The organism is Pantoea sp. FN0307 (assembly GCF_050113815.1).
GTDB classification, from domain to species: Bacteria; Pseudomonadota; Gammaproteobacteria; order Enterobacterales; family Enterobacteriaceae; genus Mixta; species Mixta alhagi.
In genome coordinates this window covers 168749-226419 of the sequence record NZ_JBNJSO010000006.1, presented here as the reverse complement: position 1 = coordinate 226419, position 57671 = coordinate 168749, and the positions used below count along the sequence as shown (strand labels likewise).

Annotated in this window: 39 protein-coding genes, 1 tRNA gene and 4 pseudogenes (2 of these 44 running past the window's edge); 28 read left to right on the top strand and 16 right to left on the bottom strand. The window is 53.8% G+C overall.

Translation table 11 applies throughout. The features are described 5' to 3' along the window. Both frsA and crl read left to right on the top strand, forming a co-directional pair. Positions 1-103 carry the end of an esterase FrsA gene (gene frsA, locus ACQE3Z_RS17105; protein ID WP_426974708.1) on the top strand. It extends 1142 nt beyond the left edge of the window, so only the last 103 of its 1245 coding nucleotides appear in the window; the start codon falls outside the window, past its left edge; its stop codon occupies positions 101-103. 60 nt (positions 104-163) lie between these two features. Beyond that, positions 164-565, top strand: a complete 402-nt coding sequence (gene crl / locus ACQE3Z_RS17100; RefSeq protein WP_426974707.1) for a sigma factor-binding protein Crl — start codon at positions 164-166, stop codon at positions 563-565. A 131-nt stretch (positions 566-696) separates the two neighbouring features. On the opposite strand, the gene ACQE3Z_RS17095 is transcribed toward crl, so the two are convergent. Next, positions 697-1809: a porin gene (locus ACQE3Z_RS17095; protein ID WP_426974706.1), complete on the bottom strand. Its 1113-nt coding sequence runs from the start codon at positions 1807-1809 to the stop codon at positions 697-699. Positions 1810-2053: 244 nt separating this feature from the next. Here ACQE3Z_RS17095 and proB point away from each other — a divergent pair, with 244 nt between their 5' ends. The 3 genes from proB to ACQE3Z_RS17080 all read left to right on the top strand — a co-directional run bounded on the left by proB (position 2054) and on the right by ACQE3Z_RS17080 (position 4601). Beyond that, positions 2054-3157, top strand: a complete 1104-nt coding sequence (gene proB, locus ACQE3Z_RS17090; protein ID WP_426974705.1) for a glutamate 5-kinase — start codon at positions 2054-2056, stop codon at positions 3155-3157. A 10-nt stretch (positions 3158-3167) separates the two neighbouring features. Continuing rightward, the gene (gene proA, locus ACQE3Z_RS17085) at positions 3168-4421 is read left to right on the top strand and encodes a glutamate-5-semialdehyde dehydrogenase (protein WP_426974704.1); all 1254 of its coding nucleotides are present in this window, start codon (positions 3168-3170) and stop codon (positions 4419-4421) included. Positions 4422-4525: 104 nt separating this feature from the next. Further along, positions 4526-4601: transfer RNA gene (locus tag ACQE3Z_RS17080), tRNA-Thr, on the top strand. A 13-nt stretch (positions 4602-4614) separates the two neighbouring features. On the opposite strand, the gene ACQE3Z_RS17075 is transcribed toward ACQE3Z_RS17080, so the two are convergent. Both ACQE3Z_RS17075 and ACQE3Z_RS17070 read right to left on the bottom strand, forming a co-directional pair. Beyond that, positions 4615-5772, bottom strand: coding sequence for a site-specific integrase (locus ACQE3Z_RS17075; RefSeq protein ID WP_426974750.1), 1158 nt, complete (start codon positions 5770-5772; stop codon positions 4615-4617). Further along, positions 5655-6005: a helix-turn-helix domain-containing protein gene (locus ACQE3Z_RS17070; RefSeq protein ID WP_426974703.1), complete on the bottom strand. Its 351-nt coding sequence runs from the start codon at positions 6003-6005 to the stop codon at positions 5655-5657. Before ACQE3Z_RS17070 ends, ACQE3Z_RS17075 begins: the two co-directional genes overlap by 118 nt. A gap of 141 nt (positions 6006-6146) precedes the next feature. Here ACQE3Z_RS17070 and ACQE3Z_RS17065 point away from each other — a divergent pair. From ACQE3Z_RS17065 to ACQE3Z_RS17050, 4 genes and pseudogenes are all read left to right on the top strand, one after another. Further along, positions 6147-6908: pseudogene (locus ACQE3Z_RS17065) on the top strand (VapE domain-containing protein); the annotation flags it as partial. Positions 6909-7061: 153 nt separating this feature from the next. Next, positions 7062-7319: a hypothetical protein gene (locus ACQE3Z_RS17060; RefSeq protein WP_426974702.1), complete on the top strand. Its 258-nt coding sequence runs from the start codon at positions 7062-7064 to the stop codon at positions 7317-7319. A 100-nt stretch (positions 7320-7419) separates the two neighbouring features. After that, complete coding sequence (locus tag ACQE3Z_RS17055) at positions 7420-7599, top strand: hypothetical protein (RefSeq protein WP_426974701.1); 180 nt, start codon at positions 7420-7422, stop codon at positions 7597-7599. Positions 7600-7944: 345 nt separating this feature from the next. Then, positions 7945-8118: pseudogene (locus ACQE3Z_RS17050) on the top strand (transposase domain-containing protein); the annotation flags it as partial. 8 nt (positions 8119-8126) lie between these two features. On the opposite strand, the gene ACQE3Z_RS17045 reads toward ACQE3Z_RS17050, so the two are convergent. Together ACQE3Z_RS17045 and vapB are read right to left on the bottom strand one after the other, a co-directional pair. After that, positions 8127-8543 carry a type II toxin-antitoxin system VapC family toxin gene (locus ACQE3Z_RS17045; protein ID WP_426974700.1) on the bottom strand — a complete coding sequence of 139 codons (417 nt, stop codon included), beginning with the start codon at positions 8541-8543 and terminating at the stop codon, positions 8127-8129. Next, positions 8540-8770 carry a type II toxin-antitoxin system VapB family antitoxin gene (gene vapB / locus ACQE3Z_RS17040; RefSeq protein WP_426974699.1) on the bottom strand — a complete coding sequence of 77 codons (231 nt, stop codon included), beginning with the start codon at positions 8768-8770 and terminating at the stop codon, positions 8540-8542. The genes ACQE3Z_RS17045 and vapB overlap by 4 nt, the downstream gene beginning before the upstream one ends. A 442-nt stretch (positions 8771-9212) precedes the next feature. Between vapB and ACQE3Z_RS17035 the strand changes: the two genes are divergently transcribed. Together ACQE3Z_RS17035 and ACQE3Z_RS17030 are read left to right on the top strand one after the other, a co-directional pair. Then, complete coding sequence (locus tag ACQE3Z_RS17035; protein ID WP_426974698.1) at positions 9213-9590, top strand: RidA family protein; 378 nt, start codon at positions 9213-9215, stop codon at positions 9588-9590. A 249-nt stretch (positions 9591-9839) separates the two neighbouring features. Further along, positions 9840-10364, top strand: coding sequence for a DUF523 domain-containing protein (locus ACQE3Z_RS17030; RefSeq protein WP_426974697.1), 525 nt, complete (start codon positions 9840-9842; stop codon positions 10362-10364). Positions 10365-10569: 205 nt separating this feature from the next. Here ACQE3Z_RS17030 and lysC read toward each other — a convergent pair whose 3' ends face one another. Continuing rightward, a complete protein-coding gene (lysC, locus tag ACQE3Z_RS17025; protein ID WP_426974696.1) occupies positions 10570-11931 on the bottom strand; it encodes a lysine-sensitive aspartokinase 3 in 1362 nt (453 codons plus the stop codon). Between the two features lie 627 nt (positions 11932-12558). Between lysC and ACQE3Z_RS17020 the strand changes: the two genes are divergently transcribed. The 4 genes from ACQE3Z_RS17020 to ACQE3Z_RS17005 all read left to right on the top strand — a co-directional run bounded on the left by ACQE3Z_RS17020 (position 12559) and on the right by ACQE3Z_RS17005 (position 20006). Then, positions 12559-13944, top strand: coding sequence for a diaminobutyrate--2-oxoglutarate transaminase (locus ACQE3Z_RS17020; RefSeq protein ID WP_250651962.1), 1386 nt, complete (start codon positions 12559-12561; stop codon positions 13942-13944). Positions 13945-13961: 17 nt separating this feature from the next. After that, a complete protein-coding gene (locus tag ACQE3Z_RS17015; RefSeq protein ID WP_426974694.1) occupies positions 13962-15425 on the top strand; it encodes a pyridoxal phosphate-dependent decarboxylase family protein in 1464 nt (487 codons plus the stop codon). A 437-nt stretch (positions 15426-15862) separates the two neighbouring features. Continuing rightward, positions 15863-17416 (top strand): peptide MFS transporter, encoded by a 1554-nt coding sequence (locus ACQE3Z_RS17010; RefSeq protein WP_426974693.1) that lies wholly within the window; start codon positions 15863-15865, stop codon positions 17414-17416. Between the two features lie 1237 nt (positions 17417-18653). Further along, a complete protein-coding gene (locus ACQE3Z_RS17005; protein ID WP_426974692.1) occupies positions 18654-20006 on the top strand; it encodes an esterase-like activity of phytase family protein in 1353 nt (450 codons plus the stop codon). Positions 20007-20157: 151 nt separating this feature from the next. Here ACQE3Z_RS17005 and ACQE3Z_RS17000 read toward each other — a convergent pair whose 3' ends face one another. The 3 genes from ACQE3Z_RS17000 to fsa form a co-directional block, all read right to left on the bottom strand. Beyond that, entirely contained in the window at positions 20158-20919 is a 762-nt protein-coding gene (locus ACQE3Z_RS17000; RefSeq protein ID WP_426974691.1) for a DNA-binding transcriptional regulator YciT, read from the bottom strand. Between the two features lie 142 nt (positions 20920-21061). After that, entirely contained in the window at positions 21062-22324 is a 1263-nt protein-coding gene (locus tag ACQE3Z_RS16995) for a DUF1479 domain-containing protein (RefSeq protein ID WP_426974749.1), read from the bottom strand. A 211-nt stretch (positions 22325-22535) separates the two neighbouring features. Further along, positions 22536-23198: a fructose-6-phosphate aldolase gene (fsa, locus tag ACQE3Z_RS16990; protein ID WP_250651983.1), complete on the bottom strand. Its 663-nt coding sequence runs from the start codon at positions 23196-23198 to the stop codon at positions 22536-22538. Between the two features lie 135 nt (positions 23199-23333). Here fsa and ACQE3Z_RS16985 point away from each other — a divergent pair, with 135 nt between their 5' ends. From ACQE3Z_RS16985 to ACQE3Z_RS16950, 8 genes are all read left to right on the top strand, one after another. Next, entirely contained in the window at positions 23334-24233 is a 900-nt protein-coding gene (locus ACQE3Z_RS16985; RefSeq protein ID WP_426974690.1) for a glycyl-radical enzyme activating protein, read from the top strand. A 4-nt stretch (positions 24234-24237) separates the two neighbouring features. After that, positions 24238-26673 carry a formate C-acetyltransferase/glycerol dehydratase family glycyl radical enzyme gene (locus ACQE3Z_RS16980; protein WP_426974689.1) on the top strand — a complete coding sequence of 812 codons (2436 nt, stop codon included), beginning with the start codon at positions 24238-24240 and terminating at the stop codon, positions 26671-26673. 355 nt (positions 26674-27028) lie between these two features. Next, entirely contained in the window at positions 27029-27775 is a 747-nt protein-coding gene (locus tag ACQE3Z_RS16975) for a metal ABC transporter ATP-binding protein (RefSeq protein ID WP_426974688.1), read from the top strand. Beyond that, the gene (locus ACQE3Z_RS16970) at positions 27772-28635 is read left to right on the top strand and encodes a metal ABC transporter permease (RefSeq protein ID WP_426974687.1); all 864 of its coding nucleotides are present in this window, start codon (positions 27772-27774) and stop codon (positions 28633-28635) included. The genes ACQE3Z_RS16975 and ACQE3Z_RS16970 overlap by 4 nt, the downstream gene beginning before the upstream one ends. A 7-nt stretch (positions 28636-28642) precedes the next feature. Beyond that, positions 28643-29524, top strand: a complete 882-nt coding sequence (locus tag ACQE3Z_RS16965) for a metal ABC transporter substrate-binding protein (protein ID WP_426974686.1) — start codon at positions 28643-28645, stop codon at positions 29522-29524. Between the two features lie 271 nt (positions 29525-29795). Beyond that, positions 29796-31793: a glucose PTS transporter subunit IIA gene (locus ACQE3Z_RS16960; protein WP_426974685.1), complete on the top strand. Its 1998-nt coding sequence runs from the start codon at positions 29796-29798 to the stop codon at positions 31791-31793. A 136-nt stretch (positions 31794-31929) separates the two neighbouring features. Further along, entirely contained in the window at positions 31930-32919 is a 990-nt protein-coding gene (locus tag ACQE3Z_RS16955) for a LacI family DNA-binding transcriptional regulator (RefSeq protein WP_426974684.1), read from the top strand. A gap of 154 nt (positions 32920-33073) precedes the next feature. Next, a complete protein-coding gene (locus ACQE3Z_RS16950) occupies positions 33074-34663 on the top strand; it encodes a methyl-accepting chemotaxis protein (RefSeq protein WP_426974683.1) in 1590 nt (529 codons plus the stop codon). 89 nt (positions 34664-34752) lie between these two features. Here ACQE3Z_RS16950 and ACQE3Z_RS16945 read toward each other — a convergent pair whose 3' ends face one another. Beyond that, on the bottom strand, positions 34753-35721 hold the full coding sequence (locus tag ACQE3Z_RS16945) for a magnesium and cobalt transport protein CorA (protein WP_426974682.1): 969 nt from the start codon (positions 35719-35721) through the stop codon (positions 34753-34755). 193 nt (positions 35722-35914) lie between these two features. Here ACQE3Z_RS16945 and ACQE3Z_RS16940 point away from each other — a divergent pair, with 193 nt between their 5' ends. Beyond that, a complete protein-coding gene (locus ACQE3Z_RS16940) occupies positions 35915-36127 on the top strand; it encodes a hypothetical protein (RefSeq protein ID WP_426974681.1) in 213 nt (70 codons plus the stop codon). Between the two features lie 122 nt (positions 36128-36249). On the opposite strand, the gene dbpA is transcribed toward ACQE3Z_RS16940, so the two are convergent. Continuing rightward, complete coding sequence (gene dbpA / locus ACQE3Z_RS16935; protein WP_250651994.1) at positions 36250-37629, bottom strand: ATP-dependent RNA helicase DbpA; 1380 nt, start codon at positions 37627-37629, stop codon at positions 36250-36252. Positions 37630-37924: 295 nt separating this feature from the next. On the opposite strand from dbpA, the gene ACQE3Z_RS16930 reads away from it, so the two are divergent. Then, positions 37925-38284, top strand: coding sequence for a DUF1971 domain-containing protein (locus ACQE3Z_RS16930; RefSeq protein WP_426974680.1), 360 nt, complete (start codon positions 37925-37927; stop codon positions 38282-38284). Positions 38285-38345: 61 nt separating this feature from the next. Here ACQE3Z_RS16930 and ACQE3Z_RS16925 read toward each other — a convergent pair. From ACQE3Z_RS16925 to ACQE3Z_RS16905, 5 genes and pseudogenes are all read right to left on the bottom strand, one after another. Further along, positions 38346-38657: pseudogene (locus ACQE3Z_RS16925) on the bottom strand (ABC transporter substrate-binding protein); the annotation flags it as partial. A 766-nt stretch (positions 38658-39423) separates the two neighbouring features. Continuing rightward, on the bottom strand, positions 39424-40182 hold the full coding sequence (locus ACQE3Z_RS16920) for an ABC transporter ATP-binding protein (protein WP_426974679.1): 759 nt from the start codon (positions 40180-40182) through the stop codon (positions 39424-39426). Continuing rightward, entirely contained in the window at positions 40179-41162 is a 984-nt protein-coding gene (locus ACQE3Z_RS16915; RefSeq protein WP_250652674.1) for an iron chelate uptake ABC transporter family permease subunit, read from the bottom strand. The genes ACQE3Z_RS16920 and ACQE3Z_RS16915 overlap by 4 nt, the downstream gene beginning before the upstream one ends. Positions 41163-41172: 10 nt before the next feature. Continuing rightward, positions 41173-42132: an ABC transporter permease gene (locus ACQE3Z_RS16910; RefSeq protein WP_426974678.1), complete on the bottom strand. Its 960-nt coding sequence runs from the start codon at positions 42130-42132 to the stop codon at positions 41173-41175. Between the two features lie 107 nt (positions 42133-42239). Then, positions 42240-43193 (bottom strand): annotated as a pseudogene (locus ACQE3Z_RS16905) (siderophore ABC transporter substrate-binding protein); the annotation flags it as partial. A 358-nt stretch (positions 43194-43551) separates the two neighbouring features. On the opposite strand from ACQE3Z_RS16905, the gene ACQE3Z_RS16900 reads away from it, so the two are divergent. The 3 genes from ACQE3Z_RS16900 to ACQE3Z_RS16890 form a co-directional block, all read left to right on the top strand. Then, positions 43552-45738, top strand: coding sequence for a TonB-dependent siderophore receptor (locus ACQE3Z_RS16900; protein WP_426974677.1), 2187 nt, complete (start codon positions 43552-43554; stop codon positions 45736-45738). 345 nt (positions 45739-46083) lie between these two features. Continuing rightward, complete coding sequence (locus ACQE3Z_RS16895; protein ID WP_426974676.1) at positions 46084-47757, top strand: ShlB/FhaC/HecB family hemolysin secretion/activation protein; 1674 nt, start codon at positions 46084-46086, stop codon at positions 47755-47757. 12 nt (positions 47758-47769) lie between these two features. Next, positions 47770-57671: the 5' portion of a hemagglutinin repeat-containing protein gene (locus ACQE3Z_RS16890; RefSeq protein WP_426974675.1), read on the top strand. It continues 1939 nt past the right edge of the window; only the first 9902 of its 11841 coding nucleotides appear in the window; its start codon is at positions 47770-47772; its stop codon lies beyond the right edge, outside the window.

Genomic DNA, 57671 nt, shown 5'->3' with positions numbered 1-57671 from the left:
CGCAAACGGCAAGCTGTTGCCGATCGGCTTTTCGCCGGTGTTGGGCAACTTCGATCGGGCACTGCAAACCATCTGCGACTGGCTGGTACAACAGTTGAAGTGATAAGTTGCTATTTTGCATTAGTTTGCTAAAACTGTTAGCTCATTTAAGGAGGTGTAAACCATGACGTTACCGAATGGACATCCACGAAGCCGGTTGCTTAAACGTTTTACCGCGCTGGGTCCCTATATTCGCGAGAACAAATGCGAAAATGAGCGGTTCTTTTTTGATTGCCTGGCCGTTTGCGTCAATGTTAAACCTGCACCGGAAAGCCGTGAATTCTGGGGATGGTGGCTGGAGTTGGATGCGCAATCCGATCACTTTACCTATCAGTATCACTATGGCCTGCACGATAAAGATGGCAACTGGAAGCCATGCGCTATCAAAGGCAAAGAGAATGAAGAGAAGCTGGAAGAGACGTTGCGTAACTTCCACGAACGCCTGAAGTCTACGCTGGCTGAACTGGAACTGGGGTTATTGCCTGCTGAAGGCGCTAATGAACAGACGCTTAAGTTAACCGCCTAATCAGTCGTTTTTACAAAGAAAAGGGCAGACGCGAAGTCTGCCCTTTTCTGTATTATTACCGCATCAGGCGGCCCGCCTTCTGTTGCAGCAATACCGGTGTATTCAGAAGGCTGACCGGATGATGCCGAATATCAGAACTGGTAGGTCATACCCACTGCAACGATATCGTCAGTGTTGCGGTTCAGCGTGTTGTCATCATCCAGCAGGTTGATTTTGTAATCCACGAATGCGGACATGTTTTTATTGAAGTAATAGGTCGCGCCGACGTCAGCGAACTTATGGTAATCCGCATCACCGATGCCGCCTTCAATATCCTTCACCTTGCTCTGAACATAAGCCAGCGACGGACGCAAGCCGAAATCAAACTGATACTGCGCTACGATTTCGATATTTTGCAGTTTGTTAGCGTAGCCGCTGATATCTTCTACGGTGCCGTTAACGTTAACATCATTGCCGCTAATCGGGTTCATATTACGGGTTTCAGCGTAAGTGGCCGCCAGATAAACACCGTTGTTGTCATACTTAATGCCGGTTGCCCAGGCTTCGGCTTTCTCGCCACCGCCAAAGTCGCTGTTTTTCTGATTCAGCGTACGGTTAGAAGAAGAGACCGCGCCTTTAAGGCTCAGGCTATCGAGGATTTTATAAGAAAGCGATGCGGCCATGCCGTCGCCGTTAGAGACGCCGTCGCCGCGTGACGAGCTTTCATTTTTGCCCTGATATTGCAGCGCAAAATCCAGGCCATCTACCAGACCAAAGAAATTGCTGTTGCGATAGGTGGCGACGCCGTTAGCGCGGCTCAGCATGTAGACATCAGCGGATGTATATGCAGTGGCACCAAATTCCGGCATCATATCGGTGATGGCTTCAACATCATAAATCAGGCCGTAGTTACGACCGTAATCCAGCGAGCCATAATCCGTGACTTTAATCCCGGCAAAGCCCAGACGCGTTTTATTGCCTGCGTTAGAGTCGCTTTCTGGGTTATTAGCGTTGTACTGATATTCCCACTGACCGTAACCGGTCATGATTTCGTTAATTTGCGTCTGGCCTTTAAAGCCGATACGCACATAAGATTTGTCGGCGTTGCTGCTGGCATTGGTTTCAGCATCGCTCATGTAACGCATTGCTTTCAATTTGCCATAGAAATCCAGCTTGTTACCGTCTTTATTGTACACTTCTACTGCCTGCGCTGCGGTGCTCAGGGTCAGGGCGGATACCAGTAGTGCCAATGCGCTCTTTTTCATTTGTTATTAATCCCAATGAGTAAAAAAATGTACCGCTCGGAAAACTCTTATGACTGCGGAAACGTTTTTACCGGGATTTGATGAATGTTTTATGAAGCTTTTCCGCTTTTATTGTTAAACGCGAACTTTTGGTCTACGCGGTTGTCAGGCATTTTCCAGGCTTTTCCCCTTAGTGCCTGTTGGCATCCTTGCCCACTCCTGATAAAAAGTCCTTTCAAAGACATTTTTACTACGGCAGGAAATCATGAGCGGCAGTCAGACCTTAGTGGTCAAACTGGGTACCAGCGTGCTGACCGGCGGATCGCGTCGGTTAAATCGGGCACATATTGTGGAGTTAGTTCGTCAGTGCGCACAGCAGCACGCGGCGGGCCATCGAATTGTGATTGTTACCTCTGGCGCAATGGCTGCCGGACGTGAACACCTGGGTTACCCGGAACTGCCGCCTACCATCGCCTCAAAGCAGCTGCTGGCTGCGGTGGGGCAGAGCCGTTTGATCCAACTGTGGGAACAGCTGTTCTCTATCTATGGCATCAATATTGGTCAGATGCTGCTGACGCGGGCGGATATGGAAGATCGCGAGCGCTTCCTTAACGCACGCGATATGCTGCGTGCGCTGCTGGATAACAATATCGTGCCGGTGATCAATGAGAACGATGCGGTGGCGACGGCGGAAATCAAAGTCGGCGATAACGACAACCTGTCGGCGCTGGCAGCGATGCTGGCCGGTGCCGATAAGCTGCTTTTGCTGACCGATCAGCCGGGGCTGTTTACTGCCGATCCGCGTCATAATCCGCAGGCATCGCTTATTAGTGATGTGCATGGCATCGATGATGCGTTGCGCACCATCGCTGGCGACAGCGTTTCCGGCCTTGGCACCGGCGGCATGGCAACTAAACTACAGGCGGCGGATGTCGCCTGCCGCTCCGGCATTGAGGTGATTATCGCGGCGGGCGGCCGTCCGAACGTTATTGGCGATGTGATCGAAGGCAAACCGGTGGGTACGCGTTTTCATGCGCAACAGTCGCCGCTGGAGAGCCGTAAGCGCTGGATTTTTGGTGCGCCGCCTGCCGGTGAGATTATTATTGACGACGGCGCGCTGTCGGCGATGCTGGAGCGCGGCAGCTCGTTGTTGCCGAAAGGCATTCGCGAAGTGAGCGGCAACTTTTCACGCGGCGAAGTCATCCGCATTCGCAGCCTGTCTGGACGTGATGTGGCGCATGGCGTTTCACGCTATAACAGCGATGCGCTGCGGATGATTGCCGGTCACCACAGCCAGGATATCACCGATATCCTGGGTTATGAATACGGTCCGGTTGCCATGCACCGCGACGATATGATTGTCAGCTAAGGAGCCTTCAGTGTTAGAAGAAATGGGTAAGGCGGCCAAAGCGGCCTCATATCAGCTTGCCACGCTGAGTACGACGGAGAAAAACCGTGTGCTGATGACTATTGCCGAACAGCTGGAAGCGCAGAGCGCGGAGATTCTGGCGGCTAACCAGCAGGATCTGGCGGATGCGCGTAATAACGGAATGAGCGAAGCGCTGCTGGATCGTCTGATGCTCAATCCCGCGCGTCTGAAGGGGATTGCTGATGATGTGCGTCAGGTTTGTCGGCTGGCCGATCCGGTAGGGCTGCTGATTGACGGCGGTCGGCTCGACAGCGGTTTACGCATTGAGCGCCGTCGCGTGCCGCTGGGCGTGGTGGGGGTGATTTACGAAGCGCGCCCGAACGTGACCGTGGATGTCGCCTCGCTGTGCCTGAAAACCGGCAACGCGGTGATCCTGCGCGGCGGTAAAGAGACCTGGCGCACCAACGGCGCAACGGTGCGCGTTATCCAGTCGGCCTTACAGCAGCACGGTTTGCCAGCAGGCGCGGTGCAGGCGATTGAAAGCCCTGACCGTGAGCTGGTTAATCAATTGCTGAAGCTGGACCGCTACGTGGATATGCTGATCCCACGCGGCGGTGCCGGATTGCATAAGCTATGCCGTGAACAGTCAACCATTCCGGTGATTACCGGCGGCATCGGCGTTTGCCATATCTATATTGATGTCAGCTATGAGCCGGAAGCGGCGCTGAAGGTGATTGTTAATGCGAAAAAACAACGTCCCAGCGCCTGTAATTCGGTGGAGACGCTGCTGGTTAACGAAGCCATTGCCGGCGCTTTTCTGCCTGCGCTGAGCCAGCGTATGGCGCAGGAAGGCGTGAAACTGCATGCCGACGCGCTTTCGCTGCCGCTGTTGCAGCAGGGCCCGGCAGCAGTGGAAGCGGTGAAACAGGGCGAATATAACGACGAATGGCTGTCGCTGGATTTAAATGTGCGGGTAGTAAAGGATATGGACGAGGCGATCGCGCATATTCGTGAGCACGGCACCCAGCATTCCGATGCTATTTTGACGCGCAATACGCGCACCGCTGAACGCTTTGTTAATCAGGTGGATTCTTCAGCGGTATATGTGAATGCCAGCACCCGCTTTACCGATGGCGGTCAGTTTGGTCTGGGCGCGGAAGTAGCAGTAAGTACTCAGAAACTGCACGCTCGTGGCCCGATGGGTCTGGAAGCGCTGACCACCTATAAATGGGTGGCTTATGGTGATGATACGGTGCGTTCATAGCTTAATTTGCTATAGCTGATGATAAAACCAGCATACGATGCGGCGCCTCTTGACTCAGGCGTCGCTTTTTTTTAACGTTACAGCCCGTAGCACCTCTCCGGAAAGCCGATATAGCTCAGTTGGTAGAGCAGCGCATTCGTAATGCGAAGGTCGTAGGTTCGACTCCTATTATCGGCACCATAAAATCAATAAGTTACATCCCATCAGTACCATCCCTTAACTCCATGTGGGACAGATTTGGGACAATCCTTCCGAAAATCGCATCAATCTGCTTCGCGTGTTCGGTCAGATGACTGGGTGCCAGGTGCGCATAACGTCGAACCATTTCGATACTTTCCCAGCCTCCCATTTCCTGCAGAACCGATAATGGCACTCCAGCCTGAACCAGCCAGCTCGCCCATGTGTGTCTCAGGTCATGGAAGCGGAAATCCTCTATCCCTGCCCGGCGAAGTGCGGCTCTCCATGCGGTGTTTGCGTCGTAACGCATTTTCCTTACCGTTGGCACTTTCGACCCGTCCGGTCGCGCGCTGCTTTCCTGATAAACAAAAACCCATCGATGATGGTTGCCGATTTGATTTTTCAGCACCTCGCATGCAGTATCGTTCAGCGCTACGCCAATAGCCCTGTTTGACTTACGTTCCTCCGGGTTTATCCACGCTACCCGGCGCTGCATATCGATTTGCTGCCATTCCAGATTGATGATGTTCGACCGCCTCAGTCCTGTTGCCAGTACAAACCTGACTACGGATTTAAGCGGCTCCGGGCATTCATCAATCAGCCTTTTCGCCTCGTGCGGTTCCAGCCAGCGGATTCGTTTGTTCTTCGGCTGCGGAACCTTCAGTACCGGCGCTCGGTCCAGCAACTTCCCATCCCTTTCTGCTGTCCTGAGCAGCGCCTTTATGAAGGCAAGATGCGTGGCCCTGGTCGCTACAGATGCGGGTTTCGGCACATACTCCGGCACTGGATTACCTCTTTTCTGTAGCGCATCAGCCTTCATCTTCCAGTTCTCATGATGACGCCGGTTCGGCATGCGCTGTATAGCGTTGTAAATGTGGTTCTTAGTAAAGTCCTTCAGATGCATCCCTGCAAGGTGCTGGAGCCAGAATCCGATCCGGCTCTTGTCGTCATCGAGTAACTTCTTATTCGCTCTTTCTTTCAGCCAGCGCACGCATGCCTCTCCAAACGTTACGGCCGGAACTTCACCCAGTTTGCTGACACGCCATGCTTCGGCCTTCAGCTTGTCGTGAAGCTCGCTTGCCTGCCTTTTGTCCTTTGTCCCAAGAGACTGCTTAAAGCGCTTGCCGTCTGGCGCTGTGAAACTGGCGTACCATGTTTCACCCCTACGGAAGATGGACATGATGATTTCTCCTCATATGCACCTGCCGCGCTCACGGCGACAGTGTGCAACGGATTATTGAGAGCGGCAATACATGCCTGGCGGGTGACGAGATAGGGTGACTTCGTTTTGGACGGGTCTTTGCGTGTTGCTGCCAGGCGTCCCGATCGTATCCAGTTGCTGGCCGTGGGTCGGGAGATGCCGATAAACGCGCAGGCCTCATCCAGGGTAAGCGCGTAAGCTTCCATAGATGACCTCTACAGGTAGTTGAATATTGCTCTTGCGATGATGATCGCAATGATGGTGATGAGAAGGTGGAGTGTGGTGATCATGCGTAGCGAGGCCCCAGTACATGCCTTAACCACCACCTGCGCAGCATGTACAAGGTTATGGTGCCGATCCTGGTTGGCGCTCAGGGCTGTGGCAAATCGTCCGGTGTTGCGGCGCTGGCACCCGCGCCGGAATTTTTCACTGAAATATCGTTTACTGAACGCGACGACGATCTGGCGCGCAAAATGCGTGGCCGGCTCGTTGCGGAGATTGGCGAGCTGCGCGGGCTGAATACCCGCGACCTGGAAACGATAAAAAATTTCGTCACGCGTACACATGAGCATTGGGTACCGAAATATCATGAGTTTGCAACGCAGTTCCCGCTCAGGCTGCTGTTTATCGGCACGACAAACGAGCCCGAGTTTTTCAACGACACAACCGGCAATCGGCGCTGGCTGCCTGTTGACGTGCAGCGGTCGGTCGATGTCGCCGCGATACAGAGCGATTTGACGCAGCTATGGGCGGAGGCGCGGGAGGTGTTTAAACATGACGGAATCCAGTTCCGCGACGCGGAGCGGCTGGCGGGCGGTGTGCATGAACAGTACACGATACGCGACGCGTGGCAGGAGACTGTTGAGGCGTGGCTCGACACGCCAGATCTGATAACGGGTAACATTCTGCGAAATCGCGAATTTTTACGCGCCAGCGATGTGCTGCATGACGCGATTGGGCTGGACGCGTCGCGAATCAGCAAGCGCGAGGAGATGCGAATTAGTAATGTTTTGCAAAGCCGCGGATATTTACGCGTTCAGCGTCGTATCGATGACGTAAAAATGAGGGTTTTCGAGCCAGCGTCCCAGCCTGTCCCAACCTTGAAATAGAGGTTGTGGTTCTGTAATTATATGATTTATAGGGTTATTTACAACCGTTCCAACCTTTTTCCCAGAAACCCCATTATATATATAAGGCGCTCAGGGGAAAGGTTGGGACAGGTTGGGACACCCCCGGATACGTAAAATTTTACAGGTAATGAAATGCCAGTGATTGCGACAATAAAAACTGACTGGTTCCGCGTCATTTCAGATATCAACCGGCAGGGCATATCACTGAAAGAGATCGCGCGGGAGCTGGACGTATCGAAATCCGCTGTTATCGGCTGGCGAGCCGGTGCAGAACCCGGTCACGGTAAAGGCGAGGCGCTGAGCGAATTCTGGCAACACGTCACGCAGCGACCGCGCGACGACCTGCCCGTCAACGTCACCGGCAAGCGGTTTGTCTATTTCAGTAAATAAGATGATTTACCGCATGTAAACATTTAAATAACTGAAATTGATTTGTGTTGCTTATGTATCGTACGGAATATGGAATTCCTGTTTAATAAAGGAGATAGGTATGAAACTATTAACTACGACAGAAATCAAAAAAGTTTCCGGAGCTGCTGGCGGATTTTATGAGGGATCTGTTAGTTGGCAATGTGCGTTCAATGCAGGTTTTTTGATGATTTCCCCATTCGGCGGGCCGTGGGCAATAGCGGGCGCTGCGGTCGGCGCAGCAACAGCGTGTCTCAGTTAATTGGCCTGTCCAGTGCTGGATAAACTCATTGATATAGAGCGCAAATCGATATTATTTACGCATGCACGATATAATATTATCGCATCGCTAATAATTTCTGTGCTATTTGCCGTTAGCATGTTCTGTGTTGAGAACAAAACTTGGTTGGTTTTTTTTACAGCTTTGCTGTTGTTTTGGGAGCGAGTATTGATATTAAAAATACATGCGCTAAAAAAACAACGTAGTAATTAACTGAAAAAAATCAAATTAAAAGCCCGTTAAATGCGTAATATCAGTTAAGGATCACTTGAACGATCCTACCGCTGTGTGAAAATCCGTAATTTCCTTGAGATTACGGATTTTTTTATGTTACTGAGTCAGGCGCTTGATGCCGTTCTTAAATTCACTCCTAAAGAATTTGCTGCATTGTCCGATTTGCTCTCACCTGAGCTTATCGATGAGTGCCTGGCCGATAAGGGCGTCGTGACGATTCGAAAGCGCCGTCTCCCCATGGAGATGATGGTCTGGGCCGTGGCCGGTAACGAACGTCAGCGAACCCAGTCTTCCAGTGTCAGCCCCGGCACCCGCGCAAATTCCCGCACATTATTTGTGACCAGCACGGCGCCGGTGGCGATGGCATGCCCGGCAATCGCCGTGTCGTTCGGATCTATCGGCGTACCGGCCAGCCGCAACGCGACCTGAATGTCCGTGGTGGCGTCCACTGCGGCGCGGTCCCAGGGCAGGATGGCATCAAGGCGGGCGCAGAATGCATCGACCAGCTGGATGTGGCGTGGCGAGGACTTCGGGCCAGTGGCGCCGAAGCGCATTTCGGCGTAGGTAATGGCCGAGACCACGATGCGCTGGTTGCGCAGCACCGCCTGCTCCAGGCGCTTAAGTACGGCTTCCGGCCGCTCACGCATAATGAACGAGCAGATACAGGTATCGAGCATATACATCTTGTTCATAAATCAAAACGTCCTTCGTCGCTGACAACGTCCTCACGCTCTGGCATAAAGTCCGGATCGGCCTTTTCCAGCTGCGCGAACGAGCCCCAGGTCGGCCGGACGGGACGCAGGATGATGCTGTCTCCTTCCCGGACGATCTCCAGCTCGCTTACTCCCTCGAAATCCAGATCTCGGGGCAGACGGATGGCGCGGTTGTTGCCATTTTTGAAAATGGATACGGTTCTCATGTACTTTCTCTCCCAGCAGATAGATATGTGGTGCATATCCGGAATGATGTTCAGGGTACCGGGTATGCGCATATGCTTAGTATAGGCAGATGCGTTGCCTATGTATATGTCCAGCATATGTAGATACCCAGGATATGAATGTGCATGATATATGTAGATGTAAGGCACATGGATATGTGTGGTAATGCTTACTTCTCTCTTTTTCCGGTCAGATCCGAAAAAAGGCGGAACCGGATCTGCCGGTCATGATGTAAATATCCCGCATAATCGTGCCATTCACATTCAGAGATCCTCCGTCATTCTTATCCTGCCAATGAAGGAGGTCGCTATGCCTAAAGCCCGCTTTACTGAACATCTGATCATCGCTATATGCATGAAAGTTGAGCAGTAACAGAAGAATGATAAGATTGTTTCCTGTTCCTTTTCAAAAAAGGAAGCCTGCATGAGTAAAGTGATTCGGAAGAATTATCCTGAGTTAGGTGAGGTAAAGGCGCCCTACGTCCACTCAGTAAAGCATGATAATACGCTGTATATTTCGGGATTGACTGCGTTTGGCACGGCCTCTCAAAACGCAGGCATTACCGAACAGGCTGAAGAAATCCTCAGCCAAATCAGGAAAATCGCCAGCGCAGAAGGCACTGATTTTTCGGCGCTTCTTAAGGTGACCATTTTTATAACTTCTTTTGAAGAAATTAACGACCTGCGTAAGGTTCTCTACCAAAATTACGGTGAACACTTACCTGCCAGTTCTCTTGTTGAAGTCAGCCGTCTTTTTTCACCTGATCTCAAGATTGAAATTGAGGCCGTATTTGGTCTCTAATCTATTGCTTACAGCCAGGCAGCTATAGCCGTTCGGCTTTATGAGCATGTACCAAAATCAGCAACAGACCTTGCGTACATAACGGCGTGTTACTTAACGGGGAGCAGGTTACTACCAATCACACAACTTGCCACTGCAGTGCTGCTGCCTGGTAGACTAGCCGCTGCGTTCTTGAATGGCTGGCAGGTCAATGTATAAAGTTGAAGTATTATAATCCACGCGTTCTTTTGCCCTAATTTTACAATAACGATGATAAATAAAATCCTGGTAAGTGCCTGCCTGATGCGCTTCAAAGTCCGTTATAACGGAAGTGAAAAAGCAAAAATGGTCGCTCAGCTGGTGCGTTGGCAACAGGAGCAACGTCTGGTGATCCACTGCCCTGAACTGGCGGCCGGGTTGCCAATACCACGCCCCCCGGCAGAGATTGTTTCTGCTGATGGTAAAGATGTGATGCAGGAGCGAGCCAGAATAATAGAAGATACGGGACGGGACGTGACTGAGCATTATCAGCTTGCAGCCTGGTTGGCACTCCGCACAGCACAGGAGGCTGGTTGTACTGCTGCATTATTAACTGACGGCAGCCCAACATGTGGTAGTCAGTTTATCTACGACGGCTCTTTTAGCGGCCAGCGTAAGCCAGGTATGGGAGTCGCGGCCTCACTACTCATTGAGCATGGTATCGCAGTGTTTTCTGATACACAGGTCGCTGAGCTCGTTGCCTGGATTGAGGAGAGGGAAAACCGAATCCCCATTAATGATGGAGTTGTTGGATAACATTGGTTTGCTGTATCGCTGACTTAGCTGACTTAGCTGAACGATGCCAGGTTCTTGATGAGTGCCAAAGGCAAACATTTCTCGCACCGCGATAAGTTCATGAATCAAAATTAGTTCATCGATATAGCGACGCATGGGGAGCCGTTTCATCCCATGCGCCCACTATGTTGCCCGTGCTATCGGGCTTTGTGCGAGTCGGGCAGCGTTATTCTAACAGACCCCGGTGTAACGCTTTGACCGCGCTGTCTGCGAATTCCGCCGGAAGCAGGAAACAAAGAGTATGGCTGGACGCGCCGTGGCAGATCATGCGCACCGGGTGTTTTTCCAGTTCAGCAAAAACCTCTTTGCACACCGCAGTGGCCTGAGAGAGTGCGTTGCCAATCAGCGAGACGAGCGCCAAACCGGACTCGATTTCGACATGGCAGTGCGGCGACAGCTCGCTAAGCAGCGTAGCGGGCAGCATATCCGCCTCACCTGACGTTGAACTGGTGGCATTGAGGATCAGCGCGATACTCTTTTCCGAGATGGTCACCAGATCGGTCGCTATGTCGTGACGCGACAAAATCCCAAATATTTCAGCTAAAAAGCGGTGGGTGGGTTGCGCATTAATGCTGGATAATTTCAACAGCGTCTGCTGGCGGCGCACGGCCAGGGCGCGATAACGCGCTGGCTCCGGCACATCGCGGCAAACCAGCGTTCCGCCCGCTGATGGATTGTTGCTGGCGCCAACAAAAACCGGAATGTTTTTGCGTATTGCAGGCAGCAGCGTTGCCGGATGCAGCACTTTGGCTCCAAAGGTCGCCATTTCGCTGGCTTCAGAGAACGAGATGTTATCAATACGTTTCGCCTGGGCGACGATCCGGGGATCGGTAGTATAGATCCCAGCGACATCGGTCCAGATATCCACACGTGAGGCCTGTAGCGCCTCTGCCAGCAGGGAAGCGGTATAATCACTGCCGCCGCGACCGAGTGTAGTGGTTTGCTCTGCCGTATCGCTGCCGATGAAGCCCTGTGTCACAACCAGCGCCTGTTCAATACGCGGGCGTAAATGTTTTTCTGACAGATCTGCGATCGCGTTTATCGCCGGTGCCGCACAGCCAAACGTATCATCGGTGCGAATAACTTTGCGGGCATCAAACCATTGCGTTTCCACACCCTGTTCACGCAATACTTCCACAAACAACAGGGAAGACATCAGCTCCCCATGGCTAACTAACTCATCGCACAGCGCGGCTGAACGGGAATCGACAGCTATTTCAGCCAGGCGGCTAATATTGTCCAGCAGATGATCAATCTGCTGACTAACAGCTTCTGGCTGTTTCAGGCGTGAAATAATGTTGTATTGCAGGGCGCGCAGGGTTTCAATTTTGTCCAGCCGAAGGCTGCTTTCCAGACCGGAAGCAAGGCCAACCAACAAATTAGTGACGCCTGCAGAAGCAGACAATACAACCAGACGAACGTTTTTATCAGCAAGGACGAGGGTAGCGCTACGGCTCATCGCGTCAAAGTCAGCAACGCTGGTTCCGCCAAATTTGGCAACGATGATGTGTGGATAAATGCGAGTCATAACAATCTCATATCAGGGCGCCATAATCATATGGCATGAAAATTTTCATTCTCGGCATAAGGGAAGTGCTCTTCGCCTTACGAAATGTCCGCCCGCGAACATTTCTGTTTAAAACTCAGGATTCTGCTCCTGCTGTCGATAACCTGTATTGCCACTCACGGGTTACCGGGTATGATGCGGATTAATGGTTAAATAGTTATTTCCTTTTTTTCGTTTTAGGATTTTTAAGGCGGGCATAGTAAGTGAATAAATCCGCTGAATCGATATTTTCCTTAACATTTATAGTAAGTGGATGGGAAGTATCACTATTTTTTTTGCGCTTTGCGGGCAGGATTTTCCGTTAATAACATTGTGGCAACATAAAAGGCCATAAATGTTAAAGATATAGCGTTGTATACAATGCAGCCGATAATAGGCTTACACAGACCTGGTTACAATTTATACTGAGCGAATCTTGTTCAAAAATAAGCTTTATCATTGATTTTTAAAGCAAATGATATAAAAAGCCCACACAAAATATAAGATTGAGAACGCTGCTGAAAAAACATATATTAGCCGCGTTTTTTTTACCCCCCTTAAACTTTTATCCAACCCGGTGTTAAAACGACCCCAGGTTGTAGGAGAGATATGATGACGGATAAAGTCCGTATTGATTCTTTGAATGCTAATTCATTACCGCAAAGCAATGAAACCTTTTTAGCCAGACAAGCTGAGTTTGAATCCAACGTCAGAAGCTATCCACGTAAATTGCCGTTAGCGATTGCTAAAGCGCAGGGCGTATGGTTAACCGATGTTGAAAATAAACAATATCTTGACTGTCTTGCGGGCGCAGGAACGCTGGCGCTGGGCCATAATCATCCTGATGTGATTCAAAGCATCCAAAGCGTCATTACCAGCGGCTTACCGTTACATACGCTTGACCTGACCACACCATTAAAAGATGAGTTCTCCGCTTATCTGCTCTCTTTGTTGCCGGGTCAGGGGAAAGAATATTGCCTGCAATTCACCGGGCCTTCCGGCGCAGATGCCGTTGAAGCGGCGCTGAAGCTGGCTAAAAAAGTAACCGGGCGTTCTGGCGTGATCAGCTTCTCCGGCGGTTATCACGGTATGACGCATGGCGCGCTCTCCGTGACCGGTAACCTGTCGCCGAAAGAAGCGGTTAACGGCATGATGCCGGAAGTGCAGTTTATGCCTTACCCGCACCAGTACCGTTGCCCGTTAGGCATCGGTGGCGAAGCCGGTGTGAAAGCGCTGACCTACTATTTTGAAAACCTGATCAACGACGTTGAAAGCGGCGTGCGTAAACCTGCTGCCGTTATCCTGGAAGCCGTGCAGGGCGAAGGTGGCGTTAACCCGGCACCGGTCGAGTGGCTGCAGCGCATCCGTAAAGTAACCCAGGAACATGGCATTCTGCTGATTCTTGACGAAGTACAGGCGGGCTTTGCCCGTACCGGCAAGCTGTTCGCCTTCGAACATGCTGGTATCGAACCGGACATCATCGTGATGTCTAAAGCGGTAGGCGGCGGTTTACCGCTGGCTGTGCTGGGCATTAAAAAACAGTTTGACGCCTGGGCGCCTGGTCATCACACCGGTACGTTCCGTGGCAACCAGCTGGCGATGGCGACCGGCCTCACCACGCTTAAGATCCTGAAAGAAGAGCGCATTGCTGATAAAGTTGCTGAGAAGGGCGAGTGGCTGAAAGGCAAGCTGGCTGAAATGCAAAAACGTTACCCGGTTATCGGTCACGTACGCGGTCTGGGCTTAATGATTGGTATCGAGATCGTTAAACCGCATGAAGCGCAGGATCACATGGGTTGTTACCCGGCGGACGGCGAACTCAGTGCGCTGTTGCAGAAGAAATGTTTCGAAGCGGGCCTGATCCTCGAGCGCGGCGGCCGTGGCGGTTGCGTACTGCGTCTGCTGCCGTCGCTGCTTATCAGCAATGCCGAGCTGGAGATTTTCCTCGATAAGTTTGAAACCGCGCTGCTTGGCGCTGGCGTGAAGCCTGTTTAATCGGAGCAAATGAACGAATGTCTGATTTAAATCCGATTCTGTCTGGTTCCGCGCAGAGTATTACCGCCTATCAGGAAGCTATTGAACAGAGCACAAAAGCGGTTGTGCAATGGCTCAAGCAGCCTGAGATGTACCAGGGCAAAACCGTCGGGGAATTACGTGAGCGTATCAATTTAGAGTTTAATTCTCAGGGCCTGGGCAACCAGGCCGCCATTGAGCGTGCCGTTGAGTATTTCCTCAAAGACAGCCTGTCCGTGCACCATCCGCAGTGTGTGGCGCATCTGCATTGCCCGAGCCTGGTGATTAGTCAGGCTGCGGAAGTGCTGATCAACGCCACTAACCAGAGCATGGACTCCTGGGACCAGAGCCCGTCAGCGACCATCATCGAGATGAAGCTGATCGAGTGGCTGCGTGACCAGGTCGGCTACCCGGCAGGCGATGCTGGTGTGTTCACCAGCGGCGGTACACAAAGCAACCTGATGGGCCTGATGCTGGCACGCGATGCCTTTTTCGCTCGCCAGGGCCATTCCGTTCAGCTGGACGGTTTGACCGGTGATTTGAGTAAAATCAAAGTGTTATGCTCTGAAAATGCTCACTTCTCTGTGCAGAAGAACATGGCGCTGATGGGGCTGGGTTACCGGTCCGTAACGCTGGTGAAAACCGATGAATTCTCGCGTATGGATCTTAACGATCTGGCAGAGAAGCTGGCGCAGGCGAAAGCCAGTGGCGAGCAGGTGATGGCTATTGTCGCAACTGCCGGGACTACCGATGCAGGCGCGATCGATCCGTTAACTGAAATTGCTGCGCTGGCGACTGAACAGCAGATTTGGGTGCATGTGGATGCGGCATGGGGCGGCGCGCTGCTGCTTTCTGAGAAGTATCGCCACTTCCTGAATGGCCTGGAACTCGCGGACTCCGTCACGCTGGACTTCCACAAACAGTTCTTCCAGACCATCAGCTGTGGTGCGTTCCTGCTGAAAGATGCGCATCATTATCAGCTAATGCGTTACCAGGCGGCGTACCTGAACTCTGACTTTGATGAAGAGCATGGCGTGCCAAACCTGGTGTCGAAATCGCTGCAAACCACGCGTCGTTTCGATGCCCTGAAATTGTGGATGGGCCTGGAAGCGCTGGGTAAAAAGCAGTACGCCGAAATCATCGATAATGGCGTGACGCTGGCGCAGCAGGTGGCACAGTATGTTGCTGAGCAACCGCAGCTGGAGCTGGTAATGCAGCCGCAACTGGCCAGCGTCCTGTTCCGTTTCCGTGCGGAAAAAGGCAACACCGCAGACGTTGCGTTGTTGAATCAGCGTATCGGTGATGCGTTGCTGGCCTCCGGCAGCGCCAACGTTGGCGTAACGGAAGCTGACGGTGTTACCTGCCTGAAAATGACGTTGCTCAATCCAACCGTTTGCCTGGAGGACGTGAAAGTTCTGCTGGCGAGCGTGATAGCCTGTGGGCAGCAGTTGCAGAACGCCTGATTGCTACAGCAATAAAAAAAGCCGACAACAGTGATGTTGTCGGCTTTAACATTCACCTGATTTTCTCCTGTTTTTACCGCTCATCCCTTTGCCCCAGACCCTGTTCTTTATTTATAGATAGATCTTTCGCGTCTCACTACACATACAGCATCGCTAAACGCTCTTTAAGCCCATGTTTAAAAACAATAATGCTTCATTGAGCCTAATCTGACATGGTGTCAACGATTATCCCGTTTTTACCGACATAAAATCTGATAAAGTAGACGCTTGTCGACTTTTCAACTTTAAGTTTTGAAGATGACACTAGAAAAAACTAGCATCCCGTTGTTAAGCGGTTAAATACTGTTTTATGAAATGTTAAAACACGACCTGACAGCCAGATGGTCGACGTGCATTCAGCGCGTACGGGCACTGTGACACACCTTTTGGGAGAATTTATGCGTTCCTCTGTTCATAAAAATGAAAGCCGGACCTTCTTCGGTCATCCTTATCCGCTGGGCTCGCTGTTCTTCACTGAAATGTGGGAACGTTTCTCGTTTTACGGCATTCGTCCGTTACTGATCCTGTTTATGGCGTCTGCTGTCTACGAGGGTGGAATGGGGCTGGCGCGTGAAAATGCGTCGGCAATCGTGGGTATCTTTGCCGGTAGTATGTACCTTGCTGCGCTGCCGGGAGGCTGGCTGGCAGATAACTGGCTTGGTCAGCAGAGAGCGGTCTGGTACGGCTCAATTCTGATTGCGCTTGGTCACCTCTCAATCGCGCTCTCCGCCGTGATGGGCGACAATCTGTTTTTTATCGGCCTGATGTTTATCGTACTGGGGTCCGGCCTGTTCAAAACCTGTATTTCTGTGATGGTGGGCACGCTGTATAAAAAAGGCGATGCGCGTCGAGACGGCGGCTTCTCGCTGTTCTATATGGGCATCAACATGGGCTCGTTCATTGCGCCGTTGATCTCCGGCTGGTTAATCAAATCCCACGGCTGGCACTGGGGCTTTGGCATTGGCGGCATCGGAATGCTGGTGGCGTTGGTTATTTTCCGCATGTTCGCTGTTCCGGCAATGAAACGTTATGACAGCGAAGTGGGGCTGGATTCCACCTGGAACAATCCGGTGGCGAAAAAGCAGGGCGTGGGTGCCTGGCTGCTGGCTCTGGCGGCAGGCGTAGCGGTCATTACGACGCTGATCGCAATGGGCGTGATTGTGATTAACCCCGTAGCGGTTGCCAGCATGCTGGTCTATGTGATTGCGGCTTCGGTGGTGCTCTACTTTATCTATCTGTTCATGTTTGCTGGCCTGAACCGAAAAGAGCGCGCCAGGCTGTTGGTCTGTTTTATTCTGCTGGTTTCCGCCGCTTTCTTCTGGTCTGCATTCGAGCAGAAACCGACCTCATTCAATCTGTTCGCTAATGACTACACCAACCGAATGATCGGTGATTTCGAAATCCCTGCCGTATGGTTCCAGTCGATTAATGCGCTGTTTATCATTCTGCTGGCGCCGGTATTCAGCTGGGCGTGGCCGATGCTGGCGCAAAAAAACATCCGTCCGAGCAGCATTACCAAATTTGTTATCGGCATTTTATGTGCTGCCGCCGGTTTTGGCCTGATGATGCTGGCGGCGCAGGATGTGCTGAATAACGGCGGGGCAGGCGTATCGCCGCTGTGGCTGGTGGGCAGTATCCTGATGTTGACGCTTGGCGAGCTGTGTCTGAGCCCGATTGGTCTGGCGACCATGACGCTGCTCGCGCCGGAAAGAATGCGTGGTCAGATGATGGGGCTGTGGTTCTGTGCCAGTGCCTTGGGTAACCTGGCGGCAGGCCTGATTGGCGGTCATGTTAAGGCGGATCAGCTGGATATGCTGCCCAATCTCTTTGCGCGTTGTTCTGTCGCGCTGCTGATCTGTGCTGCCGTGCTGTTCTTACTGATTGTTCCGGTGCGTCGTATGCTGGAAAATGCGCAGGTTAAGCATCAACAGAAACCGGTAACCACCGCGTAACGGGCAATACTCCTACAAACCGGTGTTAACGCGCCGGTTTATCTGGCCTTTAGTCATCTCTGCATCGCAGATAAAATCCTGGCTGGCTGCTGTGGGTTTGCTATTTCAATGGTTCAGGTTTTAGCAGGTGGGTTTTTGCCTTCGCTATAACATCTATAAAATCATCATAGTTAAACGCTATAACCCTGGCTGCGTTATTGCGGTTAGCTGTGGCAGGAAAGCGCGGCCTTGATTATTTTATACAGAACTAAACTAAAGTTGTTTTGTTAAAATAGATTACCACCCGTAAGGAAACCGGGTTTAATTGTTAATTAATAGAAATTGTCCTGTGTAAGCTGCCTTCCCGTCGCAATAACTTCATCTTTATCAAAATATAAAAGGTATTCTTCATTATAAGGCTTTATTGAATATCCATATAATATGCCATCTTCCTCACTTACCCCCATTACTCCCCTTTTTTACCTGCATACTTCTTATTTATCTCTTTGCAATCAGGCGATATTGTTATCTCCTTTGCGGCCACAGCCTCCACTGTCGCCAATTCTATCGCACTTTTCCCGGTCCCGATATTTATCCTTCCCAGGGTTAAGCCAGCCGCGATTGAGGTGCCAGCAGTCAGTAAACCTTTGGCCCGGTCAGACATCATTTGTTCATAACCGGCAGGCGCATTGCTTCCCAGTTGTTCAGCGGTTTTTCTGAAATCTTCAGGATTGCCGTTATATATCCCTCCGGCCGCCAGTAGCCGTCCGGCGGCTTTGCTGTTGATCGTGCTGAGCGGAGCGGGCTGCGTTATCCCGGCTGGCAAAATGGTAGAGTGTGGTTTTCCGCCTCGGTTACTGTAGCCTCGCCGGGCGACGGACCTTTTATATTCACGAATAATGTCCTGCGCGCCGCCATATTCAAAATCAAAGGGCGAGCGACAAACCAGTTCACCGCTGTCGTCAATATAAAACAGCCAGCCCGCGGAGGAATAAGCGCTTTGATAAGTGGATAATCTGATGACCAGCGATCGTCAAAAACGTATTCGCGGTCAATGCACGGCCAGGCGAGCGAAGGGCTGAAAATGAATTCAAACTTAGATTTCTGGTAGCAAGTGAATTTTAATAAAATGCGCTATTCAGTGTTTTTGCAATGTAGGGAAAGGCATAAAGCTGGAGCGGTTGGCAACCCAACGTTGTCATAAATCCTTCATCAATTACTCTTATAACAGGCTCTTTCCCATTATGGATGTAAGCTGATGAAAATTAAATCTCTTGCCTTGCTGTGTGCCTCTCTGTTTCCGTTATATGCCAGCGCGGCGCAGCCGCAAATTGAACGTTACGTGGTGAGCTTCCCGCAGGGCGACCGCGTAGCGTATCAGGGTGCGTCAGCCAGTGCGTTTCCTGACGGCCTGCCGGTGGGGGTTGGCTCTGGCCTGCGTTTTCTGCGTAAAGAGGGCGACGATCTGCTGTTCACGACCCTGACCGATCGCGGTCCCAATGCGGATGCGCCTAAAACCGGCAAGCGCGAGTCTAAAATTTTCGTTAATCCGGACTATACGCCGCTGCTGATGACAATCAGGGTTGGCAATAATAAGGCGGAAGCCATTGATGCCCATCCTCTGCATGACGAACAGGGCAATATTTCCGGGCTCCCGCTGCCGGAAGGTTTTATCGGTGCCACTAACGAAGCGGCGCTGAGCGAGTCGTTGCAATTACTTGGCAGCGACAAGCGCGGGCTGGATACGGAAGGCATTACCTCAGATGGCAACGGCGGCTACTGGATTTGTGATGAGTATGGTCCGTTTATCGCTCACATCAGCGCCGACGGCAAAATTTTGCAGAAGTATGGCCCGCAGGCGGAGTCCAGCGAGCAGAGCGTAGCCGGTGGGCTGCCGAATATTGTGAAATGGCGTCAGCCCAACCGTGGGTTCGAGGGGCTGACGCGCATGCCGGATGGCCGGATTATCGCTGCGGTGCAAAGCACGCTGGATATTGACGGCAAAAGCAAAAACAGCGCCCGCTTTACCCGTTTAGTGAGCTTCGATCCAGCGACAGGTAAAACCGCCAGCTACGGTTACCCCATTGATATTGAGGCTTATAAAAAAGCCAAAGATGCCAAAGTAGGCGATATCGTCGCGCTGGATAATCACCGCCTACTGCTGATTGAACAGGGCAAAGATAAAGAAAAAAACATGCGTAACCGCATCTATTTAGTGGATCTCAGCAAAGCCAGCGATCTGACCTCGTTCGACAAACAGCCGCCGGAGTTTGATGATGAGGCGGCGCTGAAATCACGCGGTATCGTTCTCGCCAGTAAACAACTGGTGGTGGATCTGCGTGCGTTGGGCTGGCAGCAGGAGAAAGTTGAAGGCCTGGCGCTGATCGATAACAAAACGCTGGCGGTGATAAACGACAATGATTTTGGCGTGCGCACTGAGCTGACCGACGCGCTATCCGGCAAGGATAAAATGGATGATTACACCGCTGACGGCAAAGGGCATCTGTTGGTCGACGGTGAAGTGGTAAAAACCAAAATTGCCGTGCGGCCACTGAATAAGCCAGAAAGCGAAAATGAACTGTGGGTCATTAGCCTGCCAGACGCGTTATAGCGCGCGCTGTCTAAAAAGCCTTTTTTGCCACACCGCGCAGCGCTTAAGTGAATAAGAAATAAAAGCAACCCGCCGCGCCTTTCGGGGCGCGGCTATATAAAGAGAGCGTTATTCAGTTATAAGGCGGGTATTATATGGGGTAAAACAATCCTCATACCGCCTCGGTTTGCTCTTTTACCAAATGCACATGGATAGATTGCCGCTCCAGCATCTGCTGATATTCAGACGATAAACCCGGATCGCTTATAACATGGCGGAAGGGTTTTTCCGGGGCGAGAGGATAGGGATGGATCAGGCCAAATTTAGAGGCGTCGGTTAAGGCGAAGGTTTCAATATCTTTTGCCATGACGGCATTCACAATATCGCTACGTAGCATATTTTTGCCGGTAAAACCGGTATCGGGATGCCAGCCATCAATACCGATAAAGGCTTTCTGAAAATGGACCTGATGAATACAGCTACGCGTTAACGGGCCGACAACCGATTCGCTGCTTTTCTGATAAAGGCCGCCCAGCACAATCACTTCACAGCGCGAATCTTTTAATAAACCGGCAATGTAATGGCTGACCGTGACAATGGTGATGCTGTCGTCGTTAGCAAGATAGCGGGCAAGCAGGGCATTAGTGCTGCCCCCTTCAATAAATACTGATTCACCGGCGTTAACCTGCGAGGCGGCATATTGCGCCAGGCTTTGTTTCAGTGGAAAGCGCGACTGCATCCTGGCCGCAATACTATCGCTTTCCATCGACACGGCAGAGCCATGAACGCGTTTCAGATAGCTGTTTTTTTCCAGCGTATTTAAATCCTGACGAACGGTAACCTCTGAAACTTTGGTAATACGGGACAGTTCGCTGACGCTGACGCTTCCTCGCTCATTAACCAGCTGAATAATCTGTAATTGCCTTGCGTTCATCTAACGTCTCGCCATCTGTTGCGGGGAAGGAAGTATATCAAAAGCGCAGAGGGATCACATTTGAGCTGGATCCCCTGCGCGTTAAGCGTGTTATCAATTTTCAGGTCGTTGGTGCATCAAAAGCCAGCAGTACAGCGTGACGCTATTCCATGCCCAGGGCGCGACGGCCATTGGCATTAAGATCGCTTAGCTGAAAGCGGTTTTGCCATGTCTGCTCATAATCTTCACGTGGAAAATCTGCCGGCGACGCGCCTTTTTCCAGCGCGGCGCGTACGCTGTGCGCATAAGCAAGGTTTTTCGCGCACGCCGGCGCGGCCGGAATATACATTACGTTGCCCCAGCCCTGCTGGTTTTCAACCGGCGCCACGGAATGAATCACGTCGCAGTGCCACCATACTGAATCTCCTGCCTGCAGCGTCGGGATGCTGCACAGCCCGGCGATCAGATGAGGATGCCACTTCTCCGATACCGGCAGCACTCTGCCTGGCGCAACGCCGCACAGTTCATCTTCAGGCACATCATCCAGTAAAGGGCGCAGTAATACATAGGCCATCGCTTCCGGCACCGGTACCACATGCAGCAGGCCCTGTCCGGCAATCATATCCGACAGCGCCGTCCAGCCCTGGAAAGTACGAAACGCCGAGCATTTGGTGGTGTTATCCACGTCATATTCATTAACCTCCGGGCGATAAGCCGCATCCCACGGATCATATTCCGCAAAGCGGTTAGTGAATATTTTGCTAAATACTTTCTGATAGGCGGGCAGCAGCCAGCGTTCCAGCGCGCCGGAATCGGTATGCGCGCCAAGCCCTTTCGAGGTAGTACCCGGCAGACGGCGGCGAATACGGTCGGGATAAATGATGTTCACTTCCGGGTTGAACCCGTCGCCGTCAGCATGCTGAAAGGTCCACAGACAGTTAAGGAATGTTTGCGTGGTGGCCATTTGCTGACTCTGGCGCGCTTCCATTTGCGCTTTTGACCAGTAGATAGGGTAAATTTCCGGGCGCGAAGCTTCCAGCGAACCAAAGAAATTATCGCCTGGCCCGCGATAAACCTCATCAAACTGGTTCTCATCCAGATAGCCAAGCATCGATTGATCCATTGCCAGCGCATGATCCCGGCTGAAGGTTTGTCGCACTACCAGGCAACCACGGCGCTTGATATGTGCAATCTGCTGTTCGCTAATATTGCCTGCCGCCAGATCGGTATAGTTAACTTCCGGCCAGGCGCTGCCGTTAGCTTGTTCTTCAGCGCGCGCTGCGGCAAGCTCTGCCTCTATTTTATCGCACACCTGGCGAAAGAGAGCTTCAACATCACCGATCTGTTCACGCAGAATGCGTTTCATTGCCACGATATTCTGTTTGTAATCTTCAGGTAGGGTTACTGAAGTAAAGGATGTATTCATCATCGTCTCCGCTGCTCAGGGACAGGTGTATGGCTGAATGAAGGTTTTTTGCTTTCATTCGAAAGTAAAGCAAATATAGCAGAGTTGATAACACAAATATGTGAAGCTAAGCGTTGTATAGCATTTTTTTGGCTTTCATTCGAAGGTATGCGGCTATCGACACCAACGGAAGGGAGACCGCCGCACGAATAATCTTTTATTATTTAATTATTTAGAAACCAGGCGCGCCAAATGCGGCTAACCAGTCCTGCTCAAATTTTTCTACGGCGGCGCTTACTGCTGGCGTGGCGATCATCTGCTCTGCAACATCCAGCGGCAGCGTAATAGATTCACAGCCCGTCAGCAGACAATCCAGCGCCTGGCGCGGCGTTTTAAAGCTGGCCGCCAGCACTTTTGTTTCTGGCGCATGCAGTGTGAGTAACTGCTGTAACTCTTTTACCGTCTGGATGCCATTGCCGCCCTGCGCATCAATCCTGTTCACATAGGGCGCGATATATTCCGCACCGGCCAGCGCCGCCAGCAAACCCTGCGCCGCGCCGTAAACCGCCGTGCCCAGCGTTGGAATGCCTTGCTGTTTTAGCAGCTTAATCGCTGCCAGTCCCTGGGCCGTTACCGGAACCTTAACCACCAGATCAGGGATAATGGCGCGCAGTTTTCTGGCTTCCTCCACCATCTGTTCAGCGTCTCTTGCCATCACCTGCGCAAACAGCCGACCTTTTCCGCCCAGCGCTTGCTGGAGTTCAGGCAGCACCACTTCAAGCGGCCTTTTACCGCTGGCGATAATGCTGGGATTAGTGGTCACGCCAGCCAGCGGGAAGATCTCCGCCAGGCGTCTCACGGCCACGACATCAGAGGTATCGAGATAGAGTTCCATAAAGGGTTCCTTAATAAATCGTGATGCTTAGCAAGTTTCGCTGAGTATATCCTCAGCGCGCGCTTTTTTATTGACTGAAGTCAATATGACTTTCTTTCGAAAGTTATTAAGTCTTCAATCGTAAAAGGGGGCTTTATGATTTTTAATATCCAGCGCTATTCCACCCATGATGGTCCAGGTATTCGCACCGTGGTGTTTTTAAAAGGCTGTTCGCTGGGCTGTCGCTGGTGTCAGAATCCCGAGAGCCGTTCCCGCCAGAAAGATCTGCTATATGATGCCCGGCTCTGTCTGGCAGAGTGCGATCTGTGTCAGCAGGCCGCGCCAGCGATGATTCAGAAGACCTTAAACGGCCTGATTATCCTGCGTGAAAAAATCGAACCTGACCATATCGCCGCGCTGGGAAATTGCTGTCCTACGCTGGCGCTGACCGTATGCGGCGAAGAGAAAGATGCCGCAGAGATTATGGCCGTGGTCAGGCGCGATCGGGCCTTTTACCAACGCAGTCAGGGCGGCGTCACGCTCTCTGGCGGCGAACCCTTTATGAATCCGCAACTGGCGGCCACATTGTTCCGTCAGTGTCAGCAGGAGGGGATCCACACTGCGGTAGAAACCTGCCTGCATGTGCCCTGGCGCTATGTCGAACCCTCGCTGCCGCATATCGATCTCTTCCTGGCCGATCTCAAGCATGTTGATGAACGCACCTTTAAGCAGTGGACCGACGGCTCGGCGAAACGCGTGCTGGACAACCTGCGCCGTCTGGCGGCGGCAGGGAAAAATATCACTATCCGGGTACCGCTGATCCCGGAATTTAACGCCAACCCGGGCGCGGTTACCGACATTGTTAACTTCGCTGCCGATGAGCTTGGCGTTAAAGAGATTCATTTTCTGCCTTACCACACTCTGGGCATGAACAAATATGCCCTGCTTCATCAGCCCTATCTGGCGCCGGATAAACCGCTGGATTGCCCGGCGCTATTAACTTTTGCTGAGACATACGCAAAACAAAAAGGCCTGACAGCGACATTAAGAGGATAAGAACATGACTACCCTGAAACTCGATACCCTGAGCGAACGTATCAAGGCCCATAAACAAGCCTTAATCCATATTGTTAAGCCGCCCGTCTGCACTGAGCGGGCGCAGCACTACACCAAAATTTATCAGGAAAATATGGATAAGCCGGTACCGGTGCGTCGGGCACTGGCCCTGGCGCATCATCTGGCGCACCGTACCATCTGGATTAAGCATGATGAAATGATCGTGGGGAATCAGGCGAGTGAAGTCCGCGCCGCGCCGATCTTCCCGGAATATACCGTAAGCTGGATCGAAAAAGAGATCGACGATCTTGCCGATCGTCCCGGTGCGGGTTTCTCCGTGTCTGAAGAGAACAAGCGCGTGCTGCATGAGGTGTGTCCGTGGTGGCGCGGGCAGACAGTGCAGGATCGCTGCTACGGCATGTTTACCCATGAACAGCAGGCGCTGCTTGCCACCGGCATTATCAAAGCAGAAGGAAACATGACCTCCGGCGATGCGCATCTGGCGGTAAACTTCCCGCTGCTGCTGGAGAAAGGGCTGGATGGTCTGCGCGACAAGGTGGCGGAACGCCGTGGCCGCCTTGATCTTACCGTGCTGGAAGATCTGCATGGTGAACAGTTCCTGAAAGCGATCGCTATTGTGCTGGAAAGCGTTAGCGACCATATCAAACGCTTCGCTGAGCTGGCGAACCAGATGGCAGCGCAGGAAAAGCGCAGTGCGCGTAAAGCGGAGCTGCTGCGTATTGCCGAAAACTGTGAAGTGATCGCCCACCAGCCGCCGCAGAATTTCTGGCAGGCGTTACAGCTTTGCTACTTTATTCAGCTGATCCTGCAAATTGAATCCAATGGCCACTCGGTATCGTTTGGCCGGATGGATCAATATCTCTATCCATTCTACCGGCGCGATGTCGAACTGGAACAAACGCTGGGCCGCGAACAGGCAATTGAGCTGCTGCACAGCTGCTGGCTTAAACTGCTGGAGGTCAATAAAATTCGCTCCGGCTCGCATTCAAAAGCTTCGGCGGGCAGCCCGCTCTATCAGAATGTCACCATCGGCGGTCAGAACCTGATTGATGGCCAGGGCGTGGATGCGGTTAATCCGCTCTCTTATGCGATTCTGGAATCCTGCGGTCGCCTGCGCTCTACCCAGCCCAACCTGAGCGTGCGTTATCACGCAGGGATCAGCGATGATTTCCTCGATGCCTGCGTGCAGGTGATCCGCTGCGGCTTTGGCATGCCCGCTTTTAACAACGATGAAATCGTTATTCCGGAATTTATCAAGTTAGGTATCTCGGCGGAAGATGCTTATCAGTATGCTGCTATCGGCTGTATTGAAACCGCAGTGGGCGGTAAGTGGGGCTATCGCTGCACCGGCATGAGCTTTATTAACTTCGCACGCGTAATGCTGGCGGCGCTGGAGGGTGGACGCGACGCCACCAGCGGGAAAGTCTTTCTGCCGCAGGAGCAAGCCTTGTCAAAAGGCAATTTCAACAGCTTTGATGAGGTGCTGACGTGCTGGGACAACCAGATCCGTTACTACACCCGCAAATCGATCGAGATCGAATATGTGGTGGATACCGTGCTGGAAGAGAACGCTCACGATATTCTCTGTTCGGCGCTGGTGGATGACTGCATCGAACGCGCCAAAAGCATCAAGCAGGGCGGGGCGAAATATGACTGGGTATCGGGCCTGCAGGTAGGGATCGCTAACCTCGGCAACAGCCTGACGGCGGTGAAAAAACTGGTGTTTGAACAGGGTATGATCGATCAGCAGCAGCTGGCGGAGGCGCTGGCCAGCGACTTTGACGGCTTAACGCATGAGCAGCTGCGTCAGCGCCTGATTAACGGCGCGCCAAAATATGGCAACGATGATGACAGCGTCGATGCGCTGCTGGTGCGCGCCTATCAGACCTATATCGACGAACTTAAAAATTATCATAACCCGCGCTATGGTCGTGGCCCGGTGGGCGGCAACTATTATGCCGGCACCTCGTCTATTTCAGCGAATGTGCCGTTCGGCGCGCAGACCATGGCCACGCCCGACGGCCGTAAGGCGAAAACGCCGCTGGCGGAGGGTGCAAGCCCGGCTTCCGGCACCGATCATCTGGGGCCAACCGCCGTTATCGGCTCGGTCGGCAAGCTGCCAACCGGCTCTATTCTGGGCGGCGTGCTGCTTAACCAGAAACTGAATCCGGCGACGCTGGAAAACAATAACGATCGCCAGAAGCTGATGGCGCTGCTGCGCACCTTCTTTGAAGATCATAAAGGCTGGCATATTCAGTACAACATCGTGTCCCGCGAAACGCTGATCGAAGCGAAAAAGCATCCCGATCAATATCGTGATTTAGTGGTCAGGGTTGCAGGCTATTCGGCTTTCTTTACCGCGCTCTCTCCGGATGCGCAGGATGATATTATTGCCCGAACCGAACATACCTTGTCTTAATATCCTAAGGCGCAGCGAGCGATGGCTGCGCCGATTTCTCTGTTTATTGGTTTCCCTGCTCTCATCTGTTTTTGATCATCAACCGTAACAAATGGTGCGTTCCGCCCCTGTTTGTTATTCAATAATGTTATGTTATAACATTTAAATCAACGGCCGGAACGCGCGTTTCCTGTGCTGACATGGTTCTACACAGGTGGTCATGCCGCAGGCAGTGCGCGCGTCTTCTCATGTAACTAACTGATATTGAGTAACGTATGTTTGAAGCTTTCTCTTTCCGCAGGCGAATGGGTTTTACCTTACTGGTCCAATCCGCGCTTATCCGGGCGCTCTGGATCAGCCTGTTGCTGGCTGTACTGTGGGCTGCCATTCAATGGGCGGACGCCATCGCATGATTACGCTGGAGAAACTGGTTACAGGCTATCGCGGAGAGGCGCTAAGCCAGCCGATTAGCGGACAGTTCCGGCGCGGTAGCCTGACGGCCATTATGGGCGTTAACGGCGCGGGTAAGTCCACGCTGCTTAAAACCATTGCCGGTTTGCTCACGCCGGTCAGCGGGGCGGTGCGTTTTGAGCCAGAGGGCAGGCAGATCGCCTGGCTGCCGCAGCAAAGTGAGATCGACCATCACTTTCCGCTGCGGGTGATTGAAGTGGTGGCGATGGGAAGCTGGCCAGCAAACGGCATGCTCAGGGGCATCGGCTGCAGCTTGCATGAGCGGATTGAGACGGCACTGGAGCAGGTTGGTCTGCTGGATCTGGCGGGACGGGCAATTAGCCAGCTTTCCGGCGGCCAGTTTCAGCGCATGTTGTTTGCACGCATGCTGGTGCAGGATGCGTCAGTGATCTTGCTGGATGAGCCTTTTACCGGCATCGACAGTCAGACCAGCACTTTTCTGCTGCGGGTTATCGAGAGGCTGCATGCGGAAGGCAAAACCATCCTGACCGTTTTACATAACCAGCACATGGTGGAGCATCATTTTCCGCAACTGCTCTATCTGCATGACGGGCATTACCACTGGGGAAAAACCGCTGACATTATGCCGGAAAACGCCGGGCGGCCGCTCTCGCTGGTGCGCAGCGCGGTGGGGCAGGGGGTACGTTCATGACGCAACATATCCTTGAGGCCTTTACCGCTTTTGGCTTTATGCGCCGCTCGCTGGTGGCCTGCCTGGCCTTATCGTTAAGCGTAACGCCGCTGGGTGTCTTTTTGCTGCTGCGGCGCATGAGCCTGATTGGCGATGCGCTTTCGCATGCGGTTTTACCTGGCGTGGCGGTTGGCTACCTGCTTTCCGGCATGTCGCTGTTGGCGATGGGAGCGGGGGGATTTATTGCCGGTTTGCTGGTGGCGCTGCTGGCGGGCTGGGTAAGTTCTGTGACCACGCTACGTGAAGATTCCAGCTTCGCCGGGTTCTATCTGGGATCGCTGGCGCTGGGGGTGGTGCTGGTTTCACTACGCGGTAGCGGCGTCGATCTGTTACATCTGCTGTTTGGCTCGCTGCTGGCGGTGGATCGAACGGCGCTGATCTTTATCGGCATTATCGCCACGCTAACACTGTTAACGCTGGCGTTGGGCTACCGCGCGATCGTCGCTGAAGCCTTTGATATGACATTTTTGCAAGTGCGCAGTCAGCATACTCCACGGCTGATCCATGCGCTGTTTCTGGCGCTGGTGGTGATGAATCTGGTTGCCGGGTTCCAGATCCTCGGCACGCTAATGACGGTGGGGCTGATGATGCTGCCCGCCATCGCCGCGCGCTGCTGGTCAAATCGCTTACCAATTATTTTGCTGCTGGCGGTGCTCATCGGCATGGCCAGTTCCTTTATCGGGCTTACCTGGTCCTGGTATCAGTCGATACCGGCTGGGCCAGCTATTGTCTTAACCGCCAGTCTGGGTTTCCTGATTTCGGTGCTGTTTGGCGTGGAAAAAGGTCTGTTTCGATTAACTTATAACCGGGTAAAAGGGTGAGGAAAACATGAAGTCTGTGTTGTGGAAATATTCTGTGCTGTCGTTGTTTATGGTCAGTCCGGCGCTGCTGGCAAAAACGGTCACCGCCGTCGCCAGTTTTTCGGTGCTGGCTGATATTGTGCAGCAGGTTGGCGGCGAACATGTGACGGTAACTTCGCTGGTGGGACGCAACGGCGATCCCCATGCGTTTCAGCCATCGCCCAGAGATAGCCTGGCGCTGAATAAGGCTGATGTGGTGTTTGTCAGCGGGCTGGGGCTGGAAGGCTGGATGGATCGGCTGGTCACTGCTTCCGGCTACAGGAGTAAAGTGATCACCGCTTCTGAGGGTATTCATACTCGTAGCATGGAGGAGGAGGGGCAAAAGGTAACCGATCCTCACGCCTGGAACAGCGCTAAAAACGGCGCGGTCTATGCGCGCAACGTGATGGAGGCGTTGATTGCCGCCGATCCGCAGGATAAAGCCTACTTTGAGCAGCGCGGCAATGCCTATATTCAAAAGCTGGAGAAGCTGGATGCCTGGGCCAAAGAGACCTTTGCCGCCGTACCCGCAAGCAAGCGTAAGGTATTAACCAGCCACGACGCGTTTGGTTATTTCGCCGCTGAATATGGCGTGCATTTCCTGTCACCGGTAGGCTTTTCCACCGAAGCGGAAGCCAGCGCCAGCGAAGTTGGCCGCCTGATCCAGCAGATTAAACAGGAAAAGATTAAAACCTATTTCATTGAGAATCAGACCGATCCGCGTCTGGTGAAACAGATTGCGGCGGCCAGCGGCGCGCAGCCGGGCGGCGAGCTTTATCCGGAGGCGCTCAGTGATGAAAAAGGACCGGCACCCACCTATGAAGCCGCATTTAAACATAACGTCGAGACCATTTACGCCAGTATGAAATAACGGTTATCGGCTATTTCCCAGGGAAGGCCGCTCGGCTTTCCCTTAGCAAGCTTCCAACTGTGGCACGCCAGCAGTAAAAGGCTAATCCCGCCCGCCGCTCTGCTTCTTATCCCTTGTTTTCAACGTGCGCCTGTAACGCCACAGCCGCCTTGCTTTGCTGTTTATGATCTAAAACGCAGCGATCGGATTATTTTGTCTCTCAGCAGGAAAACTGCGATGCGATGCACAGTTCCTTTTGAAACCGGTTGCAGAAAATAGTCTCGATGCCAGGATGAAACCGGTTTCAACTATTGAGCAGCAGGGAATGACCATGGGAAAAATAAGAGATTATTTTAAATTAGCCTCTGAGATTCTGAATGAGACGGGAGGGGAAACGAACCTGATCGGCTTTACCCGCTGCGCAACGCGCCTGCGGCTGGTGTTAAAAGAGGTGCCTGCCGGCGCGGTTGAAAAGGTTAAACAGCTGCCCGGCGTGATCACCGTAGTGCTTAGCGGCGGCCAGTTTCAGGTGGTTATTGGCACGCACGTCGCGGATGTTTATGATGCGCTTGCCGCCATCGTTGATCCCGATAAGCTGCAAAACAGCAGCGAGAAAAGGCGCTTTTTTGATACGGTGATCGCAACCATGTCTGCGGTATTTGCGCCGATTATCTATGTGCTGGCGGCAGCCGGTATTTTGCAGGGGATTTTGATCACCGTTAACTGGTTTCTGCCCTCGTTTCAGCAAACCGGCGCCTTTAGCGTGCTTAACTTTATCTCCTGGACGCCCTTTGCTTTCCTGCCGGTCTTTATTGCCGTTACCGCCTCTAAATTCTTTAAGTGCAATATGTTTATTGCGCTGTTCTGCTGCTGTGCGCTGATCAATCCCGACTGGGCGGTAATAGCCGCGCAGATCGCTAAAGGCGATGCGGTAACCTTTTTCTCTTTGCCGCTGGCTGAAACGGTCTATACCTCATCCGTTTTGCCGCCGCTGTTCCTGGTGCTGGGTCTTGCTTATCTGGAACGTTTTGTTGAGCGCGCATTGCCGCAGGTCATCGCCCCGCTGTTTACGCCGCTTATCTGTGCGGTGATTATGGTTCCCCTGACGTTGGTGCTGATTGGGCCGGTGACCTCTGGTCTTGCCAATGGCATCGCCTGGGGCTACAACTGGCTGTTTGACACCGCGCCCGCGCTGGCGGCGGCGGTAATTGGCGGCGTATGGCAGGTTATCGTGATCTTTGGCGTCCACTGGGGGATTACGCCCGTGGTCATGGCCAACTTTGACCTGCACGGACGCGATTCATTTCAGGCTTTTCAGACCATGGCCGTGGTCGGGCAGATGGCGGCCGCCTTCGCCTGCGCGCTGAAAGCCAGGCAACGCGGTTTTAAAACCGTGGCTTACTCTGCCGGACTGACCGGCGTGTTCGGCATTACCGAGCCTGCCATTTATGGCGTAACGCTGAAGCTGAAAAAGCCTTTTATTTGCGGCTGTATCGGCGGCGCAGTGGGGGCGATTGTCACCAGCCTGTTCGGCAGCTATTACTACGCCTATGCCGGTCTGCCGGGGCTGTTAACCATTGTGAACGCCATTAGCCCGGAAAATCCGATGTCCTTTATCGGGGAAGTTACGGGCGTGCTGGTGACAATGGCGGTAACCTTTATTCTGGTTTTCCTGGTGGGCTTTAAAGAGCCAGAAGCCAAAGCGGATGAGACGCGCGCCGCGTCGGGCCCAGCGTCCTCTGCCGCTGCCTCCAACACCGCCTCTCAAAATGCTGCCGCCCCACAGGCTGCTGTTTCCGCGACCGCGACCTTAGAGCGCGCCTCTGCAAATGTTACTTCAGCCTTAACGCTGATGAGTCCCGTGGCGGGCAAAGCGCTGCCGCTGAATGAAGTTAGCGATGAAATTTTTTCCGGTGGCCTGCTGGGCGACGGTATCGCCATCGTGCCGGAAGAGGAGACAATCGTCGCGCCCTGCGATGCTGAGGTGGCCAGTACCGTCGACAGCCATCACGCTGTAGGGTTGCTGTGCGCTAACGGCGCGGAATTGCTGATACATGTTGGCCTGGATACGGTGAAGCTCGGCGGGCAGCACTTTTCCACGCTGGTCAGCGTTGGGGATAAGGTCACGGCAGGCACGCCGCTGATCAGGTTTCAACGCCAGGACATTATCGCCGCCGGCTATGACATCACCACGCCTTTCCTGGTTATCAACGGTGAAGATTATCAGTTAACCAAATATATCCATAACGGCCCGATCGTCTCCGGCGCACCGGTAATGGCGCTCAGCTAACGATAAGTTAAAGGGTTCATCAGAACCCTTTTTATCGCCGACAACTTACTACTACCGGATGATCTTTACGCTATACTGGCGCCCGTTTTAGCCGCTCCTGTTAAAGGAGATCGTTCTCTCTATAAGCGAGGCTGTAATGGTGACAATGCTGGACGTTGCGCGCTGTGCCGGGGTATCCAAATCCACGGTATCGCGCGTACTAAATGGTAAAAACGTCGTCAGGGAGGAAGTTAAAGCGCTGGTGTATAAGGCGATTGCCGAGACGGGCTATCGTCCCAATCTGCTGGCGCAGCAGCTGGCCACGCAAAAAAGCAGCATGATTGGCCTGGTAATCACTAACGAAGTGTATAACGGTCCCTTTTTCTCTACGCTGGTTTATAACGCAGCGAAATTTTGCGAGCAGCATGACCACCGGCTTATTTTTGCTGATGGCAAACATTCCGCTGACGAAGAGATCAACGCTATCGATTTTCTGGTGCGAATGAAATGCGCCGGCATCATGGTCTATGCCCGCCATACCACCCAGGCGCAGCTGGAAAAAATCATTAATGAAAGTCCGGTGCCGGTAATGATCCTTAACCAGCGGCTTACCGTGCGTGCCGATCGCAATATTTTTATCGATCACTATCGCGGCGGTGAAATCATGATGGAATATCTGCTGAGTCAGGGACACACTCGTATTGCTTATATTTGCGGCAAAATGCCGTCTCCCAGCAATAAAGCGCGTCAGCTGGCGTGGCAGGATTACGTCAACCCGCACAGCGCCGCGCTAGTTGCTCAGGGCGACTGGAGTATGGAAAGCGGTTATCAGGCAGCGCTGACGCTAATTGATAGCGCAGAGCCTTTTACCGCGATACTGGCCGCCAACGATGACATGGCGCTGGGCGCGATCAAGGCAATTAAAGATCGTGGGCTAAGCGTGCCGCAGGATATTTCCGTCGCCGGGTTTGATAATGCCATAATCGGTCACTATTTTTCTCCGGCGCTGACCACGCTGGATACGCCAATTGAGCAAATGATCCAGTGCGCGGTAGAGCACATTCTTAACCTGTCGCCTGTTACGCCAGAGCAGGGCTTAACCGGAACCCTGGTCATCCGTGATTCTGTCGGCCCCGCGCCCGTATAAACTCTCCGTTAATGCTGCGGGCGCGTCAGCCGATAAACTCTTTTTTGCTCTCCGCGCTTATTCTCTGCATTAGCCATAAAGCCCCGTTGCCTCGCGGTCGATAACCCATGAACGCACCACACTGGAGGCGTTTTTTTATCACCACGGGAAAAATATGAAACTCAATCAGTTCAAAATCGGGCAACGTCTCGGTTTCCTTGCCACATTATTGCTGCTGGCCACGCTGTTTTGCGGGCTGCGCGGTATTAGCGTTAATGCCGAGGGGCTGGAAAAGATCAACGAAATCATGACCAGCGAAATGCGAGTGGCCGAAAGTATCGATACCGCGCGTAACGCCCAGGTGCAGTTCAAACTGCAGGTGCAGGAGTGGAAAAATATTCTGCTGCGCGGCACCCAGGGCGAAGAAACATTCAATAAATATCGTGCGGCGTTTCTAAAGCAGAGCGAGCAAACCCAGGGGTTATTGCAAAAGCTGTTAACGTTGCAGCAGGAGATCGGTATGGACCCGCAAGTAGTGCAGAAGACGCTACAGCTACATGCCAGCCTGCAACAGCAGTATATCGATGCGCTGCAACAATATGATATTTCAGATGCCAGCAGCGCCCAGCGTGTGGATCATCTGGTTTCCGGCATCGATCGCGAACCAACCAAAATGATCGACGAAGTGGTCACGCGAACCCTGGCGCATGCCCAACTGCTGAATCAGCAGATGTCAGAGCGCAGCCTGACGCAATACCAGCAGACACGTAACCTGCTCTGGCTCACGATGATTGCGGTATTGCTGGCAGGCAGCCTGATCACCTGGTGGCTGGTACGCAGCATTACTCATCCGTTGAAAGCTGCCGTATCGGTCGCGCGTACCGTGGCGTCCGGTGATTTGCAAACCGTTATCACTCCGCAGGGACGGGATGAAACCGCTGAGCTGATGACGGCGCTGCGCGAGATGAATGATAACCTGGCGTCAATTGTCGCCGGGGTACGCAACGGCACCGAAACCATCGCGACCGCTTCTATCCAGATCGCGACCGGCAGCCGTGAACTCTCTTCACGCAACGAATCACAGGCCAGCGCGCTGGAACAGACTGCCGCCTCGATGGAAGAGCTGACATCGGTGGTGAAAAACAACGCCCGCAACGCCGGTCACGCCAGCGCTATCGCCAGCGATACCAGCAAAATGGCCGGGCAGGGTGGCGAGATGGTGGATAAAGTGGTGGAAACGATGGGCGAAATCCACCAGTTTTCACGGCAGATTAACGACATTATCAGCGTTATCGACGGCATCGCTTTCCAGACCAATATTCTGGCGCTCAACGCCGCAGTAGAGGCGGCGCGAGCCGGGGTAGAGGGACGCGGTTTTGCGGTGGTCGCCGCCGAAGTGCGCGCGCTGGCGCAGCGTTCAGCCAGCGCTGCGCAGGATATTCGCCGCCTGATCGACCGCTCAGTAAGCTGTGTGGAGGAAGGCAACGAACTGGTGAAAAGCGCGGGCGAGACCATGGCGGAGATTATTACCGGCGTGAAGCGCGTTAGCGAACTGATGGAAAGCGTTTCGGCTGCCAGCGAAGAGCAGAGTACCGGCATCGATCAGGTTAACCTTGCGGTCACGCAGATGGATACCGCGACTCAGCAAAACGCCTCGCTGTCGCAGGAATCCACGGCGGCGGCGCAGTCGCTCCAGCACCAGGCGGAAAAACTGCTGGAAAGCGTTGGGGTCTTTAAACTGCGTTCATCGCAAACAGAAAGCTAATGGAATACCGTACGGGCAACAGTTGTGCCCGTACGGTATTCCATGCGCGGTTTCGCCAAAGCCACGATGTTTCGCCTCCGCTGGCCGCTTTACAGCCAGCGGGCGCGTTTCAAACGTAGATAGAGCGCCCCACAGGCCGCCAGCGTACCGCCAATCGCCAGCGGGTAGCCAAACGGCGAATGCAGCTCCGGCATACTTTCAAAGTTCATTCCATACATACTGAAAATCACCGTCGGGATCACCAGGATTGCGCCCCAGCCCGCCAGCTTTTTCACCACTTCGTTTTGCTGTACCGTCACCAGCGCCAGGTTGACATGCATGGCGTTGGTAAGAATTTCGCGCATATCATCGGTATCGGTGACCACGTGATGCGCATGATCCTGCACGTCGCGGATATAGGCGCGCAGCGGTTTAGGAATAATATTTTCATGCAGGCGAATCAGCTGGTTGCATATCTCATCAACCGGCATCGCTGCGTTACGCAGTGCCAGCAGCTGACGTCGCAGCGTATAGACCTCCTGCACTGACCGGCGATCGAATTCGGTGCGGAACATCGCGCCCTCCAGCTCGTTGATACGCCCGCTGAGCGCGGCGGTGATGTTGCTGTAGTTATCCACGATAAAGTCAAAAATGCAGTAAAGCGGAAAGCCGACCCCTTTCCCTAACAATTCGGTACGCTCTTCCGCGCGCAGGCGGATCGGCGCATAGCTGTCTGAAGCCCCGTGACGCACGGTAATCAGGAATTTTTCGCTGACAAAGAAGTGGGTTTCGCCAAATTCAATGCGGTTCTCTTCGGTCAGGTGCGCCGTTTTCAGCACAATAAATAGCGATTCGCCATACTGTTCAATCTTGGGACGCTGGTGGGCGGTAAGGGCATCCTCAATCGCCAGTTCATGCAGGCCAAATTCTTCCTGCATCTGCTTCATAAACGGCGGATCGGGTTGGTATAGCCCCAGCCAGATAAACGCATCCGGCTCATTGATAATGTCGCTGATATTTTCGGGAGCAATCACTTCTCCCCGCTCTCCGTTGCGATAAACGATACTGTTCACAACCATAGCTTACGTGGCTCCCTTTATAATCTGGTTTCTTCCCAGAATAAGGGTAGACGTTATTGTCAGCGCAGCTAAAGAAAATCTGGAAAATCACCGGCTTCGGGTCGATTGCTGGGAAACCCTAACCTCTCTGAATTAACATAGCTCACCGCCAGCATTCGGCTTTAGCGGACATTATTGATTTATGGGGTTGTTTATGGCTGTTGTAGCAGATAAAGCATCATTACCCGTTTTGTCTTCGGAAGAGTGGATTCGCATTGGACAGTGGTCAACGCTGCTGCGTGAGCTGCTGAAGGGAAAAGGAGAGATGTGGAGCGCGGCCGATGAAACGCTGTTCATCCAGTTGCAGACCGCGTTGCAGTTAACAAATAAAGAAAGGGTGGAGAGCAAAGAGCCCGTTACGCCGTAAAAGAGTGACGGCATCGCCTTTATCATGTTGCCGACAAGGAAGTTCGTTCCGGGAAATTGACGCCTGTGGATGAACCCAGGCAGCGGGCGCGCTTTCAGCTAACGGAAAGCGCGCCGCACAGGTTATTTCAGCAGAATAGCGCGGCAGCTTTTGCCCTTGATTTTGCCCTGTTTGAGCTTGATCAGCGCCGCTTTCGCCTGAGCGGCGGCGATAGCCACATAGGCGTGCGTTGGGGTTAAATCAATCTTTCCGATCAGATCGGCACTGAATCCCGCCTCGCCGGTTAGCGCACCAAGAATATCACCCGGACGGATTTTCGCTTTGCGACCACCGTCGATACAGAGCGTCATCATCGCGGCGGGCAGCGCCTGTGACGGCTGATTTTTCAGCGTAGCCGAAGAGACCCAGTTCAGCGTCTGCTGTAAATAGTCTTCCAGCGCATGCGCACGCACCATCTCGTCCGGCGCGACAAAGCTGACCGCCGTACCTTGTTCACCGGCACGCGCGGTGCGGCCAATACGGTGAACATGCACTTCCGGATCGAAAGAGAGCTGATAGTTCACTACCATCGCCAGCGCTTTGATATCCAGCCCGCGTGCGGCGACATCGGTTGCCACCAGTACCCGGCAGCTGCCGTTAGCAAAGCGGATCAGCACCCGATCGCGATCGCGCTGTTCCAGATCGCCATGCAGCGCCAGCGCACTGATATTGCTGTTCTCCAGCGCGGCGGCAATATCGTCGCACTCGCGTTTGGTATTGCAAAACACCACGCAGGAGGTGGGCTGCCGCTGGCTGAGCAGGGCGATCAGCAGCGTTAATTTTTCCCGGCTGCTCGCCTCATAAAAGTATTGTTCGATGGTTGGCAGCTCGGTGACATCTTCCGTGGCGATAGAGAGCGCATCACGCTGAAAACGCTTGCTGATGGCAATAATGCCGTGCGGCCAGGTGGCGGAAAACAGCAGCGTCTGACGCTGCGGCGGCGTATGGCTGACAATCACTTCCATATCTTCCAGGAAGCCCATCTCCAGCATGCGGTCCGCTTCATCCAGCACCAGTGAACGCAGCTGAGAAAGATCCAGCGTTTCACGCTTCAGGTGATCCAGAATACGGCCCGGCGTGCCCACCACAATATGCGGCGCATGCACCAGTGAATCGCGCTGTGCGGCTACCGGCTGGCCGCCGCACAGCGTCAGAATTTTTATATTGCGCGTAAAGCGCGCCAGGCGACGCAGCTCATTGCTGACCTGTTCAGCCAGTTCACGCGTAGGGCACAGCACCAGCGATTGGGTCTGGTATTGCGCAGTATCAATATGTTGCAGGATGCCCAGCCCAAACGCAGCGGTCTTGCCGCTGCCGGTTTTTGCCTGGGCGCGCACGTCGCGACCGTCAAGAATGGCGGGCAGAGAGGCGGCCTGAATGGGCGTCATGGCATCGAAGCCCATTTCGCGCAGGTTATCGAGCTGGCTGGCGGGCAGTTGCGTCAGGGTGGAAAAAGCAGTCACGGGAAAATCTCTAATCAGGCGGGTTTGCGGCGCTCAGTTTAACAGAAGTTGCGCGGGCCGACAGTAAAACGCGCAGCAAGGTTATGCCTGACGGTATAGGCTTTAACCAGCGGCAGAGTATTGTCAGTAAGACGATTGGCTGTCAAAGCGACTGCGTTGGGTAAAGTCTTTTTAACAATCTGGCGTAGCGGTGAGTAATGTAACTGATTGACTTTACAGCGCTTATCCAAGGTGGCTCGAAGGTTGCACAACAAACATTAGTAGAAAGATTAAATGAAAAACAAGAGGATTTATCATGGCACATCGCATTCCTGCCCATTTCGTACATACCCGTTCCACCCCGTTCTGGAATAAAGAGAGCGTGCCGCGTGCGCTGCTGACCCACCACAACACTAAAAAGGGCGTTTATGGTCGCCTTTCGGTGATGCAGGGCGCGGTGAAATATTATGGCTTTGCCAGCGAGCATGACGAAACGCCGGAAATTGAAGTGGTGATCGAGGCCGGGCATTTTGGCATCAGCCCACCGGAATACTGGCACCATGTGGAACTGCTTACCGACGACACCTATTTCAATATCGATTTCTTTGCCGATCCGGCAGAAGAGCTGCAAGGCAAGGGCATCGGTCAGGTGGTGAACACCCATAAAGGCGCATAGTTTCTTAGCCTGGCGTGTCGGCAGGCGCATCGCTACCTGCCGACGCTTATGCCAGACAGGCTTATTCCGGCAGCAAAATAGCCTGAATTTGCCGATCGCTTAAGCTAACGCCAAAAAAGTTGTGGTAAAAACGCCGCGTTTCCTGCTGCATATCAATATCCTGAAAGCGCTGCGGATAAAGCGTTTTTGCCAGCCATAAAAACTGTAATGCTTATTCTCTGGTTTTGCGGCACCATCAGAACATCCCTTGCGGGTTGACATAAACGCGATGCTGTTGCATCGCCGCAATTCCCTGCCACTGTGCGGAGTTGCGTATAATTTCGGCATCGCGCCGATTCATCGCCACCATTACATCGGGATTAGCCTGCGCCACTCAATAACGAAGCCGCGAGTATTATTCCAGTAAATAGACGTATATTTACCAACAAAAGTTGACGCCTCTCACAAAATAATATTCTGGAGGGATAACAGCCAAATTAAATAACTGTAATGTTCGTGATCTTACACAGGATATGATTGCCTCTGCGTTAACCGGAGGAGCTGTCGGAGCATTTGGCGGTAGTGTAGCTGTTCCTGTTGTCGGTTCAATTCCCGGATGGTTAGCTGGCGCCATATCTGGCGCGGGCACGGGCGCACTTACTGATGGAGCTTCCTGCTGGTGGTAGCAACGAGAACGAGATTTATTAAATCGTTATGTGGCACGATATTTTTTATAGTTGCATTCTCAATCTTTAAATATTTCACTACGGAGAATTTTTTTGACTTAAAAATTATATTCCAGATCGGAATGACTGGCGTTTTGATGGGTGCCATTTTTTACAGATTTCTATTCAAATAATAAAGGCGGGCCATCGGGCCCGCCTTTATTTGTTTTTAGCGTCCTGCTCAAATTTTTGTTAAATGGTGGAATTCGCCGCGTTGCTCGTGGTATCGGCCTGAACAGCCCCTGGTAAAGTCAGCATTAAAGCGGCAAAAGAGAATTTGTTTATTATCTGCTCACTGTCATATCAATATTTATATTACGGTGGCGAAAATTAGCACCTTTTGATTTTCATCACAAATCATGGCGGGAATAAACATCTTGACGGCGGCGACTGTTAACGGGGCGCGCCCGCAGGCCGCGGGCGCAAGAGAAAGGTTTAACGGTAATAGATAGCGACAGGCTGGCCGTGCAGGGTTTCGATATGCACACGAGTATCGAAAATCGCTTCGATAATCTCCGGTTGCATGATTTCCTGCGGTGTACCGCGATAGAGTACCTCGCCCTGTTTCATGGCGATGATATGGTCGGAATAGGCTGCGGCGAAATTGATATCATGGATCACCAGGATAATGGTTTTATGCAGCTCATCCGCAGCGCGACGCAGCTGTTTCATCATCGCCACGCTGTGTTTCATATCCAGATTATTCAGCGGTTCATCCAGCAGTACGTAATCGGTATCCTGGCACAGCACCATCGCGACGCAGGCGCGCTGACGCTGGCCGCCCGACAGCTGATCCAGATAGCGGTCTTTCAGCGGCAGCAGATCGAGAAACGCCATTGCCGTAACAATATGCTGATGATCCTCTGCGGTTAACCGCCCTTTAGACCAGGGATAGCGTCCAAAGCCGACTAAATCTTCTACCGTCAGGCGGCTGGTAAAGTGGTTTTCCTGACGCAGCACCGACAGCACTTTCGCCATCTGCTCATCGGGCGTTTTCGCCACCTCCAGGCCATTTACCCATACGCTGCCGCCGTCAGCCGTCAGCAGGCGGCTGATCACCGACAGCAGCGTGGATTTTCCTGCGCCGTTAGCGCCGATAATCGAGGTAATGCCGCCCGCCGGAATGGTTTCGCTGATGCGGTCCAGCACTTTACTGTTTTGGTAGCTTTTACAAATCTCTTTAACTTCAATCACACCGCAGCCTTTTTAATCAAAAACCAGAGGAACAGCGCGCCGCCAACGAACTCAATCACCACGGAAAGCGAACCGGCCATATGTAGCCCCCGCTCCAGAATAACCTGACCGCCGACCAGCGTAATGATGCCGATCAGCACCACGCCGGGCAGCAAATAGTGATGACGATGCGAGCCAATAAGCTGATAGCTCAGGTTTGCCACCAGCAGGCCGAAAAAGGTGAGCGGCCCGACCAGTGCGGTAGAAAGCGCCACCAGCAGCGAAACCAGCAACAGAATCCACGTAACGTGTCGACGCCACGGCACGCCCAGCCCAATCGACATATCGCGTCCCAGCGCAATCACATCCAGGCTGTGACGCATCCGCCACACCAGCAGCGCTACCGCCAGCACCGCCACGGCGGAAATTGCGATGATCTCCGGCGCCGCGCGGGTAAAGGTAGCGAAAATACGGCTTTGCAAAATAGCGAATTCGCCCGGCTCCAGCAGACGCTGCAGCAGGCCGGAAATGCTGCGAAACAGCGTGCCGCACACCAGGCCCACCAGCAGCACCATATGGAGATTGATACCGATCCTGCCCAGCAGCCAGCGGTAAAGGAAAGTGGAAAACAGCACCAGCAGCGCCGCTTCACAGATAAACTGCCCCACCGTGCCCAGCATCTTTAAGCCGTTAGCATCAATAAAAAAGATCAGCATGGTCTGGATCAGAATAAACAGCGTCTCCAGTCCCATTACCGAAGGGGTCAGGATGCGGTTGTTGGTGACGGTTTGAAACAGCAGCGTGGCAATGCCAGAGGCGAAGGCCACCAGCAGCATAGTGGCGAGGATCAGGCCGCGATGCATCAGAATATAGTTAATATTGCCGCCAAGGTTGATGGTCATAAACAGCACAATGGAGAGCAGCGCCAGCGCGCTTAAACCCATTAACCGTTTAGCGGGTGTAGCAAAGCAGAGACGCAGCGAACGCCGCGCCGGTCGCATTATGGAACTGTCAGCCTGCATAGCGGCGGCTCCTTAAAATCAACAGCAGAAATATCGCCGCGCCCAGGCAGCCGAGGATCACGCTAACCGGGATCTCCCACGGAAAACTGATCAAACGACCAATGATATCGCACAGCACCACCAGCCCGCCGCCGCACAGCGCTACCCACGGAATGGTGCGGCGCAGGTTATCGCCGATGGCCATGCTTACCACATTGGGTACGATCAGACCAAGGAAGGGCAGTACGCCCACCACCACGATCACCACGCCGCTGATCAGCGCAATAATCGCCATACCGAGAAAGACCACCTGGCGATAGTTCAGGCCGACGTTAACCGCGAATTCCCGCCCCATCCCGGCGACGGTAAAGCGGTCAGCGATAACACAGGCCAGCACGGTTAAGATGCCGGTCAGCCACAGCAGCTCGTAGCGGCCCTGCAGTACGCCGGAAAAGTCTCCTGCTTCCCAGCCGCCCAGCGACTGCAGCAGATCAAACTCCATCGCCAGAAAGGTGGTCACCGCGCTGAAAATTGCGCCCAGCATAATGCCGGTAAGCGGCACCATCAGCGGCGTTTTAATCCGCATCCGCTGCAGTACCAGCAAAAACAGGCCGGTGCCTGCCAGTGCAAACAGCGTGGCGACGCCCATCTTTACTATTACCGGCGCGGCAGGATTGACGATCATCACCAGCAGCAGGCCAAGGCTGGCGGACTGCGTGGTGCCAGCAATGGAAGGCTCAACGAAGCGATTCTGCGTCAGCATCTGCATAATCAGCCCGGCCACGCTGACCGCGCTGCCGGCCAGCAGCAGGGCGAGGGTGCGCGGCACGCGGCTGAGAAAGAAAACGTCGCGCACTTCCGCATCGCTCCACAGTCGGGAGAGGGTAATGGGGCTAACGCCGACAAACAGACTCCAGGTCATCAGGCCCAGCAAAATGACCAGGCCTGCGACAAAGCTGAAACTCTTCATTAGGTTAATGATTACTCGCTTTCAGCGCTGTCCGTGGCGCTTTCTGTGTCAGCGCCGGTGCTTTCCATCGTGCCGTTAGCGCTTTCCATGGCGGCGCTGGCGCTCTGCTGTGACGCGCTGGCATCGTTCAGCATGGTGCTGATGTTATCCATCAGGCGCGTATAGCTCTGAATACCGCCAGCGATATAGAGCGACGAGGAATCAAGGTAGACGATATGTTTGTTCTGCCAGGCTTTGGTTTTATGAATCAGTGCGTTATCCAGCACCTGCTGAGCAGATTCCCCTTCGGCGCGGCCAATGGCGCTGTCGCGATCCAGTACAAACAGCCAGTCAGGATCGGTATTCATAATAAATTCAGATGCCACCACGTTGCCGTGCTTGCCCGCCTGAGAAAAGGTGGCCGCAGGCTTAAAGCCCAGCTCGTCGAAGATAAAGCCAAAGCGGGAGCCTGGCGCATAAGCAGACATTTTGCCGCCGCTTACCATGATCACCATAGCGTTGCCGGCATGCTCAGCTTTTTCGCGCAGGGCAGCGATTTTTGCCGTAAAGGCATCGGTCAGCGCTTTCGCTTCTTGCTGCTTGTTAAAGATCTCACCCAGTTGCCCTACGCGTTGGATCAGACTTTGCGTGAACTGTTTGGTATCGACGTCCAGCGCAATGGTCGGCGCGATCGCGCTGAGCTTATCGTAGGCGTCGTGGGCGCGGCCGCCCGCAATAATCAGGTCAGGTTTGGCATTGCTGATGGCTTCAAAATCTGGCTCAAACAGCGTACCGGCATTCAGGTAAGCGTCGCCCTGATATTTCGCCAGGAAAGCGGGCAGGTGCGTACTGTTTTTCGGCACGCCGGCGACCGGGATCTGTAATGCATCGATGTTATCCAGCGTGGAGGGATTCAACACAATGACTTTTTTCGGTGCCTGAGCAACCTCGGTGGTGCCCTGCGCATGCTCAACTTTAAGGGTATTGGCTGAGGCAGCGGTTTGTGCCGTAGTGTCATCACATCCGGTAAGCGCTAAGGCAGAAGCCAGAATCGTAGTGGTAAAGAGGGCAGACAGACGCATTTTCTCTCCTGAAAATGTTAACAGAACAAAAGTAACTGTTAATGCATATGATTCGCATTCTTGATGCAGCGCCCGAATCATACCGCCGTCTCGCCAGCTTGAACAGCACTCTGTCGCCGCTCTCATCCGGGAAAAAAGAGCAGAATTCGGTAACCAGAAGCGGCCACTTAATCAGCTAAAATAATTTATATAATTGTAATTAAAGAATTTTTATCGAGATGGTATAGGTTTGCTGTTTTTTATAGCGGTGAATTATGGAGATTTTGTGAAGATTAGTGTTTAGGGAGTGTAATGCAAATAATTATCGTTATCATGCATGCGCAGAAACAACCTTATACATTTAACAGGGATTAGTAGCATGATTCATACAAAACCTTTTCAGATGCGTCCTTGTGCACTGTTATTACTGCTTTGCTTTAACGGTAGCGCCCTGGCGGCTGATGAAACGCCAGCGGACGAAGGCGTAATGACGGTGCGCGCCACGGCAGAAGAAGAACTCAAACAGCAGCCTGGCGTTTCGATTATCACTGCTAAAGACATCGAAAAAAGCCCGCCCGTAAACGATCTCTCTGACATTATCCGTAAGATGCCGGGCGTTAATCTGACCGGTAACAGCGCCAACGGCAGCCGTGGCAATAACCGCCAAATTGATATTCGCGGCATGGGCCCGGAAAATACCCTGATTTTAATTGATGGCGTGCCGACTACCTCGCGTAATGCGGTGCGCTATAGCTGGCGCGGCGAGCGCGATACGCGCGGCGATACCAACTGGGTGCCGCCGGAAATGGTGGAACGCATTGAAGTATTACGTGGTCCGGCGGCGGCGCGCTATGGCTCCGGCGCGGCGGGAGGCGTGATTAATATCACAACCAAACGTCCGACCAACGACTGGCACGGCAGTATGTCGCTGTTTACCAGCCAGCCGGAAGATAACAAAGAGGGGGCGACCAAACGCACTAATTTCAGCCTCAGCGGACCGCTGGCGGGCGATGCGCTGACTATGCGTCTCTACGGCAACATCAACAAAACCGACGCCGACGCCTGGGATATCAATAATGCGCAGAATGGCTCTTTTGCCGCCGGACGCGAAGGGGTGCGCAACAAAGACATTAACGGCTTGCTTTCATGGAAGCTGTCCCCAACCCAGATCGTGGATTTTAATTATGGTTATAGCCGTCAGGGCAATATCTACGCGGGCGATACCCAGTACAGCAACGGTAATATCAGTCCCGGAAACCTGATCCAGACGCTTTACGGCCACGAAACCAACCGCATGTACCGTCAGTCTTACGGCATTACCCATAACGGCATCTGGGACTGGGGGCAGTCGCGCCTGGGCTTTACCTATGAAAAAACCAATAATACCCGACTGCAGGAAGGCGCAGGCGGCAGAGTTGAAGGGATGATTAACAGCACCCAATTTAAAACCAGCCGTCTGGAAAACTACCGTGCCAACGGCGAAATTAACCTGCCGCTGGATCTGCTGGTAGAGCAAAATATTACGCTGGGCGCGGAATGGAACCGTGAAGAGCTGAACGATCCGGCGTCCACCTCAATGCTGAACGTTGGCGATATCGATATTGGCGGTGTCTCTGGCGATCCGGCGAAGCGCAACAGCAAAAACAATGCGGATCTCAGCGCCGTTTATTTTGAAGATAATATCGAGCCGCTGGCAGGGACGAACCTGATCCCTGGCCTGCGCCTGGATCATCACAGCAAGTTTGGCAACAACTGGAGCCCCAGCCTGAACTTGTCACAGGCGCTGGGCGACTATTTCAAGCTGAAGGCGGGCATTGCGCGCGTCTTTAAAGCGCCCAATCTTTATCAGTCCAGTGAAGGCTATCTGCTTTCCACCAGGGGCAACGGCTGTCCGCTCGGTATCAAACGTCAGTGCTACCTGATGGGCAATAATGATCTCGACCCGGAAGTGAGCGTGAATAAAGAGATCGGGCTTGAGTTTACCAATGAAGGCTACAATGCCGGTATTACCTGGTTCCGCAACGATTACAAAAACAAAATTGTTTCCGGCACCGAGCTGGTTGGCATCGCCAGCAATGGCTACCATGTACTGCGTTGGGAAAACGGCGGCAAGGCGGTAGTGGAAGGGCTGGAAGGCAACCTGGTGATCCCGGTGGTGGAAGATACCCTGAGCTGGCGCACCAATGTCACTTATATGATCACCTCGGAAGATAAAGAGACCGGCAACCCGCTGTCGATTATCCCGAAATATACCATCAACACCATGCTGGACTATCAGGTCACCGATAAGCTCTCGGCGAATGTTAACTGGACGATGTACGGTCGTCAGAAGCCGCGTGCCTATGCGGAAATCAATAAAGAGCAAAAAGACGGCATGTCAGATAAAGAGGTCGGCGCCTATTCTGTGGTTGGCCTGAACGTTAACTATGATCTGATGAAAGATTTACGGCTGAACGCCGGGATCAGCAACCTGCTGGATAAACGCGTTTACCGTGAAAACGATGGGGCTTCCACTTACAACGAGCCGGGTCGCGCATATTACGCGGGCGTCACTCTTTCTTTCTGATTTCCACTATTTCACTCTCCCGGAGCCTGCTTTAACAGCGGGCTTTTTTATTTGCCGGTGGGAGAAAATACAAGTTAAATGGTTTACTGATGTCACTATTAACCTGGGAAACAAAAAGCGAACGGTACTATTTCACTAACACTTATTTTGCCTGATGGTGCAAAAAACTCACGCTGAGCAGGCAAATAAATAGATTATTTATGTTTGTGGAATAATAAATTTTTCTCTAACTAAAATAATTAAAGAATCGTCTTTTTTTTCGCTATCGGTGAAACTTTAATTGTTTAGCTGTTATTCTGTGCGCCATTAAAAATAAGATTAATCTCATTCACCATTTGGCCCTTAATGATGGCAAAGACAAGGAAAAGAGTCGCGCTGGCCGCTGCGTTATTCCTGGCGAACGCCCACGCGGCGCTGCTTTCGCCTGCGGATCGCAATCAGGTTGAGTTTGAACAGCAGCGGCTGCTGCAGCAAAACCAACAGCAGCGCGATGAGTTACAGCGCAGCACCGACACCGATACGCATTTGCCCATCAGCGCTGCGCCCGGTGAGGCACCCGATGGCTGTATCGCCGTGCAGCAGATCATTATTGAACAGGCCACACGGCTTAGCAAAAAACAACAACAACGGTTAACAGCCCCTTATTCTGGCTACTGCCTGGGCATGCCGCAAATTAATCAGCTGATCCGTGATGTATCGCAGTGGTATATCAGCCGGGGCTATATTACCAGCCGCGCCTTTATTACTGAACAGAACCTTGCCAGCGGTCAGCTGCATATTACCGTGCTGGAAGGAAAACTACAGGCAATTCGTCTGAACGGCGGCGATGCGCGCCAGTTAAGTATGGCGTTCCCGGGTCTGGTCGGCAAACTGCTTAATCTGCGTGATATTGAACAGGGCATGGAGCAAATTAACCGGCTGCGCACCACACCGGTTCAGATTGAGATATTGCCTGGCGATAACCCCGGCTACTCGATTGTTAATTTAACCGCCACGCCGGAATTCCCGCTCACCGCCTCGCTGAGCTTTGATAACAGCGGGCAAAAAAGCACCGGCATGGGGCAGCTTAACGGCTCGCTGACGGCTAATAACCCGTTGGGCCTGGCGGATAAATGGTTTATCAGCGGTGGCCGCAGCAGCGCTTTCTCTCACGCGCGCGATGCGCAAAACGTTCAGGCTGGCGTCAGCGTGCCTTACGGCTACGGCCTGCTGGATTACAGCTACAGCTGGAGCGATTACCGCAGCACCATCAATAACAACGGCTTTAACTGGCTATCACACGGCGACAGCCAGGCGCATCGTCTCTCCGGCTCCTGGGTGCTGTTTCGCAACGGCGATATCAAAACCGGCCTGATGGCGGGCATAAGCCAGCGCAGCAGCCATAACTGGCTGAACGACACCTTGCTGCACAGCAGTAGCCGTCGCCTGACCAGTTTTCAGCTTGGTATCAATCATACGCAGAAAATCGCAGGCGGCGTTGCCACCTTTAATCCCACCTTCAGTCGCGGCATGCCCTGGTTTGATGCCGAACATGACGCAGGGAAAAGCGGCGATCTGCCGAAGGCGGCATTTCGTAAATGGAGCCTGAACGCCAGTTTTCAGCGTCCGCTTACTCAGGATCTCTGGTGGCTGACCAGCGCCTATGCACAGTGGTCGCCGGACCGGCTGTACGGCAGCGAGCGCCTGACAATTGGCGGCGAAAGCTCGGTGCGCGGCTTTAAAGAGCAATATCTCTCTGGCGATAACGGCGGCTACTGGCGCAACGAACTCAACTATCGCCTTTTCACCCTGCCATATATCGGCGACGTGAGCAGCACGCTGGCGCTGGACGGCGGCTGGCTGCAAAAGGATGCGCAGGATCCCTGGGCAGCCGGCACGCTGTGGGGCGGCGCCGTCGGGCTTGGCAGCCGTAATCGCTACTTTTCTACCCAGTTCACGCTTGGCGTTCCGCTTAGCTATCCCGGCTGGCTGGCACCGGATCATCTCAGCATTAACTATCAGGTCGCTTTGGTTTTTTAAGAGGCAAAGATTATGGACAATCAACAACAACCGGTACGCCTTTCTCAACGTCTGCTGAGCTACCTGATTTGCGCATTAATAGCCTGGCAACCGCTGTTGCCTGCGCTGGCGGCGGGCATCGCCCCAACCAGTAAAGGCACCCAGCTGGATAAGGCCGCTAACGGCGTACCGGTGATCAATATCGCCACGCCAAACCAGGCGGGTCTCTCTCATAACCAGTATCAGAATTACAATGTGGGCAAAGAGGGGCTGATCCTTAATAACGCCACCGGCCAGCTCACCCCGACGCAGCTGGGCGGCCTGATCCAGAACAACCCCAATCTGAAAGCCGGGCAGGAAGCCAAAGCGATCATCAACGAAGTAACCGGCGCGAACCGTTCGCAGCTACAGGGCTATACCGAAGTGGCCGGGAAAGCGGCCAACGTGATGGTGGCGAACCCTTACGGCATTACCTGTAACGGCTGCGGTTTTATTAACACACCCAATGCCACTCTGACTACCGGCAAGCCGGTCATGGATGCGCAGGGCAACCTGCAGGCACTGACGGTCAGCCAGGGCACCATTACCGTGGAAGGGCAGGGGCTGGATGCCAGCCAGAGCGACGCGCTTTCCCTTATTTCACGCGCCACCGAAATCAACGCGGCGATCCACGCCAACGATCTGAAGCTGATCGCCGGGGCCAACCGGGTGGCGCAGGATGGCAGCGTCACGCCGATTAGCGGCAGCGGCGCTGCGCCGGGCGTGGCGGTGGATACCGGCGCGCTGGGCGGCATGTATGCTAATCGCATTCATCTGGTCTCCAGCGAAAAAGGCGTCGGGGTTAACCTTGGCAACCTGAATGCCCGCCAGGGCGATATGGTGCTGGATGCCAGCGGCAGGCTGACGCTGAAAAACAGCCTGACCAGCGGCGCGCTGACGGCCAAAGGCGAGAGCATCGCCCTGAGCGGCGATCATAAAGCGGGCGGCGCGGTAACGCTGAACGGCGTACAGGAGGTGGCGGTTAATGCGGGGTCGCTGGTCAGCGATAGCACTATTAGCCTGACCGGCAACGGCAAGGTTGCTCTTAACCAGGGCAAACTCACCGCCGGAAAAGATATTCAGCTCAGCGCCGCAGAGCTAAAAATCGATAAGGCAAGCACGGCTGACAGCGGCGGCAATATCAAACTCACGGCGCGCAACGGGGTAGATAACGCCGCGCAGCTTACCGCAGGTGGCACACTGACGCTTAGCGCAGCACAGGCGAAAAACAGCGGCGCGCTACTGGCGCAGCAGCAAACGCTGCATGCCGATACGCTGGAGAACAGTGGGCAGATTCAGGGCGGCCACATGCTGGATATTAGCGCCGCGCAGATCGGCAACAGCGGCACGATGCATAGCAACGAGGCGTTAACGCTCAATGCCGGACAGCTGAACAATAGCGGAGAGATGCAGGGCAATCGCACGCTGGCGCTGACGGCTGATGCGCTGGAGAACAGCGGTACGCTCTCTGCCGATAGCCTGACGCTGAAAGGAAAAACCCTGACCAACAGCGGCGATATCCTCGGCGGCAGGCGCAGTGAAATTAGCGCCGATCGGCTAACGCAAAACGGCACGCTGAGCGCACAGGGCACCACGCAGATCGCGGTGACGCAGCGGCTGGATAACGGCGGCGAAACCAGCGCGCAGGAAGCGCTGAATATCAGCAGCGAAAGCCTGTTTAATCAGGGATCGCTTATTGCGCCGCAGCTGTCGCTCAACAGCCCGCAGCTAACCAATAGCGGCCTGATCCAGGGCAACAGCATGCTGCATATCACCGCCGACGAGTTGAATAATGGCGGCAGTCTGACGGGCGATGACCTGCTGGTTCACGGCAAGAACCTGACCAACAGCAAAGATATCCTCGGCGGCAAGCGCAGCGAAATCATCGCCGATCGGCTGACGCAAAGCGGCACGATAAACTCAGGCACCACGCAACTGACCCTTGCTGATACGCTGGACAACAGCGGCGCGATTGCCGGTCAGGATGCGCTGATGATCACCAGTGGCAATCTGTTTAATCAGGGTTCGCTGAGCGCGCCGCAGCTGACGCTCAACAGCCCGCAGCTTACCAACAGCGGCCTGATTCAGGGCAGTAAAAATCTGGGGCTGACTGCCGATCGGCTGGATAACCTGAGCGGCGGCAGTATCGCCTCCGCCAGCGACCTCTTGCTTGACTTACCTGAGCTTAACAATAGCGGCCTGATCAAAAGCGACGCCGGACTGCTGCTCAGCGGCGACAGCTTAATCAACAGCGGCGAGATCAACGCTGCCACGCTCAACGCCAGCCATAACCAGCTGCTTAACCAGCAGGGTGGATATTTGCTGGCGCAGGGGGCGATGCAGCTACAGCAAAAACAGCTGAGTAACGAGGGGCAACTGGCGGCAGACAGCCTGGTGATCAACGCCGATACGCTGCACAACAACGGCCTGCTGCAGGGTAACAAAGATCTTGCCATTACCGGCAGTGACCTGACCAACGGCGGAACGCTGCTCAGCGGCGGCAAACTGACGCTACAGGGCGACAGCCTGGATAATCAGGGGCTGACGCAGGGCGATGCGCTGGCGGTAAACGTTAACGACTGGCAGAACAGCGGCAACGCGCTCAGCGAGCACGACGCCGACTTACAGACCAAAACGCTGCACAACAGCGGCAAAATTTTAGGCCAGCATGGCGTTCTGCTTCAGGCTGACAGCAGCGATAACAGCGGCTGGCTGGTGGCTCAGGCATTAACGCTGCGCGGCGATCTGATTAACAGCGGCCTGCTACAGGGCAACGACGAGCTAACGCTGCATGGCGACACGATCGGTAACCAGAGCAGCGGACAGCTGCTTAGCGGCGGCACACTGGATCTCGCCGCCACGCAGCTGGATAACCAGGGCGTTTTGCAGGCGGATACGCTGCGGGTTAATGCGCAAAGCTGGCAAAACAGCGGCAGCGCACGCGCCTCCTCGCTGCTGGATGCGCAAGTTAATAATGACATCAACAATGGCGGCAGCCTGATAAGTGAGCAAGCGCTTACTTTAACCGGCGATCGCATCCTTAACCAGGGCAAGCTGGCAGCGGATCGCCTTAACCTTACCTCGCCGCAGCTCACCAACGGCGGACTGCTGCAGGGCAACAGCATCCTGACGCTGAACAGCAGCCAGCTTAACAACCAGCAGGATGGCGAACTGCTGAGCGGCGGGCCACTGGCGTTAACGCTGGATCGGCTGGATAACGCCGGGCTGTTGCAGGTGGATGGCGCACTGGATCTCAACGCTCGTCAGGCCGGCAACAGCGGCAAAATGCTGGCCGATACGATTTCCGCTCAGGTTAATGAAACGTTGACTAACAACGGCGAACTGCTGGCGCAGCAGGCCACGCTCGATGCGCAAACGCTGGAGAACAACGGCGCGCTGGCCGCACAGAACCTGACGCTAACGGCCAATACGCTGCATAACCGTGGTGCGCTGCAGGGCGATAGTGTGCTGGATATCACTGCGCAGCAGCTGGATAACCAGGCCAGCGGCACGCTGCTGAGCGGCGACAGTCTGCTGCTGCACGGTGATCGCTTCAGCAATGAAGGCGGCTGGCAGGGCAAAAAGATTGAGATTAACGGCAATACGCTGGAAAACCTGGGCACCATCAACGGCATCGACCAGCTTACCGGCAGCCTGCGTGATGAGCTAAACAACGGCGGCAGCCTGTTAAGCCAGGGCGATGCCAGCCTGACGGCAAACAGCCTGACCAACCAGGGAAAAATCCTCGCTGACGGCCTGACGCTGCGCGGCCAGACGCTTAATAACAGCGGGCTGTGGCAGGGCAGTTCTCTGCTGGATGCTCAGGGCGACAGCCTGACCAGCGCGGCGGGCAGCCGTACGCTTTCCGGCGGGCTGTTAGCGCTGAACGCCGATCGGCTAACGACCAGCGGCACCCTGCAGGGTGAACAGGCGCAGGTTAGCGCCAACAACTGGCAACATCAGGGATCGCTGCTGAGCAACGGCGGGCTGACCGCGAACGTCGCGGGGCTGCTCACTAACAACGGCGATCTGCTCAGTCAGGACGCCGCGCAGATCCACGCGCAGACCCTGACCAACCAGGGCGATGTGCTGAGCGCGGGCGCGATGACGCTCACCGGCGACAGCCTGAACAACAGCGGTTCGGTACAGGGAAAAACGCTGCATATCGCACCGGCGAAAGTGATTAATCAGGGCAGCCTGATTGGGCTACAGGCGCTGACGCTGGGCGCGCTGCCGCAGATGGCGGGCCGCATGATGCTGATGGCACTGACCACGCCCGCGCGTGAGCTGATCAATAACCAGGGCGGCGCGCTGCTGACGCAGGGCACCTTAACCATCAATAGCGACAACGTCACTAACAACGGCAGCTGGCAGGGGCAACAGATTCTGCTGAACGCGCAGCGGCTAACCAACGGCGGCGCGATCCAGAGCGCCGACGGTATGCAGCTGATGCTCGCGGATAAGCTGGACTCCACGGCTGGCAGCAAAATCAGCGCTAACGGCACGGCGGCATTGCAGGCGCTGGCGTTAACCAACCAGGGACAATGGGCAGCCAAAAACCTGACGCTGAACGGCAACACGCTAAATAACGGCAGCGATATCAGCGGCGTTAACGGCCTGACGGTAAAACTCAACGGGGCGCTGACCCAGCAGCAGGATAAAACCCTGCTGACGGCGGGTAAGCTGGATCTGCAGGCGGCATCGGTAAATAACGCCGGACGTATTCAGGGCGGCGAACTGCAGGTGATTAGCGGCGCGATGGAAAACCGTGGCCGGATGCAGGGCGATAACAACCTGCTGCTGACGCTAAGCGGTCGTTTAACCAATGCGGCTAACGGCACATTGCTCAGCCAGAAGGCGCTGACGCTTAAAACGCCGGAGCTGTTCAACTACGGCCTGATTCAGGGCGGCGGAACGAGCGGAATTAACGCCACCGGCCTGGCGAACAATAGCGGAAAAATACTTTCCGGCGGCGAACTGACGTTGAACACCCCGCAGCTCACCAACAGCGGCTGGCTGCAGGCGACGCAGCTGATCCTGAATGCCGCCAACGCCAACAATAGCGGCACGCTGCTGGCGCAGCAGCAGGGCACCCTGACCGGTAACGGTTTGAATAACCAGGGCAGCGTGCAGGGCGACACTCTCACCGTTAACTATCAGCGGCTGACCAACGGCGGCACTCTGTTGGGTAACCATCAGCTAAACGTCACCGCCACGCAGGTAAACCAGCAGGCGGCAGGCAAACTGTTCAGCGGCGGCAACCTGGTGCTGCACAGCAACGGTCTCGACCAGCCTGGGCAGGTGGTGGCGCTGGGCGACGCGACGCTGAAGCTAATCAACGCCTTTACCAACAAAGGCACGCTGGCCGCCGGTAACCGACTGAGCGTGAGCAGTAACGGCGCGCTGGAAAACCTGGGCACCATGCAGGGCCAGGCGCTGACGCTTGGCGCGGGCGGCGATCTGATTAACAACGGCCAGCTCACCAGCGGCAGCGGCGACAGCACGTTAAGCGGCAACCGCATCGCGATGAACGGCAGTGGCACCTTGCAGGGCGGCGGCAATATCAATCTCACCAGCCGCAGCGATATTGCGCTCGACGGTTTTACCGGCACATTGGGCAACCTGACGCTCAGCGCGCCGGGCAGCATCGTGAACACCGCGCTGCTTTACGCGGCGAATAACCTTTATCTCTACGCCAACAGCATCAAAAACCAGCAGGGTGATGTACTGGCGGGTAACAGCCTGTGGATGCAGCGCGACGCGGCGGGCAATGCCAATACCGAGGTGGTAAACACCTCTGGCACCATCGAGACGCAGAACGGCGATATCACGGTTAAGACTGGGCATTTGTTGAATACAAGAGAAGGACTAAAGGTTAGCCAAAAAATTGAGCAATTATCCACACCGGAAGGCGTAGGAAATGCGACGATAAAAATATCGATTTTCCAGTTACCGCTGGGTAGCTACGGTTATTACACCACCTTGGTTGAAACTGAAAGCACCGCTGGTTGTGGCCCTCATGGCGGCGGTTGTTCAACTCACATCACAAGAAAAATCTGGTATGCGCCGCTGGAAGATAAAGAAGCGATTATACAAAAATTTGCTGTTAGCAAAACTCAGGTTGATGTTGTTAGCAAGGGCGGAGCCGCTCGATTAGCCTCCGGACGCGATCTCACTATTGCCGCCAAAACGCTGGAGAATCAGGCCAGTGATATCCTGGCAAATAAGAATATGTCTTTGTCGGGAGAGCAGTTAAACAATCAAAGCTGGCAATCAGGCATCAGTAACGAATATCTGGTCTATCACTATGATACAGGTAATCCACCGGTTGGACCGTATGCCGAAATTCCATTAACAACACAAAGAACCCAGGATGGCGCAAAAGGAAGCAACTTTACCTATCAGCTTACCGGTCATGAAACAGAGTTTAGTCCTGGAGCGCTTTACCGATCGGTTATTCAGGCTGGTGGCAATATCAATGCAAGCTTTAGCGATAATATTAGCAATAGCGCTACTACGGCTAATTCGGGCGTGGTCAGCCATTCGTTAGCTGCGCCAACATTAACCCGACTGAGCCAGCAAAATATTAACGGTGCGCAGCAAACACAATCACTAACTCCCGTTACGGGGCTTGCCATTAATTCACCACAGTGGCGCGATCAGCTGCAAAATGCGCTGCAGGCGATTAACGGCGGTGGCTCGCTGGAGAAGAACAGCGGATCCGGCGCAGCGCTTAATCAGTATGATGGCTCGCGTAAAGGCGCATCGCCGTTAGAGAAGGCGGCACAGCTGGCCGCTGCTAATACTACAGGTCAGGCGTTAAATAACTATCAGGGCAACCAGGTTGATACCAGCGCCTATCCCTTACCGAGCGGTAACAATGGCTACTTTGTGCTTTCCACCGATCCAAACAGCCATTATCTGATCACCGTAAACCCGAAATTAAACGGCTTAGGGCAGATGGATAAGGAACTGTATGGCGATCTCTATGCCTTACTCGGTACGCAGCCGGGAACCGCGCCAGCGCAGGAAACGCGTACTCAGTTCACTGATGAAAAAGCCTTTTTAGGGTCTTCCTATTTGCTGGATCGCCTGAATCTGCACCCAGAATATGACTATCGTTTCCTGGGCGATGCGGCATTCGATACGCGTTACGTCAGCAATACGGTAATCAATCAAACCGGCAGCCGCTATATCAACGGTATCGGTTCCGACCTGGAGCAGATGCGTTACCTGATGGATAACGCCGCCGCCGCACAGCAGTCATTGGGCCTACAGTTTGGCGTATCCCTGACCGCCGATCAGATTGCCTCGCTTGATCACAGCATTATCTGGTGGGAAGCCGCCACCGTTAATGGTGAAACGGTGATGGTGCCGAAAGTTTATCTGTCGCCGAAGGATGTGACGGTAAATAACGGCAGCGTGATTGCCGGTAATAACGTTAAGCTGGACGCAGGTAATATCACCAATAGCGGCAGCACATTTACCGCCAAAGCGGATCTAAATCTTGATAGCCAGAACAGCATTAATAACCTGAATCAGGGGCTGATTAATGCGGGCAGCGATCTCCAGCTGAGCGCGTTAAACGATATCAATAATATCGGTTCTGCCATCAGCGGGAAAAAAGTCGCGCTGGAAAGCCTCGGCGGCAGCATTAATAACATTACAGAAACGCAGGTATGGAAAAGCAATGCCAGCCGTAAAAATGGCATAAGTGTTAATTTAACAAAAACGGATAATGGTAAAACGGCCAGCATTAGTGCACTAGAAGATCTCAGCATAAGTGCTGGGAAAAATATCAGTGTGCAGGGAGCTGAAATTATATCGTCAAAAAGTTTGTTAATGCAGGCATGGGGCGATATTAGCGTAACAGCAAATGAAATAAAACAGGGGCAAAGCCAGTCCAGTGCTTATCGTAATTGGTTCGATCGCGGCCAAAGCAATAGCAACATCACACTTGATAACCAGCAAAGTATTATATCAGCAGGCGGCAGCGCAACTATAAATGCAGGAAAAGACCTTACGCTTAATGCCAGCACAGTTACTGCTAATCAAAACATGTCAATAACTGCAGGTAATGATATTAACTTAAATGCTGCAGCCAACCGCCAAAGCAACAGTAAAAATAAGATAGCTTCTGATAGTCAAGGTTATGATCGTACTTCCCTGAGCAGTGGTGGAAACCTTGTTTTAACGGCTGGACGTGATGTCCATAGCCAGGCAGTCAGTATTAGAGCAAAAGGCGCTTTGGCTGCGAAAGCTGAACGCGATCTCAACCTCAACGCTGCAACCACGCAGCAAAACAGCCGCAATGGCAAATCGGAGTCTCACGCCTCTGGTCTGGATCGCACCACTATTTCCAGCGGCAGCGATTTGCAACTGGCGGCAGGGCGCGATCTCACCAGCCAGGCGGCAGGTCTGGCGGCGGAAGGTGACGTGGCATTGCAGGCGGGACGCGATCTTAATCTGCTGGCAGAAGAAACCCGTTCCGGCAACAGCTACAAGGCGGGCAAAAAGCAGGAAATCAATGAGCATGTACGCCAGCAGGGCACCGAAGTCGCCAGCGGTGGCGATACCTCGTTGCTGGCCGGGCGCGACCTGAACAGCAGCGCAACCCAGGTCACCGCGCAGCAGGATATCGCGGTTGCCGCCGGTCATAACGTTAACCTGAACACCGCGACCGAAAGTGATTATCACTACAAAGAGGAAACCAAAACCAAAAAAGGTTTCCTGAAGAAGAAAACCACGCACACCATCGAAGAGGACAGCGCCACGCGTGAGGCGGGCACGCTGCTGAGCGGTAATAATGTCGCGGTCACGGCGGGCAACGATCTGCTGGTCAAAGGCTCGCAGGTGGTGGGCGATGGCAGCGTTGCACTGAGGGCAGGCAACAATGTAGATATTGCAGCGGCTACCAACACCGACTCCAGCTGGCGCTTTAAGGAAACCAAAAAAAGCGGCCTGATGGGCAGCGGCGGCATTGGCTTTACTATCGGCAGCAGCAAATCGGTGCACGACCTGCGTGAGAAGGGCACCACGCAAAGCCAGAGCATCAGTACCGTGGGCAGTACCGGTGGCGACGTGGCGATTACCTCAGGCGGGCAAACGCATATTGGCGGGGCGGATTTGGTGGCAGGCAAAAGCCTGGATATCAACGGCGATGCGGTAGTGATCGAGCCGGGCCACGATAAGCGTACCCGTGACGAACGCTTTGAGCAGAAAAAGAGTGGTCTGACGCTGGCGCTGTCCGGCGCGGTAGGCGAAGCCATCAATAGCGCAGTGGCAACCGCGCAGGCGGCAAAAAGCGAAAGCGACGGCAGACTCGCGGCGCTGCAGGCGACCAAAACCGCGCTCTCCGGCGTACAGGCAGTGCTGGCGTCACAGCAGGCAACGGCCAGCGGCGATCCGAATAATGGCGTAGGCATCAGCGTCTCACTGACCACGCAAAAATCGAAATCGCAGCAGCATCAGAGTTCTGATACGGTTAACGGCTCCACGCTGAACGCCGGTAAAGATTTGACGATTACCGCTAACGGTAAAGGCGACAGCGCGCACAGCGGCGATATTCTGATTGGCGGCAGCCAGATGAAGGTGGCGGGCGACAGCACGCTGAACGCCGCCAGGGATATCCTGTTAACCGGCGCGGCCAGCACGCAGCAGAGCAGCGGCAAAAACAGCAGCAGCGGCGGCGGCGTTGGCCTGAGTTTCGGCGTGGGCAGCGGTAGTGCGGGCATAAGCATCTTTGCCAGCGTCAACGGCGCGAAGGGCAAAGAGAGCGGCAACGGCACGCGCTGGAGCGAGACCACGCTGGACAGCGGCGGCAACGTGGCGCTGAACAGCGGGCGTGATGCCACGCTGAACGGCGCACAGGTCAGCGGCAACAAGGTCACGGCGGA

Coding starts and splice junctions, on each gene's coding strand:
- ACQE3Z_RS17035 (WP_426974698.1), top strand. CDS start 9,213: ATGAGTAAAGTGATTCGGAAGAATTATCCTGAGTTAGGTGAGGTAAAG.
- lysC (WP_426974696.1), bottom strand. CDS start 11,931: ATGACTCGCATTTATCCACACATCATCGTTGCCAAATTTGGCGGAACC.
- ACQE3Z_RS17055 (WP_426974701.1), top strand. CDS start 7,420: ATGAAACTATTAACTACGACAGAAATCAAAAAAGTTTCCGGAGCTGCT.
- ACQE3Z_RS17005 (WP_426974692.1), top strand. CDS start 18,654: ATGAAAATTAAATCTCTTGCCTTGCTGTGTGCCTCTCTGTTTCCGTTA.
- ACQE3Z_RS17020 (WP_250651962.1), top strand. CDS start 12,559: ATGATGACGGATAAAGTCCGTATTGATTCTTTGAATGCTAATTCATTA.
- ACQE3Z_RS16960 (WP_426974685.1), top strand. CDS start 29,796: ATGAAACCGGTTTCAACTATTGAGCAGCAGGGAATGACCATGGGAAAA.
- ACQE3Z_RS16950 (WP_426974683.1), top strand. CDS start 33,074: ATGAAACTCAATCAGTTCAAAATCGGGCAACGTCTCGGTTTCCTTGCC.
- ACQE3Z_RS17015 (WP_426974694.1), top strand. CDS start 13,962: ATGTCTGATTTAAATCCGATTCTGTCTGGTTCCGCGCAGAGTATTACC.
- ACQE3Z_RS16965 (WP_426974686.1), top strand. CDS start 28,643: ATGAAGTCTGTGTTGTGGAAATATTCTGTGCTGTCGTTGTTTATGGTC.
- crl (WP_426974707.1), top strand. CDS start 164: ATGACGTTACCGAATGGACATCCACGAAGCCGGTTGCTTAAACGTTTT.
- ACQE3Z_RS16970 (WP_426974687.1), top strand. CDS start 27,772: ATGACGCAACATATCCTTGAGGCCTTTACCGCTTTTGGCTTTATGCGC.
- ACQE3Z_RS17010 (WP_426974693.1), top strand. CDS start 15,863: ATGCGTTCCTCTGTTCATAAAAATGAAAGCCGGACCTTCTTCGGTCAT.
- ACQE3Z_RS17045 (WP_426974700.1), bottom strand. CDS start 8,543: ATGAACAAGATGTATATGCTCGATACCTGTATCTGCTCGTTCATTATG.
- ACQE3Z_RS17070 (WP_426974703.1), bottom strand. CDS start 6,005: ATGGAAGCTTACGCGCTTACCCTGGATGAGGCCTGCGCGTTTATCGGC.
- ACQE3Z_RS16955 (WP_426974684.1), top strand. CDS start 31,930: ATGGTGACAATGCTGGACGTTGCGCGCTGTGCCGGGGTATCCAAATCC.
- ACQE3Z_RS16910 (WP_426974678.1), bottom strand. CDS start 42,132: ATGAAGAGTTTCAGCTTTGTCGCAGGCCTGGTCATTTTGCTGGGCCTG.
- ACQE3Z_RS17030 (WP_426974697.1), top strand. CDS start 9,840: ATGATAAATAAAATCCTGGTAAGTGCCTGCCTGATGCGCTTCAAAGTC.
- fsa (WP_250651983.1), bottom strand. CDS start 23,198: ATGGAACTCTATCTCGATACCTCTGATGTCGTGGCCGTGAGACGCCTG.
- ACQE3Z_RS16995 (WP_426974749.1), bottom strand. CDS start 22,324: ATGAATACATCCTTTACTTCAGTAACCCTACCTGAAGATTACAAACAG.
- proB (WP_426974705.1), top strand. CDS start 2,054: ATGAGCGGCAGTCAGACCTTAGTGGTCAAACTGGGTACCAGCGTGCTG.
- ACQE3Z_RS16895 (WP_426974676.1), top strand. CDS start 46,084: ATGATGGCAAAGACAAGGAAAAGAGTCGCGCTGGCCGCTGCGTTATTC.
- ACQE3Z_RS17095 (WP_426974706.1), bottom strand. CDS start 1,809: ATGAAAAAGAGCGCATTGGCACTACTGGTATCCGCCCTGACCCTGAGC.
- ACQE3Z_RS17060 (WP_426974702.1), top strand. CDS start 7,062: ATGCCAGTGATTGCGACAATAAAAACTGACTGGTTCCGCGTCATTTCA.
- ACQE3Z_RS16915 (WP_250652674.1), bottom strand. CDS start 41,162: ATGCGACCGGCGCGGCGTTCGCTGCGTCTCTGCTTTGCTACACCCGCT.
- ACQE3Z_RS16930 (WP_426974680.1), top strand. CDS start 37,925: ATGGCACATCGCATTCCTGCCCATTTCGTACATACCCGTTCCACCCCG.
- ACQE3Z_RS16980 (WP_426974689.1), top strand. CDS start 24,238: ATGACTACCCTGAAACTCGATACCCTGAGCGAACGTATCAAGGCCCAT.
- ACQE3Z_RS16985 (WP_426974690.1), top strand. CDS start 23,334: ATGATTTTTAATATCCAGCGCTATTCCACCCATGATGGTCCAGGTATT.
- ACQE3Z_RS16900 (WP_426974677.1), top strand. CDS start 43,552: ATGATTCATACAAAACCTTTTCAGATGCGTCCTTGTGCACTGTTATTA.
- vapB (WP_426974699.1), bottom strand. CDS start 8,770: ATGAGAACCGTATCCATTTTCAAAAATGGCAACAACCGCGCCATCCGT.
- ACQE3Z_RS17000 (WP_426974691.1), bottom strand. CDS start 20,919: ATGAACGCAAGGCAATTACAGATTATTCAGCTGGTTAATGAGCGAGGA.
- ACQE3Z_RS16945 (WP_426974682.1), bottom strand. CDS start 35,721: ATGGTTGTGAACAGTATCGTTTATCGCAACGGAGAGCGGGGAGAAGTG.
- ACQE3Z_RS16940 (WP_426974681.1), top strand. CDS start 35,915: ATGGCTGTTGTAGCAGATAAAGCATCATTACCCGTTTTGTCTTCGGAA.